The following is a 57,671-nucleotide window of genomic DNA, read 5'->3' as shown; positions in this document are numbered from 1 at the left end:
ACTGCAATGACCGTTTCCGCGCTTGCAATCGTCGCAGTCACCGCCAAGAACTGGGCGGTCACGGCGGCTGGCGACGGACGCGTCGGCAACACCGTCCACGCCGCAATCGAAATCGGCGGCGCAGCATTCGTCATGCTGCTTGGCCTTATGCTGCTGGTCGCAAGCCTGAACGCTTGAATTTACCCCTCATCCGCCGCGGCTCTTGCCGCGAAGCCAGAACAGCACGAAGAAGGCCGCGACGAAGGCGACCGCAAATGCGCCTGCAACCGCGGTCGAGTATGAACCCACGGCCAGCATGATGTTGGGCATGTAGAACGCCGTGAGGCCGAACGCGGCCATGATGCAGGCGGCGGCAATCGCGGCGTTGCGCGTTTCTCTGTCCATCGGGACAATCCCTTTCAATGCAGCAGGCTGGAGCCGTGCGCGTGACCGGCATGCGCGCCATGATCGTGGTCTGTATGATCGTGGCGTCCGTGATCGGCGCACTGTTCAGATTCGGGCTCGACGGTGGCGTGGTCGATCCCATGTTCTTCCGCGAGCCGCTTTTTGATCGACCGGATCACGGTGAAAGGCTCCGCGCCGTCGTCGAGGCAGGCATGCAGGGTGGCGATATGGCGCGAGCCGTCCAGCGACCACAGATGCATGTGATGGACACCGCGCACTCCCTTCACGTTCGCCACCAGATCGGCCGCGATGCCGTCGCGATCCATGGAGCGGGGGGCGCCCTCGAGCAGCACCTGGGCCGCGTCCTTCATCAACGACCATGCCGTCGACAGGATCAGCACGGCGACCAGCACCGACAGGATCGGATCGATCGGCGTCCAGCCAGTCCAGATAATCACGAGCGCCGCGACAATTGCCGCGACAGAACCCAGCATGTCACCCAGCACATGCAGGATTGCGCCCCGCATGTTGAGATTCTCGCGGTCGCCGCCATGCAGGACGTAAAAGCCCGCAATATTGGCCATCAGGCCGAGCACTGCGACCAGCATCATCGGCCCGCCAAGAACCGGACCGGGGTTCATGAAGCGATGGTAGGCCTCATAGACGATCCAGACCGCCACGACGAAGATCGTCAGGCCGTTGACGAAGGCAACCAGCGTCTTGACCCGGCCCAGCCCGTAGGTGTGGCGCATGGTGGCGGGTTTCCCGGCAAGGTGAAAGGCGTACCAGGCCAGCCAGAGCGCAATGGAATCGGTGAGCATGTGGCCCGCATCGGCGAGCAGAGCCAGTGACCCCGTGAGCCATCCGCCGGCCGCCTCGACAAACATGAAGCCGCCCGTGAGCAGCGCGGCGATCAGCACGCGGCTCTTGTCCGTCGATCCCGCATCGTGGCCATGGCCATGGGGGCCGTGATCATGCGCGTGGGAATGGGCCATTCATCTGCTCCGGGAGGCCGACAACGGCCTCATGCACCGAAATCGCTGCGAAATTCCTCCAGCCGGCGCTTCTGTCTGCCATCGCTATCAAAATTGGCCGGATCGAGCCAGCCATCATACGCTTTTTTCAGCCCGGGCCATTCCTTGTCGATGATCGAAAACCATGCCGTATCGCGGTTTTCCCCCTTGATGACCATTGCCTGACGAAAAACGCCCTCCGGCTTGAAGCCGAAGCGAAGCGCGGCGCGCTTCGACGGTTCGTTGCGGTTGTTGCACTTCCATTCCCAGCGGCGATAGCCGAGATCGTCGAAGATATGGCGCATGAACAGGTAGTGCGCTTCGGTCGCGGCAGGCTTGCGCTGCATCAGCGGACCCCAATGGATATGGCCGATCTCGATGGCGCCGTTGGCCGTATCGATGCGCAGGAAGGTCTGCCGCCCCGCCACCTTGCCCGCCGCCTTGTCGATCACCGCGAAGTAGAGCGGGTCCTCGCTGGCTTCGGCCTTCTCCAGCCACGGCTCGAAATCCGCGCGGCTTTCGGGCGTGTACTCGCCGAGCCAACGGAAACGCTCGTCGGCATCGCCGACCGTTGCGGCCTCGTAGAGCCCGTCGCCGTGACGTTCAGCCGAAAGCGGCTCCAGCCGCACATACCAGCCCTCCAGCGCCTTGCGCTCGGGACGCCGACGCGGCGTCCAATTCTTCAGATCTTCGGTCACCCCGGCTCCATATGATTTGACAGTGGCGCTGGACCCTTCCAAAACGATGCGGTTTCAAGAAGCACCAGCCTGGACCAAGAGAATGATCCAAACCGTACCGGCTTTCGACCGTTTGGGCGAGGAAAACGCCTTTGCCGTGCTCGCGCGCGCCACCGCGCTTGCCCATGCCGGCAAGGACATCATCAATCTTGGCATCGGCCAGCCCGATTTCCGCACGCCGCAGCACATTGTTGAGGCGGCGATCAAGGCGTTGCGCGACGGCCATCACGGCTACACGCCCGCGAACGGGCTTTTGGCGACGCGCGAGGCGGTGGTGCGACGCACGCTGACGACCACCGGCATCGAGGTCTCGCCCGAGAATGTGATGATCCTGCCGGGCGGCAAGCCGACCATGTATGCGGCGATCGTCATGTTCGGGGAACCGGGAACGGATATCCTGTATCCCGACCCCGGCTTTCCGATCTATCGCTCCATGATCGAGTTCACCGGAGCGCGGCCCGTGCCGGTTCCGATCCGCGAGGAGAACGGCTTTGCCTTCTCGGCGAAGGAAACACTTTCGCTGATTACGCCGCAGACACGCCTGCTGATCCTCAATTCCCCGGCGAACCCGACCGGCGGCGTGACGCCGCGCGCCGAGATCGAAAAGCTCGTGAAGGGTTTGGAAAAGCACCCGGATGTGGCCATTCTCTCCGACGAAATCTATGACGTGATGACCTATGACGGGGAAGAGCATACTTCCCTGCTGCAATTCCCGGAAATACGCGACCGGCTGATCGTGCTGAACGGCTGGTCCAAGACATGGGCGATGACCGGCTGGCGCATGGGCTGGTCGATCTGGCCGAACGGCGACAAGGGCGCTCACCTCTATGACAAGGCGCGCAAGCTGGCGGTCAATTGCTGGTCGTGTGTCAACGCGCCGTCTCAATATGCGGGCATCGCGGCCATCGACGGGCCGCAGGACGATGTCGAAAAAATGATGCGAGCGTTCGACAACCGCCGCAAGATCGTGGTCGAAGGGTTGAACGGCCTGCCGGGTGTCTCCTGCGTCACGCCGAAGGGAGCGTTCTACGCCTTCCCGAACATCAGCCGCACAGGACGCAAGGCCAAGCCGCTGGCCTCTGCGCTTCTCGAAGAGGCAGGCGTGGCGCTGATCGGCGGGCCGGATTTCGGCGTGCTCGGCGAAGGCTATATCCGGCTTTCCTACGCGAACTCGGAAGAGAACATCCTGCGCGCCATCGACAGGATCGCGGATTTCTTGTCGAAGTTGAACTAGCCCCTGCCGACGAACGGCATATTGGTCGCCATGATGGTCTGGAACAGCACATTGCTGTCGAGCGGCATGCCAGCCATGTAGAGCACGGCTTCCGCAACGCGTTGCACGTCCATGACGGGTTCGGGCGCGACTGTGCCGTTTGCCTGCGGCACGCCGGTCGCCATGCGGTGCGTCATGTCGGTAGAAGCATTGCCGATGTCTATCTGGCCGCAGGCGATGCCGAATGGCCGTCCATCGAGTGCAAGCGTCCGCGTCAGGCCGGTGATCGCGTGCTTGGTCGTCGTGTACGGGACCGAACCCGGACGGGGCGCATAGGCGGAAATCGAACCGTTGTTGATGATGCGCCCGCCCTGCGGCTGCTGCGCCCGCATCTGGCGAAACGCGGCGCGGGCGCAGAGAAACGCGCCGGTCAGGTTGACGTTCAGCACCTCCTGCCAGACTTCGACTGGAATCTCATCGATCAGCATGGGCTTCGACCCCATGCCCGCATTGTTGAACAGAAGATCGATGCGCCCGAAGCGCTGCGCCGCCTCTGCAAACGCCGCATCCACCTCCCCGGCCCTGCCGACATCGCACGCAACGGCAAGCGCTTCGGCATCGCGCGGCGTCGCCTCGGCGATGGCGAGGTCGAGTTTTTCCTTCCGCCGCCCGATCAATACAGTATTCCAACCGGCATGCAGGAAGGCTGTTGCAACCGCCTTGCCAATGCCCGAGCCTGCTCCGGTGACAACCGCTACCTTGGACATGTGCGCCGCCGCCTTACCAGGGCGATTTGCGCGCATCGGCGGGTGCGGCACCCGCACTCGCTTCGACCGGCGCTGTGGCACCCTCGATGGTCGCCTCGATATGGTCGATCAGGCTGTCGGGCAGGTTGAGACGGCCCGCCAGCAGGTCGAGATAGCCGCGTTCGGCGCGCGTGTCGGCATTTATTGCCAGGCGCGAGGCGGTATAGAGTTCGACGCGCTGCGCCTCGGTCTTTGCCTCGCCGACCAGTTGGTCGAGATCAAGCGGACTGGAAAGTTCCTTCTGCAGAAAAGCTTCAGCATCGCCGTCGATTCCCGCCAGCCCGACACGTCCAAGAATCTTCTGGCGTTCTTCCTCGTCAATATGACCGTCGGCCTTTGCGGCGCAGATCATGGCGCGGACCAGTGTCAGCGCAAATTCGGACTCGCCCTGCGGAGCCTGCGAGGGATGAAAGGGCGTTTCGCTGGGTGGCGGCAGAAGCTCCGGCTCCTTCGCGGCGGTTTCGGCTCCCGGCTGCTGCCCAGCCTGATAGTTCTGGTACGCCTTGTAGGCGAGGCCGCCGATCGCGGCCAATCCGCCGAGCTTGATGACGCTGCCGGTGATCTTGCGGCCTGCCCCGGTGCCCAGCAGCACGGCGGCAAGCGCGCCCGCCGCCAGCGGATTGTCCTTTGCCATCTGAACGGCCTTGTCCGCCTGGTCGCGCACCGTTCCGGTGGTGCCTGGTACGTTCGAACCCAACAGATCGTCTAGAAGCTTCTTGGGATCGAACATAGTTGGCCTCCGCAGCGGGATTGAATATTGCGCCGAACCTAGGAAGAGGCTGCCCCCATTGCAATGCGGTGCCGATCTTTTTACCGCTCAGGAGCCGATATGCTTCCTGCCGCGCCGCCCGGCGAGTTCCACCTGCCTGTGGCGCTCTGCATAGCGGGCGCGATCCGCCTCGCTGCGCTGCTCTGCGCAATGCGGACAGGAGACGCCTTCCACATAGTGCGGAGAGCTGCGCTCTTGCGCAGTGAGCGGATGACGGCAGGCCCGGCAAAGCTCGGCATCGCCCACCTCAAGCCCGTGACCGACTGAAACGCGCTCATCGAAAACGAAGCACTCGCCGTCCCACAGGCTCTGGGTCTCGGGCACCTCTTCCAGATATTTCAGAATGCCGCCCTTGAGGTGGTAGACATTGGGCAGCCCGACCGATTTCAGATAGGCCGTCGCCTTTTCGCACCGGATGCCGCCCGTGCAGAACATGGCGACCTTGCGCCCGGCGAGCGCGTTGTGGTGGCGGTCCACCCAGGCGGGAAATTCTGTGAAGCTCGCGGTGCCGGGATCGACAGCGTTGCGGAACGTGCCAAGCGCGACTTCATAGGCGTTGCGCGTGTCGATCACCATCGTCTCCGGGTCCGAAATCAGCGCATTCCAATCAGCGGGTGCGACATAGGTTCCCGCGTCGGTCGGGTCGAGACCGGGAACGCCCATGGTCACGATCTCCTTCTTCAGCCGCACCTTCATGCGATGGAACGGCATCTCCGAAGCGTCGCTGAACTTGGCTTCGAGCCCGGCAAATTCGGGCATGGCTTTGAGATACGCCAGCAATTCGTCGATCGCCCGCGCCGTTCCAGCAACGGTGCCGTTGATGCCCTCCCCGGCGAGCAACAGCGTTCCCTTGATTCCGCGCGCGCAGCAAAACGTGGCCAGCGGCTGCCGCAGCGCCGCCGGATCGGACAGCCGCGTGAACAGGTAGAGAGCGGCGACCTTCATGCCTTGCGTTTCGTTACTCATGCGCCGTCGCTACGCCTTGAATGCGACAGCCGCAAGATGCAGGGCGGCGAAGAAATGACGCAGGAATTTGTCCACCTGTTTCAGAATGGCCGCAATATCCGGCAGGCCTGAACCGAATGGAGCCCCGATGTTTTCCGAATCGACCAAGAATGAAATCGCCGCCGCCGCACGCGCGGAAGGACTCGAACCGGCGGCGCTGCTCGCGGTCTCGGATGTGGAATCCGGCGGGCAGCCATTTGCGCGCGTCGAGGGCCGGGACGAGCCATTGATCCGGTTCGAGGGCCACTATTTCAACAGGCTGCTGCCGAAAGACAAAAGAACCATCGCCATGAACGCGGGGCTCGCCTCATCGAGGGTGGGCGGCGTGGCAAACCCGCGCACGCAGGAGGGCCGCTGGAAACTGCTCAACCGCGCTGCGATGATCGACCGCCAGGCCGCCATGCAGTCCACGTCCTGGGGACTTGGCCAGGTGATGGGCGTTCACTGGGAGTGGCTCGGATATGGCTCGGTCGATGCGCTGGTTTCCGAGGCGCGCTCCGGCGCGGCGGGGCAGGCCCGTCTGATGTTGCGATTCATCGTCGCCAACGGGCTGCGCGAAGTGCTCAAAGACCATGACTGGGAAGCGTTCGCGCACCGCTACAATGGGCCGGCCTACCGGCGCAACGGCTATCACACGAAGATGGCCGCCGCCTATCGGCGCTATGCGCGCGATAGCGGCTTGACGCTGGCCGGTCCGCTGAAGCGCGGCGCAAGCGGCGAGTCTGTCGTCAAATTGCAGCAAGCACTTGCAAAGGCCGGTTTTCCGCTTGATGCGGATGGACGGTTCGGTCTTGCGACCGAAACCGCCTTGCGCGCATTTCAACGCAAGGCCGGAATAGGCGTGGACGGTATCGCTGGCGCGGATACCTTCTCCCACCTGAAAATAATGCCGAAGCTGGAGCAGAAATCCCTTTTTTCTTTCTCGGATCCGTTAATGTGGATGCATGGCTTCCGCGCGCGGACAGCCGACATGGACAGCGCCAACCCGCTCTGATAGAGCGGCTAAATCGGTTGAATCAATGGGGATCGGCACCGTGAACAGCAAGACAAAAGCCCTGCTCACACTGCTTGGCGGACAACCGGTCATCCCCGTCCTGAAGATCGAGGACGCGTCGCACGCAGTGCCGCTTGCGCGGGCGCTGGCACGCGGCGGTCTGCCCGCAATCGAGATAACGCTACGCACGCCGCACGCGCTCGAAGCCATTCGCCGCGCCGCCGCCGAAGTGCCGGAAGCCATTGTCGGCGCTGGAACAATTCTCAATCCCGTGCAGTTCGAGGCTGCCGAAAAGGCCGGCTCGAAATTCATCGTGAGCCCCGGCGTCACGCCCGCGCTGCTGGCGGAATCGGCGGGGAGCGAGGTGCCCCTGCTGCCCGGCGCCATTACGCCGGGCGAGATCATGGGCGCGCTCGATGCGGGTCTTGATTTCCTCAAGTTCTTTCCTGCCGAGCAGGCCGGAGGCGCCGCGTTCCTGAAAGCACTCGCCTCGCCGCTGGCCGAAGTGATCTTCTGCCCGACCGGCGGCATTTCCGCGAAGAATGCGTGCGACTATCTGAAGCTGCCCAATGTCGTATGCGTCGGCGGCTCATGGGTCGCGCCGGACGATATGGTGAAGGAAGGCCGCTGGGCCGAGATCGAGGCATTGGCCCGCGAGGCTTCGGCGCTCAAGGGCTGAGCGGCGCAGAGCGCCCTATTCGACCATCCGTTCGGCAATCTGATCCCACAGCGCTTCAAGCCGCAAAATGACGCGATTGAGGTCGGGATCGCCTTCCAATTGCGCCGCGCGACCCTTCAGTTCCAGGATTTCGCCGTGGCGCAGGGTTACCGCCGAACGGAACCGTTCCCGATGCGCCTGATTGAGCAGGGAGGCCGAAAGCAATTTCGTGACCACCGCTGCCGTTTCAACAGCAACGCGTCCGTTTTCCTGCAGTTGATCTATAAGATCACGCGACACTCGACCGCTGCCTATTGGGAGATACTCTGAGTAATTTCGCGCGTTAACCATAACGCTGTCAACGCATTGCGGGTTATGCTGTGGAAAGAGTTGAACTGGCTTACAAGACCTCGGACGCACAGATTTCGTTCGACAGCAAAGTCGTGATTTCACATAATGGAAATGGCTCCGCGAGATCGTCAATCGCGTCGGAGATTGCGTGGCACGACCGTCGACGGCGCGGCGGAAGGTCCCGCGGGCCGCTCATGGCATTGTGACGTCCCCATCCATGGTCCCGGTCTGGCTCAGGAGCCAGTCGACAAGTTTCTCGCCATCGCTTTCGGGAAGGCGTGGCCGCACCAGAAAATAGCCGCGATCCGGCGCGAAGGCCGCAGCAGCCACGGGCACGAGCACGCCCGCGCGCAACAGGCTGTCGATCAGCCCGATCCAGCCGATGGCCACGCCCTGATGCTCGATGGCCGCCTGCACCACGAGGTTGTACGTATTGAAGCGGAGATCGCCATGGCCGCCCGGCGGGCGCGACACGCCCGATTGAGCGAGATAGGTATCCCAGTCGAACCAGGGGCTGGGACTCGCCGCGTCTAGATGAATGAGTCGCGAAGCGGCAAGGCTTCGCGGTTCGCGCAGTTGGGGATTGCGGTCGAGATAGTCCGGTGTACAGACCGGAACCACATTTTCCGGCAGGAGATTGACGGCGCCTGCCCCAAAATCATTCTGCGCGCCGAAAGCGATCGCAACGTCCGCCGGCTCCATTTCCTCCGCATCGAAACGCTGCGTGGCGACGATCTGGATGTCGATGCCGGGATGGTGCGCGCGGAAGGATGACATGCGAGGCATGAGCCAGAAGGTCGAAAAGGCATAGTCGGTGCGCAGCCTCAATACAGGCCGTCTGACCGACGCATGATACTCCCGCATCAGTTCATCGATCTCCCCGACCGACCGGCTGACGATCTCGAAGAGCCGCCTCCCTTGCGGCGTCAGTTCGACCCCCTGCCTGCGGCGAAGCAGCAAGGTGTGCCCGACCTGTTCCTCAAGCCGCCGGATCTGATAGCTGACGGCGGGCTGCGTCAGGCCCAGCTCGGCAGCGGCCGCCGAAAAGCTGCCGCGGCGGACGGCTTCCACGAATATGCGCATCCATGCCAGGTCAATTTTCCGTTCAGCCATAAAGCCTGTTTATCATGACCATTGAAAAATAACAGGTTTACGGCATGCGTCATGCGTCTCTTAATGGACCATCGCGATCCGCGCTGGTCTCAGGAGCGACATGGCAAAGCCGAACATTCTCATCCTGATGGTGGACCAGCTCAGCGGCACGCTGTTTCCCGACGGTCCCGCTCCATTTCTCCACGCGCCCAATATTTCCGCGCTGGCGGAAAGGTCCGTGCGGTTCGCCAATGCCTACACGGCAAGCCCTCTGTGCGCGCCCGCGCGCGCCTCCTTCATGGCCGGGCAATTGCCGAGCCGCACACGCGTGTATGACAACGCGGCGGAATTCTGCTCGGACATTCCCACATTCGCCCATCATCTGCGCGGCGCGGGATACCAGACCAGTCTCTGCGGAAAGATGCATTTCGTCGGCCCCGACCAGTTGCACGGCTTTGAGGAGCGGCTGACGACGGACATCTACCCAGCCGATTTCGGCTGGACGCCGGACTATAGCCACCCCGGCGAGCGCATAGACTGGTGGTATCACAACCTCGGCTCGGTGACCGGCGCGGGCGTCGCCGAAATCACCAACCAGATGGAATATGACGACGAGGTGACCTACCACGCCGTGCGCAAGCTCCATGACCTGGCGCGCGGCCATGACGAGCGGCCCTGGTGCGTGACCGTCAGCTTCACGCATCCGCACGATCCGTATGTCGCGCGCCGACGCTACTGGGACCTTTACGAAGGCTCCCCCGCGCTCGAACCCCGGACGGCGCCGATACCGTATCACCGGCAGGACCCCCATTCGCAGAGGCTCATGGATGCCTGCGACCATACCGCATTCAGGATAGAAGCCGAGGATGTGAGGCGCGCGCGGCAAGGCTATTTCGCCAATATTTCCTATATCGACGACAAGGTGGGCGAGATTCTCAACACGCTCCAAAGATGTCGCATGCTGGACAACACCGTGGTCTTTTTCGTGTCAGATCATGGCGAGATGCTGGGTGAACGCGGCTTATGGTTCAAGATGAGCTTCTTTGAGGGATCGCTGCGCGTCCCGCTTATGATCGCCGCTCCCGGCTGGACGCCGCGCCGGGTCGACGAAGCGGTCTCGACGCTGGATGTATGCCCCACCCTTGCCGCGCTCGCCGGCGTAGACATGGACGAACTCGCACCCTGGACGGATGGTGTCGACCTGGCGCCGGTTGCAGACGGAACTCGGGCGCATGGACCAGTCGCGGCGGAATACGCAGCCGAAGGCTCCGTCGCGCCACTGGTCCTTCTGCGCGAGGGCGACCTGAAGCTGGTGCTTTGCGAGAAGGACCCGCCGCAACTCTTCGACCTTGCCGCAGATCCCGACGAGATGAACAATTGCGCCGCCGACCCGGCCTATTCCGAAAGGCTGGCCGAACTCACCGCACAGGCAGAGGCGCGCTGGGACCTTCCCGCATTCGACAGCGCCGTGCGCGAAAGCCAGGCCCGCCGCCATGTCGTCTACAAGGCGCTGCGCAACGGCGCTTACCATTCATGGGACCACCAACCTGAGCACAAGGCTTCGGAGCGCTACATGCGCAATCATCTTGATCTGAACGTGCTGGAGGAGAACCAGCGCTTTCCGAGAGGGGAATAACTCTAACAAGAACCAACAGGAGTGCTGACATGAACAGATATGCAATGCGTGCACTTTTGGCCGGCGCCGCCATGGCGGTCGGTCTTGCCTCGGCGCAGGCTGCGGACCCTGAAAGCTGCAAGAAGGTGCGGCTGTCGGATGTGGGCTGGACGGACATCCAGGTGACCACCGGCGTCGCATCGACCTTGCTCACCGCGCTCGGCTATGAGCCGGAGATAACGCAACTTTCGGTCGCGGTCACGCTGACCGCGCTCAAGGAAAACGACATAGACGTCTTTCTCGGAAACTGGATGCCGACCCAGACGGACGCGCTCAAGCCCTATACCGATGAAGGATCGATCGAGGTCGTTGCGCTCAATCTCGAAGGAGCGGGTTTCGGGCCTGTGGTGCCGAATTATGTAGCGGAGGCCGGTGTGAAATCGCTGGCTGACCTTGGCCCGAACGCAGAGAAATTCGGCGGCAAGATCTACGGTATCGAGGCCGGGTCGTCCGGTAACAAGAACCTGCTCGCGCTGATCGAGGACCCGGCCAACAATCTGCAGGGCTTCGAGCTTGTCGAATCGTCCGAGGCAGGCATGCTGACGCAGGCCGAGCAGACCATCAAGGAAAACGGCTGGGTGATTTTCCTTGGCTGGACACCGCATCCGGTGATGGGCGAAATGCCGATCACCTACCTGACCGGACTTGAAAAGGCCGGCTTCGGCGAGGCCAAGGTCTACACGCTGAGCCGCAAGGGCTATGCCGCCGAATGCCCGAATGCGGGGACTTTCTTCAAGAACCTCAAGTTCAACCTGTCCATGGAAAATGTCATGATGGACAAGGTGTTGAAGGGCGAAAACCCCAATGACGTCGCCAAGGCATGGCTCAAGGAAAATCCGGATGCCGTGACGCCTTGGCTCCAGGGCGTCACGACCCTCGACGGTGGAGACGCGGCAGCAGCGGTTTCCGCAGCGCTGGCGAACTGACGCCTCACGGCCCGGCAATCCTCGATGCCGGGCCGCATTCCTCGAACTCATGCCTTTTGTGTCGGGAGATTTTGTCTCTCGACAGCGGTTCCGCCTCTGGCCGGAAATCGCGGCAGGTGATATGTCACCTCGCAGTACATTAGAATGAGTCTAAAAAATGCCTCTCAGTTTCTTCCGCCTCGGACGACGCGATTTCAGCACGCTTTCCGAACAGGAGATCCTCGCCCTCGCGATCTCCTCGGAAGAGGACGACAGCCGTATCTATCGTTCCTATGCGGACGGGCTGCGGGAGCAGTTTCCCGACAGCGCGAAGATCTTCGACGGCATGGCGGATGAAGAAGACGGCCACCGCCGCGCGCTGATCGAAATGCATCAGGCGCGCTTCGGGGACCGCATTCCTCTCATACGCCGCGAACATGTGCGCGGCTTTTATGACCGCAAGCCGGACTGGCTCGTCCGTCCGCTGGGCATCGACAAGGTTCGCGATCAGGCCGCCGAGATGGAAAGGCAGGCGGAACGCTTCTATGAAGCGGCGCTGACGCGAACAAGCGACGCTGCGACGCGCAAGCTGCTCGGAGACCTGGCCAATGCCGAGCGGCAGCACGAAAGCCGCGCGGAAGCGCTAAGCGCCGAATATGCTCCCGGCACGGTTCGCGAAAACGAGGCACAGGCGGAGCGGCGCCAGTTCATCCTGACGATCGTCCAGCCGGGGCTCGCCGGGTTGATGGACGGCTCGGTCTCCACCCTCGCGCCGATCTTTGCCGCCGCTTTTGCCACTCAGGACACGTGGCAGACCTTTTTGGTCGGTCTTTCAGCATCAATAGGCGCGGGCATTTCGATGGGCTTCACGGAGGCCGTTCACGATGACGGCAAATTGTCGGGCCGCGGTTCGCCGATCAAGCGCGGGCTGGCGTCCGGTATCATGACGGCAGTCGGCGGGCTGGGCCACGCCCTGCCCTATCTCATCTCGGACTTCTGGACGGCAACCACCGTCGCCGTCTGCGTCGTTTTCGTCGAATTGTGGGCAATCACCTTCATTCAGAACCGCTATATGGAAACACCTTTCCTGCGCGCCGCATTGCAGGTGATGCTGGGCGGCATGCTGGTGTTCGCAGCAGGCATACTTATCGGCAATGCGTGAGCGCTATCGCGGCGTCTTCACAAGGCTGAGATAGGTCGGGTCGAACTCTGAAAACTGCGCCAGCCTCGCAAAATCCTTGATCGTGACCTTCGCACCGTCCCAGTTCACGAAGCCCTTGCCGCGCAACTGCTGGATCGTGCGGTTCACATGCACGACGGAGAGCCCGAGCATGTCGGCCATTTCGGCCTGCGTGACAGGGAATTCGAAGGTCATGTCCTGGCACTGGCCGACCACTTCAAGCCGGAGGTAAAGCTCGCAGAACAGATTGGCGATGTGTTGTTCGGGAGATTTGCGGCCAATGCAGGTCAGCCAGGATCGGTGGATTGCCGCATCGATCACGGTCGACATCCAGAACAGGCGCGAAAGATGCGGCTGCTCCTCGGTGATCCGAATAAGCTGCTCATGCGGGACGAATGCCACCTCGCATTCGCCAAGCGCGACCACGCTGTGGTCCATGAACCTGAGCAACAAGGCGTGCAGGTCGACGAAATCGCCCGGCACGTGCACCGCGGTCAGTTGGCGCGAGCCGTTCTTGAGATAGACGGCTCTCGCGGCCAGCCCCTTGATGACAATGCAGCTTTCCTTCGGCTTGGTGTGTGCCTCCACCATTTCCTCATTGCGGTGGAAGGAATGGCGGCGATGCGGCAGCCCTTCGAGAATCTGGCGTTCGCTCTCGCTCAGCGAATCGCGCGCTGCGAAGAATGCAATTAGTGGTTGCAAGCTATGCTCGTTCATTTCCGCTCCAGCCCGACATAGTTCCATGCCGAACGACCTCGTCGATTTCTTTTCACAATGAATGCAGATCACTGGCAAGCACAAATGAGAGCGGCGCCCAAAGGCGCCGCCTGCATTGTTCAAAGAAGCTGTGGTGACCGCCTTACGTCAGTTGAATTTGGCGACGGAAAGGAACTCGACGGCCTTGCCGGTGAAGCGGTTTGGCGAGCCTGGATTCGAAACGGCCTGGAACCCGGCGGTGTAGACTTCGATGGGCGAGGTGCGGACAATGTTCTGCGCAAAGGACGGACCGCTGGTCTTACCCTTCGCCTTCTTCACATAGTCCTGGTCCAGCGCCCAGCGCGCCGATTGGGGCATGGCGGCCACCACGACCGGCTTGGCGGCAGGCTTGGCCACGCTTGCCGACGTCACGCGACCTGATTTGGTGGTCGTCTTGACGGGCTGCACATCCGCGACGACAGGCGCAGCCTCCACCGCAACGCGCTGCTGCTTGCGGGCCGGCTCGGGGATGGACGCGACGCGAATTTCAGTGTTGTTACTGATGGAGCCGTCTGTACCCGGGCGACGCTCGGGCAGATTCTCAGCAACCGGCGCGGCGTCAGCCGCCGCGAGATTTTCCACAACCGGATTCGGGCGCGTGGTCGGCAATGGGGCATAGCCGGCAAGCTGCGGGCTGGCGCTGGCAAGCGCAAGCAACGCGGACGGATCGTCAGTCTCAGGCGCTTCCTTGTAGTCGGGTCGCCACGCGGGAATCGGAACGGACCCGTTCGACATGGCGAGCGCCCCGGTATCATCCACAGGCAAAGCCGTTCCCTGATCTTCCATCATCGCCGCAACCTGTCTGGCGTCGGCCGCAGGACCGACATTGACATCCGGGCGCGGCGCAAAGGCCGGGGTCGGAACCCTGCGATTCGGAAGTGCGGCAAGAATCGTCTCCGGCGAGTCCGCGACCTCCGGCTGGACCTGTTCCGGTGCGGCGCCGGGCTGGGCGCGCATATCCGCGGGAGCCGCGAGTTCAGGCGGAAGAATGGTAATCTCGGGCTGGCGTTCGACGGGCGCCGCCTGCGTCGGGGCGCTGGCCACGGTGGCCTTCGGCGTCACCCGGACCGGCGCATCGGATTCGCCATTGTCCTCTTCTTCGTCCGCTCCGCCGCCAAACCAAGCAGCCAGCAGGCCGCCGGAGCGCTTCTTGCTGGTTGAAGTGCTGGTGCTTGTAATGCTCGCGACGGCTAAGTCGCCATTGGACACGCGTTGCTTATACGCGGCCATGGCCTGTTCGTAGCCCGGCAGCGGCTTGCCGTCGCTTGGCACGTGCAACGTCTTCCCGTTCGGGAAAACGGAGGCAAGCTCGGAACGGCTGATACCCGGCCAGTGGCGCACATTGCCCACGTCAAAATGCACGAATGGCGAACCCGATGTCGGATAATAACCGACGCCGCCCGCCTGCATGCGCAGGCCGATGTTGCGCAAATTCTTGAGCTTCACGTCGGGCAGGTAGAAATCCATGGCCTTGCCGAGCATGTGCTGGCTTTTCTTCGCCACGCCACGGCTGCGGCTGCGCAACATCGCGTTGGTCGCGGGCGAGCGATAGGCGGAAACCACGTGGATATAGGCCCGGGAACCGGACTGGCGGTAAGCTTCCCAAACGACGTCCAGCAGGCGGGGATCGATCTTGGTCGGCTCGTTGCGACGCCAGTCGCGGAGAAAAACGTTGATCTTGCGCAGGCCGGCGGCGTCGAAGCGTCCATTGCGCTTGAAGACGATCTCGGACTTCTCACCGGTATGGACGAAGTAGAGCTTCAGGGAACGGGTCTCGGCATTCGCCGCCGTGGCTGCACCGAGAAAGGCCCCCAACAGGCAGGTGGCCGCTGCAATCCATGCCGGCCAGGCGAAACGCGATTGCCGGCGGTCGGTCTTTGAAACATTCGTCAAATCGATAGGCCCTGTACGCTCAGCGTGCTATCCCCGCGTAAAACCCGGGTGCGAAAATCCCACCCGGACTATCAATGCTAATGGTTAACCATCACTTAGAAAAGCATCCCCTCATCCTTGCCCACTGCGTTTTGTCGATCAATTGCGGTAACACAATGGCAAGAATCGGGCGGAACTGGCTTTCAACCGGCGCGAGAAAAGTCGGTTAAATCATCGTAAACAATGAGATGGCGGCAATTTGGAGCGGAATCTTGAGATTCCGACCGGATTCGTCTCGTTTCGGTGCTCAGCCCGCCTGCCGGGTGGGTACGGGCATGTCGGGATCGATCCCGTATTCCTTCATCTTGCGGTAGAGCGTCGAGCGTCCGATTCCGAGCCTGCGTGCGACTTCGCTCATTTGCCCGCCATAGTGGGCGATGGCGAATTCGATCATTTCCTGCTCGACGTCCGTCAATGCGCGGACATTGCCCTTGTCGTCCAGCGCATTGAGCAGTCCGGCCTGCGGCTCGGCGGGTTCAGGCGGCGGGACGGTGTCCACAGCAGCCGCAGACGCGTGAATTGGCACCTCGCGCTGCGTCGGCGCAACGAAAACCACGCCCTCGACCTGTGCCTTGATCTGCGGAAATTCGTCGACCGTCAGCGCATCGCCTTCGCACAGGACGGATGCCCGGAAAACGGCGTTTTCAAGCTGGCGAATGTTCCCCGGCCAGTCATAGGCCTGAAGCATCGCCAGCGCCTGCGGGGTTATCGATCGCACATGGCTGCCTGTCTCGCGCCCGATCCGGCCTATGAAATGGCGAACGAGGTGCGGAATGTCCTCGCGCCGGTCGCGCAAGGGGGGCACCATGATCGGGAACACGTTGAGGCGGTAGAACAGGTCCTCACGGAACCTGCCGAGCTTGACCTGCTCGATCAGGTCGCGGTGGGTTGCCGAAATCAGGCGGATGTCCACCTTGATCGTCGCTCGTCCGCCGACCGGATCGACCTCACCCTGCTGGACGGCGCGCAGCAGCTTGACCTGCACGTCGAGCGGCAGGTCGCCGATCTCGTCGAGGAACAAGGTGCCGGTGTGAGCCTCGACGAACTTGCCGATATGCTTGTCGCTGGCGCCCGTGAACGACCCTTTTTCGTGGCCAAACAGGATGCTCTCGACCAGATTGTCCGGAATCGCTCCGCAATTGACGGTGACGAAAGGCTTGCTGCGGCGATCTCCCGATCCCTGGATGACACGGGCGATCATTTCCTTGCCGACGCCCGATTCCCCTTCGATGAGCACCGGAATGTTGGAACCGGCGGCCTTGCGCGCAAGACCGACCACCCGCTCCATCGCCGGACCCTCGGTAATGAGGTCTTTGATCGTCAGCGTCGTGCTGCGCTTTTCGCCGCGCTTGCCGCCGCTGTAGGATTCGACCTTGAGCGCATCCGTGATCGCCTTGTTCAGGCGGTCCGGAGAAGCCGGCTTGACGACGAAATCGAAAGCGCCTTCGCGCATTGCCGAGACGACGGTTTCGATGCCGCCCTGCGCCGTCTGCACGATGACCGGCGTTTCGATGCCCCGCTCGCGCATGGTCCGAAGCACGGACAATCCATCCATGCCCGGCATGACCAGATCGAGAATGACGACCGCGATATCGCCTGCGCCGAGGCCATCCAGCGCCTTGAGTCCGGCTTCGCCGCTGTCCGCGACGCGCGCCGTGTGGCCGAAGCGCGTGACGGCTGCCTCAAGCAGTCGTCGCTGGACGGGATCGTCATCGATGATGAGTATGTTGGAGGCCATATTCAGGAAGGCTTTTCAAAGTCACTCTGGATCAATGTGGCACAGGGTTCTAAACAAGGCTTCAACACCTTATGTCAAATCTGCGTTCCACGCAGTGTGGCCAGCGGGATAACAAGAATGAACGTCATGGACAAAATCTCAACCACCCGTTCTGCAACGGCGGACAGCGGCGGGCAGGCGCTGGGCAGGCTGCCGGAATGGAATCTCGCCGACCTCTATCCTTCAATCGATTCCCCGCAGCTTGGCGAGGACTTGGCGCGTGCCGCGAAGCTTTCGGCGGAGTTCGAGCAGCGCTGGCGCGGGACGCTGGAAGCCGAGGCCCGCAAGCGCGCCGACGGAGGGCTTGGCCTCGCAGTGCGGCAGTTCGAGGAAATCGAGGAACTGATGGGCCGCATTGGTTCCTTCGCGGGGCTGGTCTATGCTGGCGACACGTCGGACCCGAAGCGGGTGAAGCTCTATGGCGACGTGCAGGAAAAGCTGACCGACGCCGGCACCCACCTGATCTTCTTCGGGCTGGAGCTGAACAACATCCCGGACAATTTGATCGACGCCGCGCTGGAGGCCGATCCCGCCTTCGGCCACTACAGGCCGTGGATCGAGGATCTGCGCAAGGACAAGCCACACCAGCTCGAGGATCGCGTGGAGCAACTCTTCCACGAAAAGTCGGTGACCGGGCGCGGCGCATGGAACCGGCTTTTCGACGAAACGATCACCGACCTGCGCTTCGAGGTCGATGGGGAAAAGCTGCCGATCGAGCCGACACTGAACAAGCTCCAGGACATGAACCCCGAGGTGCGGCGCAGGGCGGCGGAGGCGCTCGCGGCAACCTTCAGCCAGCATCTGCGCACCTTCACGCTGATAACCAACACGCTGGCAAAGGACCTCGACATTTCCAATCGCTGGCGTTCCTTCGAGGACATCGCGGATTTCCGCCACCTTTCAAATCGTGTCGAGCCGGGCGTGGTCGACGCGCTGGCCAAGGCGGTGCAGGACGCCTATCCGCGGATTTCGCACCGCTACTACAGGATGAAGGCGCGGTGGCTCGGAATGGACCAGATGAACCACTGGGACCGCAACGCGCCGCTGCCGAAAACACCGCAGGCCACGATCCCGTGGGACGATGCGCGTGCCACAGTGCTGACCGCCTATGGCAGCTTCTCACCCGAGATGGCCGACATTGCGAAACGGTTTTTCGACCTCAACTGGATCGACGCGCCGGTCCGGGCGGGCAAGGCGCCGGGCGCGTTCGCGCATCCGACCGTTCCGTCAGCGCATCCTTACGTATTGCTGAACTATCTGGGCACGCCGAGGGACGTGATGACGCTCGCCCATGAACTTGGCCACGGCGTGCATCAGGTGCTTGCTGCATCGCAGGGCGCACTGATGGCTTCCACGCCGCTGACGCTTGCGGAAACCGCCTCCGTTTTCGGAGAGATGCTGACCTTCCGTTCGCTTCTAGAAAAGACCACCGACCGCCCCGCCCGCAAGGCCATGCTGGCACAGAAGGTCGAGGACATGATCAACACAGTGGTGCGCCAGATCGCCTTTTACGAGTTTGAGCGGCGCATTCACACCGAACGCCGCAACGGAGAACTGACCGCCGACCAGATCGGCGCGATCTGGCTTGGCGTGCAGAGCGAGAGCCTGGGCGACGCGATCGCCCTGAAGCCGGGCTACGAGACCTTCTGGACCTATATCCCGCACTTCATCCATTCGCCGTTCTACGTGTATGCTTATGCTTTCGGCGACTGCCTGGTGAATTCGCTCTACGCTGTCTACAGCAAGGCCGAACATGGGTTTCAGGAAAAGTACTTCGCGATGCTGCGGGCCGGCGGCAGCAAGCACTATTCGGAGCTGCTGGTCCCGTTCGGGCTGAACGCCAGCGACCCCGGCTTCTGGCAGCGGGGCCTCGCGGTGATCGAAAGCCTTATCGATGAACTTGAAACGCTGGACGACTGACAGCGCGCGCCATCCATGACCCGCATTCCGCTTGCCGAAGCGACGGTGCTTTTCCGTGACGATCCCGCCGGGACCGAGCGCCTGTTCGCGCGGCCCGTGAGGCGCATCGAGGCTCATGCGGAGGAGGATTTCTTTCCCGCGCTCGAAGCGATGGAAAAAGAGCGGGCGAATGGGAAATGGCTCGCCGGCTATATGGCCTATGAAGCCGGCTACTTGCTCGAGCCCAAATTGCGCCCGCTGCTGCCTGCCGGGCGCGATACCCCCCTCTTGTGTTTCGGCGTGTTCGACGCGCCGCAGGACCGCCCCACCGGCATCGAAGCCGTGGCGACCAACGGCCCGATCTATGACGCGCGCGCAAGCTGGAGCTTTGCCGACTATGAACGGCGCTTCGACAGGTTGCACCGGCACCTAAGGCTGGGCGACTGCTATCAGGCCAACCTGACCTTTCCGGTCACGGCGCACTGGAGCGGCACCGCACGGCAGGCGTTCGATGCGCTCACAGCCAGGCAACCAGTCAGCTATGGCGCGCTGGTCGGCCTCGGCGAGCCTGTGATCCTCTCGCGCTCGCCCGAGCTGTTCTTCGAAATCGACACCGACGGATGGATCGAAACGCGCCCGATGAAAGGCACGGCTCCACGCGGCAGGACCAAGACGGAAGATGCGCGGCTAAAGCGCTTCCTGAGGAACGACGAGAAGAACCAGGCCGAAAACAGGATGATCGTGGACCTGTTGCGCAATGATGTCTCGCTCATCAGCGAAGTGGGGACACTGGATGTGCCGGAACTGTTTCGCATCGAAAGCTTTCCGACGGTACACCAGATGGTGAGCCGGGTGCGCGCGAAGCTGCTGCCCGGCCTGACCATCGAGCGGATATTCGCGGCGCTCTTTCCCTGCGGATCGATCACCGGCGCACCGAAGATCCGGGCGATGGAAATTTTGCGAGAACTCGAAACCGCGCCGCGTAGCGCCTATTGCGGCGCGATTGGCTGGATTGCGCCGGACGGGCGGATGCGCTTCAACGTGGCGATCCGCACGATCACGCTCTTTGGCGACGGGCGCGCGGTCTACAATGTCGGAGGCGGAATCGTTTTCGATTCGACGGCGGAAAGCGAGTATGAGGAATGCCTGCTGAAAGCGCGATTCGCGACCGGCACACCCCCGGCTACGAACTGATCGAAACACTCCGCTGGGAGCGCGCAAACGGGTTTCCGCGCGGTGGCCTGCATCTTGAACGGTTGCGCCGATCCGCCGAAGCGCTCGGCTTTGACTGGCGGGATGGCGAGGCGGAGGCAGCGCTTGACCGCGCGGTCGCCGACAGCGGTGCCGACATGCTGAGGGTGCGGCTGACCCTGGACAAGAAGGGCGGCGCGACATGCGCCGTGGCCCCGTTTTCTCCCCTGCCCGCCGATACGATATGGCGCATTGGAATTGCCCGCGCCCGGCTCGTTTCCTCCGACCCGCTGCTGCGCCACAAGACGACGCGACGCGGCGCATATGAGGCGGCGCGCGGCGAGTTTGCGAGCGAGGAAGCAGACGAGGTGCTGCTGCTCAACGAGAAAGGCCAGCTTTGCGAGGGCACCATCACCAGCCTCTTCCTCGACATGGGAGATGGCGGCCCGCTGCTGACGCCATCACTTCAATGCGGGCTTCTGGCAGGCGTGCTGAGGGGCGTACTGATCGGCGAGGGCAAGGCCCGCGAGGCATTGCTGGAGCCTTTGGACCTGTTTGCAGCGCGAGCAACTTACCTTGGAAATTCGCTGAGGGGGTTGATCCGCGCCCGGACGATCTGAACGCCGCCCCTTTATTGTAACATGCCGATGTGGTTAGGGTCATGGCAGCGAAACAAAAATGGAGTGCGGCAGAAAATGGCGAATAAGAAATGGCCCGTTTACGGAGAAATAACAGGCCCGATTGTGATGATCGGCTTCGGTTCCATCGGCCGCGGAACGCTTCCCCTCATAGAACGCCATTTCAAATTCGACAAATCCCGCATGGTGGTCATCGATCCGAACGACCATGACCGCAAGCTGCTGGATGAGCGCGGCATCAGGTTCGTGCAGGAAGCCATCACGAAGAAGAATTACAAGAAGCTGCTCAAACCCCTTTTGACCGAGGGCGGCGGACAGGGCTTCTGCGTCAATCTCTCGGTGGACACGTCCTCGCTCGAACTGATGCGGCTGTGCCGCTCGCTCGGCGTGCTCTATGTCGACACCGTCGTGGAGCCCTGGCTCGGCTTCTATTTCGACGACAAGGCCGACAATGCCGCGCGCACCAATTATGCACTACGCGAAACCGTGCGCGAGGAAATACGCAAGCATCCGGGAGGCACGACCGCGATCTCGTGCTGCGGCGCGAACCCCGGAATGGTGTCGTGGTTCGTCAAGCAGGCGCTGGTCAATCTGGCGAACGACCTTGGACTGGAGTTCACGGAGCCGGCGACCGGCGACCGCGAAGGCTGGGCAAGGCTGATGCAGAAAGCCGGCGTCAAGGGCGTACATATCGCGGAGCGCGACACGCAGCGCGCCACCACGCCGAAGCCGCTCAACGTGTTCTGGAACACATGGTCCGTCGAAGGCTTTATCTCCGAGGGCCTGCAACCGGCGGAACTCGGCTGGGGCACGCACGAAAAATGGATGCCCAAGAACGCCCGCGAACAGAAGCATGGCAGCAAGGCGGCGATCTATCTCGAACAGCCGGGCGCCAATACGCGCGTGCGCACCTGGTGTCCCACGCCCGGCGCGCAATACGGTTTCCTCGTTACCCACAACGAGGCGATTTCGATCTCCGACTTCTTCACCGTCTACAACAAGAAGGGCAACGTCAAATATCGCCCCACCTGTCACTACGCTTATCATCCCTGCAACGACGCCGTGCTGTCCCTGCACGAGATGTTCGGCGCGGCGGGCAAGTCGCAGCCCGTTCATCACGTCCTCGACGAGAACGAGCTGATCGACGGCAGCGACGAACTTGGCGTACTACTCTACGGTCACGACAAGAATGCCTACTGGTATGGCTCGCAGCTTTCGCTGGAGGAGGCGCGCAACCTCGCGCCGTACCAGAACGCCACGGGCATGCAGGTCACATCCGCCGTGCTCGCCGGCATGGTGTGGGCGCTGGAGAACCCCGAGGCGGGAATCGTCGAGGCCGATGAGATGGACTACCGTCGCTGCCTCGAAGTCCAGATGCCCTATCTCGGGCAGGTCACCGGCTACTATACGAAATGGACGCCGCTAGACGACCGCCCCGGCCTGTTCCCGGAAAACATCGACCGAAAAGACCCCTGGCAGTTCCGCAACATATTGGTGCAGTGATGCATCGGGCATAGCCAGCCACGACGCGGAGCGCTTGCATTTTGTGCCTCGTTCACGCAACACAGACATGAGGGACGAAGAGAGGACATGGGCATGACCCTTGCGTCAAAAAGCATTTCGATGAGTATCGCCGCGCTTTCGTTCGCGGCATTGGCGGGCTGCTCCACCGGAGGGGGCGGCAGCCCGACGCGCATGGCGGCGGCAAGCCCGGTGGACGGCGAATGGCTGAGCACGGACGGTGTTGCGGTATCGCGCTTCCAGGGCGGCATTTTCTCCACCACGGCAACCGATACCGGCAACAAGCTGGCGGAAGGCACCTATCGCTTCAGCGAAAACAGGATGATCTCGATTTCCGGCACGTCGCTTATCCGCCAGACACCCATCGCGTTCAATTGCCTGCTGGCCACGCCCCAGCAGTTGAACTGCACCAATGCGACGGGTCAGAATTTCTCGCTGAACCGCCGCCAGCCGACTGCCTGACCCTCGCGCCCGCGAAGTTGGAGCCACGAATGGGCAAACACTTCGACAGCATGGAAATCACGCCGTTCCAGGCGCGTGAGGGCGCGCATTTCGCGGCGCTCCCCGGTTTTCTGGAAGAAGCTTCGAAAAACGCGCCCGGCCTTGCGAGATGGCTTTCAGGCATCGATTTCGAGGCGGTGGACAGCCCCGAAGCGCTGGCCCGGCTGCCGGTCCTGCGCAAGCCGGAACTGATGGAATTCCAGGCCTCGGAACCGCCCTTCGGCGGGTTCGTCAACCCGAAGGCATTGAGCCATGGGCGCGTTTTCATGTCGCCGGGTCCTGTCTGGGAGCCGCAAGGTTTCGGGTCCGACCCGTGGGGCGCGGCGCGCGCCCTGTTCGCGGCGGGCATTCGCTCCGGCGACATCGTGCACAATGCCTTTTCCTACCATATGACGCCGGGCGGCTTTCTCCTTGATGAAGGCGCGCGCGCGCTCGGCTGCCTCGTGTTTCCGGCGGGTGTCGGCAACACCGATACACAGGTCGAGGCGGCCGCCGCGCTCAGGCCGAAAGTCTACACCGGCACGCCCGACTATCTGAAAGTGATGCTCGACAGGGCAGCCGAACTCGGCAAGGACCTTTCCTCTTTCAAGCTAGGGCTGGTGTCGGGCGGCGCGTTGTTTCCGTCGCTACGCGAAGAATATCGCGCGCGCGGCATAGCCTTGTTTCAGTGTTACGCTACCGCCGACCTCGGCATCATCGCCTACGAAACAGCGGCGCCGGATGGCGCGCCCAATCCCGGCATGGTCGTGAACGAGGGCCTGATCGTGGAAATCGTGCGTCCCGGCACCGGCGATCCGGTCGACACGGGCGAAGTGGGCGAAGTGGTCGTGACAAGCTTCAATCCCGCCTATCCGCTTGTGCGGTTCGGCACAGGCGACCTGTCGGCCTTCATCGACGAGCCGTCGCCGTGCGGACGGACCAACCTCCGCATCAAGGGCTGGATGGGCCGGGCCGATCAACGGACGAAGATCAAGGGCATGTTCGTCGACCCGAAGCAGATCGCCGAGGTGGTCAAGCGCCACCCGGCTATCGGCCGCGCACGCCTTGTGGTGCAACGCGCGGGCGAGCAGGACGCCATGACCCTGCTGGTCACAGGCAACCAGCCGATCGAGCCGAAAGAGGTCGAGGCGACGTTGCGCGAAATCACGAAGCTTGGCGGAAAAGTGAGCGTGGTCGATGCCTCCGCCATCCCGAATGACGGCAAGGTGATTGCCGACGAGCGGGACTACGCAGCTTCGTAGCGATTTGGCTTGCAAGCCTTCAGCGGCGGTGAAAACATAGCTCAACCGCGTCACATGCCCGACATGCCCGGAAAGGCATAGTGCAGACAATGCTTAGGAGAAATTCATGAGGAAATTTGCCGCTATGGCCGCATTGTCGGTCTCCGCTCTTGGACTTTCCACGGCTGCATCGTTTGCCGACTACACATTGAACATCCTGCACATCAACGACTGGCACAGCCGCATCGAATCCAACAACAAATACGAATCGACCTGCTCCGCCGAGGAAGAAGGCAAGAACGAGTGCATCGGCGGCGCGGCGCGGCTGTTGACGGCAATCAATCAGGAACGCGACAAGCTGAACGGCCAGAATGTTCTTCTGCTGAACGGCGGCGACAATTTCCAGGGCTCGCTGTTCTACACGACCTACAAGGGAGCGGTGGAAGCGGAATTCCTCAACCAGATGAAGTTCGACGCCATGACCGTGGGCAACCACGAATTCGATGACGGCGAAGATGCATTGGCTCCCTTCCTCGACGTGATCCAGTTCCCAGTCCTGTCGGCGAACGTGCAGGCCAGCGCGGCTTCAAAGGTGGGCGACCGCATCAAGCCGTCCATCGTGCTGGAGGTCGGCGGGCAGAAAATCGGCATTGTCGGCGCGGTCACGACAGATACGCCCGAAATCGCTTCGCCCGGCCCGAACATCACCATCGAGGACGACATCGCGACCATCACCGCAGAGGTGAAGAAGCTTGAGGCCGAAGGCGTCAACAAGATCATCGCGCTGACCCATGTCGGATATCCGCGCGACAAGGAATTGATCGCCAAGATCCCCGGCGTGGATGTGGTCGTGGGCGGCCATTCGCATTCGCTGCTGTCGAACACCGACGCAAAGGCGGAAGGCCCCTACCCGACGATGATCGACAACCCCGGAGGCTACAAGGTGCCGGTCACGCAGGCCGCTTCCTACTCCAAATATCTCGGCGAGTTTCAGGTGGTCTTTGACGACAATGGCGTTGTCAAGGAAGCCAAGGGCGACCCGATCTTTCTCGACAGCAGCATCAAGCCGGATGAAGGCGTGCTGAAGCGCGTGGCCGAGCTTGGCGCGCCCATCGAGGCGTTGAAGCAGAAAGAAGTGTCGGAAACCACCGCGCCCATCGACGGCAGCCGCGACAATTGCCGCGCGCGCGAGTGCGAGATGGGCGACATGGTTTCGGACGCCATCCTCGACCGCGTCAAGGATCAGGGCGTCACGATCGTGTTCCAGAACGGCGGCGGGCTGCGCTCCTCGATCGATGCGGGTATCGTCACCATGGGTGAAGTGCTGACCGTGCTTCCCTTCCAGAACACGCTTGCGACCTTCCAACTCACCGGCAAGGACATTGTCGCGTCGCTTGAAGGCGGCGTGAGCGAAATCGAGGAAGGCAAGGGCAAGTTCCCGCAAGTCGCCGGCCTCAAATACAGCTTCGACAAATCGGTGAAGGCCAATGAAGGCCGCATCAAATCGGTCGAAGTTCAGGAAAACGGCGCGTGGGTCCCAATCGATCCGGCCAAGACCTATCTGGTCGCAACCAACAATTATGTGCGACAGGGCGGCGACGGCTACAAGCTCTTTGCCGACAACGCCACCAACGCCTATGACTATGGGCCGGGTCTTGAACAGGTAGTTGCCGACTATCTCGCCAAGAACCGTCCCTACACGCCGAAGCTTGACGGACGCATCACGGAAATCGGTGCGACGACGACCGCCCAGGCCGAGCCCGCACCTGCCCCTGCCCCGGCCGAACCTGCCGTTCCGCAGCCGCCGGCAGCCGCGAACGAAATCGCCAACACACCGCCGACCATCGCCGCCGAACCGGCACCCGCCGCCGAGACCCCCGCGCCGGCAGCCGAAGCACCGGCTCCGGCAGCCGCTTCCGGCGGTACGCAGGAGCACGTCATCATGCGCGGCGACAATTTCTGGAAGCTGGCGGAAAAATTCTACGGCGACGGCGAGAAGTGGCATGTGTTGCAGGATGCCAATCCCGGTTTCAAGCCTAAGTTCCTGCCGATTGGCGAGACAATGAAGGTGCCCGCGGCCAACTGATCGCAGTCGCGTCAGCGCATCCCCCTTGGCTGCCGGGTGCGGCCAAGGGTGCACTTGCGGCCAGCCCGCGCGCGGTGCACAAGCACCGCATGACCAATGCCAGCCCGACAAACCATCGCCCAGCCGGTCATCCACCTGTGCCGGCTCGCAAAATCGGCATATTGCTCGTCAATCTCGGAACGCCCGACGGCACCGACTACTGGTCGATGCGACGCTACCTGCGCGAGTTTCTTTCCGATCCCAGAGTGATCGAACTGCCGAAAATCCAATGGTATCCGATCCTCTATGGACCGGTGCTGCTCAAGCGGCCAAAGACATCCGGCGAAAACTACAAGAAGATCTGGAACACCGAGCTGAATGAATCCCCGCTGCGGACGATCACGCGCGCGCAGGGCGACAAGCTGGCCGAGGCATTCCGAGAGGAGCCTCGCGTGTTGGTGGATTGGGCGATGCGCTACGGCAATCCCTCGACGGCCAGCGTCGTGGAGCGCATGGTGAGCCAGGGCGTCGACCGCCTGCTCTGCGTTCCCCTCTATCCGCAATATTCCGCGAGCACGACGGCGACGGCCAATGATGCGCTGTTCATGGCGCTGATGAAAATGCGCGTACAACCCGCCATACGCACGCTGCCGCCGTATTATGACGAGCCTGACTATATCGACGCGCTGGCGACCTCGATCCAGCGGCACCTCGCCACGCTCGACTTCGAGCCGGAAGTGGTCATCGCATCCTATCACGGCCTGCCGAAGCGGTATTTCGAGAAGGGCGACCCCTATCACTGCCATTGCCAGAAAACCTCACGGCTGCTGCGCGAGAAACTCGGCTGGGACGAGAAAAAGCTGATGACATGCTTTCAATCGCGCTTCGGTCGCGAGGAATGGCTCCAGCCCTATTGCGACAAGACGGTCGAGCGACTGGCAAAGGAAGGGGTCAAGTCGATCGCCATCGTCAATCCGGGCTTTTCCGCCGATTGCATTGAAACGCTGGAGGAAATCGCTGGAGAAGTCTGTGAAATCTTCCTCCACAATGGTGGGGCCAATTTCTCCCATATCCCCTGCCTGAACGACAGCGCCGAGGGCATGACGGTCATAGAAACGCTGGTGCGCCGCGAACTGAAAGGATGGCTCGACGCCTGAGCGAGATTTTTTTGAGAGATTGTAAGGGGTTCGAAAGATACTTAAGTGATCTATGATGATGTAGGATCGGACCTGTTCGAGGGAGGCCCATATGTTCGGTGGCTTGGACGTCATTATCATCGCATTGGCGATTCTCGTATTCGCCCTGCTGCTGGCCGGCATCAAGACCGTGCCGCAAGGCTATAACTATACCGTCGAGCGCTTCGGGCGCTACACCAAGACGCTCGCTCCCGGCCTCAACCTGATCCTGCCCTTCATCGATCGCATCGGCGCGAAGATGAACATGATGGAACAGGTGCTCGACGTTCCGACGCAGGAAGTCATCACCAAGGACAACGCAATCGTGTCCGTCGACGGCGTTGCATTTTATCAGGTGCTCAACGCACCGCAGGCGGCTTATCAGGTCGCGGGATTGCAGAATGCTATCTTGAATCTGACCATGACCAACATCCGCACAGTGATGGGTTCCATGGACCTCGACGAGCTCTTGTCCAACCGCGACGCGATCAACGAGCGCCTGCTGCGCGTCGTTGACGAGGCCGCGCATCCGTGGGGCATCAAGGTCACGCGGGTCGAGATCAAGGACATCAATCCACCCGCCAACCTTGTCGAATCGATGGCCCGGCAGATGATGGCGGAACGCAACAAGCGCGCGCAGATCCTTGAGGCCGAGGGCCTGAAACAGGCACAGGTGCTGGAGGCCGAAGGTCGCAGGGAAGCGGCGTTTCGCGATGCCGAGGCCCGCGAGCGCGCGGCGGAAGCCGAAGCCCGCGCCACGCAGGTGGTTTCCGAGGCAATCGCGAAAGGCGATGTGCAGGCGATCAACTATTTCGTCGCCCAGAAATACACCGAGGCGCTGGCGCGCATCGGCTCGGCGAACAACAACAAGATCGTGCTGATGCCGATCGAAGCCTCTTCACTGATCGGCTCGCTCGGCGGCATCGGGGCGATTGCGCGGGAAGTGTTCGGCGACCAGCCGCAGCAGCCCGGCCCGCGCGGTCCGCGACCGCCGCGCATCGTTCCCGACCAGAACTGACGAGGTGCGAACATGATCGCGCGCATCGCCGAAGAACTTGGCCCCTGGAACTGGATGGTCGTGGGAGTCATCCTGCTGACGCTGGAAATTCTCGTGCCCGGCGTTTTCCTTCTATGGATCGGCATTGCCGCCCTGATCGTCGGTGCGATTTCACTGGCGCTGTGGGACGCTGGCTTCTGGACATGGCATGTCCAGATGCTGCTGTTTCTCGCTCTTTCGCTGGTGTCGGCCTATATCGGCAAGCGCATCATGGCTTCGCGCGAAGCACAGTCGGACCAGCCCTTGCTCAACCGGCGCGGCGACCAGCTCATCGGACGGCTCGCGACCCTTGTCGAACCCATCGAGAACGGACGCGGGCGCGTGCGTCTTGGCGACACGATGTGGCGCGTTTCCGGCCCGGACCTTCCGGCGGGCGCCAAGGTGCGCATCGTCAGCGCATCCGACACCGATCTTGAACTGACTGTGGAAGCCGCCTGATTTTCAGGCCGCGCCGATGCGCAGAAGGTCGTGGAAGTGGACGATGCCGACAGGCTTGTCGCCTTCCATGACGACAAGCGCGCCGATCTTGTTTTCGTTCAGATAGGCGATGGCCGCGCCCGCGGACATTTCTGGGCTTGCGGTCTTCGGGTGGCGCGTCATCACCTCCTCGACCGCGATGTCCTTGAGATTGCGGTGAAGGTTGCGCGCCACATCGCCATCCGTGATGATCCCGGCAAGGCTGCCCGCCTCGTCGAGCACGCACACGCACCCGACCTTCTTGTTGGACAGCACCATAACCGCTTCTGGCATCTTCGTGCCGAGCGGCACCACGGGCATGTCGCTACCGCTGCGCATGATCTCGCGCAGATGGGTCAAGGTTGCGCCAAGCTTTCCGCCTGGGTGAAAATCCCTGAAATTGTCGGGCGTAAAGCCCCGCGCTTCCAGAAGTGCAATCGCCAACGCGTCGCCGAGAACAAGCTGCATCAAGGTCGAAGTCGTGGGAGCAAGCCCGTGCGGACAGGCCTCGTCTGCCTTCGGCAGAAGGAGCACGACATCGGCCTCCCGCGCCAGCGATGACGCGCTCTGCGACGTCATCGCAATGAGCGGGATCGAGAATCGACGCGAATAGGCGACGATGCCGCGCAACTCGGTGCTCTCCCCGGACCACGACATCGCCAGTATCACATCACTGCGCGCGATCATGCCGAGATCGCCGTGATTGGCTTCCGCCGGATGGACGAAAAAGGCGGGCGTTCCTGTGGACGCAAGGGTTGCCGCGATCTTCGCGCCGATATGCCCGCTCTTGCCGACGCCGGTCACGATCACCCTGCCCTCGCCCGCCTTCAACAATTCGACCGCATTGGCAAAGGGAGCTGCAAGACCGTCCTGAAGCGCCTCGGCCAATGCATCCACACCCGCCCGCTCCGTCTCGACGGTGCGGATGGCGCAGGCGATGGCTGCGGAGCGGTCGATGGGGTGGCGGTCAGGCATGGCGCAAGCGCTTATCCTGTCACGTTATTTCTGTCCACTCCCGTACGCGGCGAGCGGATATTTCTAACCCTCCATTAACCATGCCTGTTTACCGTTCGGTAAGCTTGGTGCAGCCGCGCCGGGCATGGTTTTATTGGAATATCCATTCGTGCCGAAGGTCCCGGTCCAATTTGCACCTGCGCGGTGGCGGATGTCTCTGCCACTGGCGGTACTTGCGCTGGGTCTCGGCATGTCGGTCGCGTCCGCGCAGGATGTTGTGGACCTGCGTGGCAGCATCGACAACGCAGCGGAAACGCCCGACGCAGCGCAGGAACCGCCGCCCAGACCGTCTCCGGCTCCGGCCCGGGAAACCGGTCCGGTCACGCCGACATCTGCGCGACAGGAGGTGCAGCCACGGACATTGCGTGTCCAGCCGCTGACCAGCGGCGCCGTTCCGCTGCGCCAAATTGAAGACGACCCGTTCGCTCCGGCCGGTCTGCGCGCCGGAAGCTTCATCATTCGCCCGAGTGTCGAAACGGGTATCCTCGCCACATCCAACGCGACGTCGAGCCCCGACGGGGACGACGCCATCGTTTCCCAGAGCACATTGCGCCTGAACGCCGTTTCGGACCGGGACATCGACCAGGCGGAGTTCAACGCTTTCGGCACGTTTGAGAAATCGCTGGCCGGGGAAGAACTCAACCAGAAAGAAGCAGGCATCGACGCAACGCTCGTGCGCGAACTCGCCGGCGACTACAGGCTGCGCGGTTTCGCAGCCTATGCGATACGCCCGGAATCCTTCGATTCGCCGGTCGAAATCGTCGGCGCGGTCGACCAGCCCATCCAGCAATCGCTGATCGGCAGCGCAGAACTGCTGAGGGATGCGGGGAAGCTGAGACTGGGCCTGGGCGGAGACATCGACAGGGAGTGGTACGGCGACGCCGAGCTTCCCGACGGAACGAGCGTGTCGCAGAAGGACCGCGACAACACGCTTGCGACGGCGCGGCTGCGCGCGGGCTATGCGATCTCACCCGCGCTGACACCTTTCGCGGAATTGCGGGGCGGGCGACGCGACTATGACGAGCGGTTGGATGCGGCGGGCTATGTACGTTCCGCGGACCACATCGAGGGCAGGATCGGGCTGGCGTTCGACAGGGGAGAAAAGTTCCGGGGTGAGTTTGCGGCGGGCTATGTCCGCGAAAATCTCGACGATGAAAGGCTCGACCCCATCGAGGGACTGAGCGTCAATGCGAATATCGACTGGTCGCCGGTACGCGACACCAATGTGAACCTGCTCGGAACGACCGAGGTCGAAGGCACAACGACGCCCGGTCTCAGCGGTTCGATCCTGTATTCCAGCCTGCTGACCGTCGAGCGTCGGATGCGCTCAAACCTTACCGCCAGCCTCGCCGCCGGGATCGGCTATCGGGACTATCAGCCCGGCAGCGACCACGACATGATCTACACCGCCGAGCTTGCCGCAACCTGGTGGCTGAACCGCTATCTGGGCCTGACCGCAGAGGCGCGACACGAAAACGTGAACAGCACGATCGAGGGGCGCGATTCCAGCACGAACAGCATCTATTTGGGCATAAAGGCGCAGCGATAGTGGTAATTTTGCCGAAATTCGCCGTCAAAAGCGCGAATGATGGTGTCCGGCGTTCATGTTTTGCTGGCACGGCCATGTATGGTAAACGGAATGCTTACCAGTACGAGCGATGTTTGTTCTTCAGGGTTTCGGATGGAGAATGAAATGATCGTGCACAAGCTGATGCGCCGCGCAAGCGGCCTCGCGCTTGCGTCCATGCTGTCGCTCTCGATTGCGGGCGCAGTGCCTGCCTTTGCCGATGCAGGCTTCCAGAACTGGGTGGCGGGATTTCGCAAGACGGCTGCCGAGGCAGGGATCTCGCGCGCCACCTATGACCGCGCTTTTCGGGGTGTGACCGACATCGACCCCGAAGTGTTGGAGAAAGCGCGCTATCAGCCAGAGTTCACCGCGCCGGTCTGGGACTATTTCGACAATCGCGTGCATGAAGAATCCATCGCCAATGGCCGCGCCATGGCGAAGAAATGGAAGCCTTGGCTGGACAGGATCGAATCCCGCTACGGCGTGGATCGCTACGTGCTGCTCGCTATCTGGTCGATGGAATCGAATTACGGCGAAATCCTCAAGAATCCGGCTGCCATGCGCAATGTGGTGCGCTCGCTCTCCACGCTTGCCTATGCCGACCCGCGGCGCGCCAAATTCGCACGCACGCAGTTGATCGCGGCATTGAAGATCCTCCAGCGGGGCGACATCGATGAAAGCCATCTGACCGGCTCCTGGGCGGGCGCGATGGGCCACACCCAGTTCATTCCGACAAGCTATCAGAGCTATGCCGTGGATATGGACGGCAATGGACGCCGCGACATCTGGAATTCAGTACCGGATGCGTTGGCAACCGCCGCCAATCTCCTGCACAAGAACGGCTGGCAATCGGGAAAGACCTGGGGCTATGAAGTCGTGTTGCCGCCCGGGAAGCTGCCCGCAGGCACGTTGAGCCTTGCACAGTGGCAAAAGCTCGGCGTGACGCGCGCGAACGGCAAGCCATTCCGCAACACGTCCGACAAGGCGACGCTCAAGGTGCCCGACGGACGCGGCGGCCCCGCCTTCCTGATGCTCAAGAATTTCTCGGTCATCAAGCGCTACAACAATGCGGACAAATATGCGCTTGCCGTTGGCCTTCTTGCAGATCAGATTGCGGGCTACGGCCAGCTCGCGCAGGACTGGCAGCGGCCTTTCACCAAGCTCAGCTTCGTGGAAAAACAGGAATTGCAGAAGCGGCTTTCCGAGCACGGTTATTATGACGGCAAGTTCGACGGACGCATCGGCCAAGGGTCGCGTGACGCGATCAAGGCTTTCCAGGCGCAGATCGGCATGCAGCAGGATGGCCATCCGAGCATGGAAGTCCTAAAATATCTGCGCAGCAGGTAGCGAGGAGCCCGGGTTGCAGCCATCGATAAAACTGCGTTGTGCCGTTGCGACCTGTGTGACGGCGGCGGTTCTGGCCGGCACGCTTGTCGATGCCGGAATTTCGACCGCGTCGGCGCAGGAATTGCTGCGCAGGCCATGGAGCCTGTTCGACATTTTCAGGCCGAAGCCCCGTCGTTACTACATCATTCCCGAGCAACAGCCGCGCGGGGCGAAGCGCCCGAAAAAGAAAAGCCGGACGGCAACGGGAGATACCCCCGCCGAGCCGCAGGTCGAAATCGTCGAGAAGAAGCCGGACGCAAGGTCGGTCCTCGTCGTCGGCGACTTCCTCGCGGGCGGTCTGGCAGAGGGCCTGCAGGCACAATTCGCGCAGGACGCCACGGTTCGCGTCCTCGACCTTTCCAAGGGGTCGTCCGGCTTTGTTCGCCAGGATTATTTCAACTGGAACACCGAGCTTCCGGCTATGCTGGATGCGGAAAAACCCGCCGCCGTCATCGTCATGATGGGATCGAACGACCGCCAGCAGATGAAGGTGAACAACGTAAGCGAGGCCGTGCGCTCCGAAAACTGGCTGAAGGAATACAGGGCGCGCGTCGGTGCGCTCGCTGACATGCTCGAGGAAAGGAAGGTCCCCTATCTCTGGATGGGCATGCCTTCGTTCAAGACCGGCAAGATGACCTCGGACATGCTCGCTTTCAATGATCTCTATCGCGCTGCCGCGCTCGCAAACAAGGGTGAGTTCATCGATATCTGGGACGGCTTTGCCGACGAGCAGGGCTCTTATGTCCAGACCGGACCCGACGTGAACGGCCAGCCCGTCAAGTTGCGGGCAAGCGACGGCATCAACATGACCCGGCAGGGCAAGGCGAAACTCGCCTTCTATGCGGATAAGCCGCTGCGAAAGCTGCTTGGGCTTGGCGCGCCGGGATCGGGCCTGCCTGCGGAAAACCTGCCGGAGGCGGGACCCATCGGGCCAACGGAACTGCCCGACCGAACCCCGCCCATGTCGCTCAACGATCCGGAGATGGACGGCGGCACCGAATTGCTGGGCGCACAGCCCGCACCAGTTCCGACACGGGGCACGCAACAGGCAAAGCCGCTGGCGCTGCCGCAGCCGATACCGGGCCGCGCGGACGATTTCTCATGGCTGCGCCGCCAGCAGGAACTGGTTCCGTCGGTCCAGATCGAAACGACCACCGCGATCCGGCGGTAGCGCGCGACGGCGGGAGCGGAACGCGGTGGCCAACAAAAAAAGGGCCCCGGACATGCCGGGGGCCTTTTCTAATCCAGGAACAAATGGACCGAAAGCTTACTGCTTGGTCGCCTTGGCTTCGATCTGCCGGGCTTTCGAATCGCCTGCGCCGATGTCGATCTTGCGAGGTTTCAACTCCTCGGGAATGTTCCGCTGGAGATCGATATGCAGCAGGCCGTTCTTGAGAGCGGCACCGTTCACCTCGACATGATCGGCAAGCTGGAAGCGGCGCTCGAACGAACGCGAGGCGATGCCGCGATACAGGATCTCGGAGCCTTCGCCGCTCGTCTCGGTGGCGCGCTCGCCCTTGACGGTCAGCACATTGCGATGGGCCTCAATCGAAATCTCGTCTTCCGAGAAGCCGGCCACCGCCATGGAGATCCGGTAGGAATTCTCACCGGTGCGCTCGATATTGTAGGGAGGATAGGTCTGGCCGCCTTCCGGGGTCGCCAGCGTATCAAGCATGTTGAACAGCCGGTCAAATCCAACGGTTGAACGATAAAGCGGCGAAAAATCAACGTGACGCATGGTTTGGTTCTCCTTTGAGCAACGATTCTTGCGTTGTGATCGCGTCCGAAACCCGTTCTGGCGTTCCGAGGGATCAGCGGCCCCGTCCAATGGCGACCGCATGAGTGATCTGGGTTTGCCGAACCGCGATTTCAAGAGGTCTTCGCCGCGACTCCGCGAAGATGAACGCCAGATGAACGACGCCTTACGACGCCATTCAGGAAAGTTCAGCCAGATTGCGTACGACTCATGCGTTGGCGTGCGGGGCTTGGGGTGCGCGCTGCGATGGGCCGGTTCCGGGCGTAACGTCCCTTCCTTCCGGAACCGCAACAGACCGGAGACGCCTGAAAACGTCTCCGGTCTTTTCTTTCAGGCTTAGCCATTCATGAGGATAAGACCTAAAATTTACCGATATGCAGCAATCGTCGCCTAGGGTCAGAACCTGCGGCATATCGAAGGTCACATGAGAGATTTTCTGCTCGAAATCGCCGGCAATGAGATTCCGGAAGCGGCCCATTCCGGCTTCATCGTTGCACGGGGCAACAAGCGCCTGCGCTATGCCCTTTTTGCAGCGGGCGGGAGGCCCGTGAAAGGCACCGTGCTTGTGCTCACCGGGCGCAACGAGCCGATCGAGAAATATTTCGAAACGGTCCGCTCGCTGTCAAAACGCGGCTTCGGTGCGGCGATATTCGACTGGCGCGGACAAGGTCTTTCCGACCGGGAATTGACGGACCCGCTGCGCGGCCATGTCGACGATTTCGACCTCTATGCGGAGGACCTCGACAGCTTTTTCCGCGAAGTCGTCCTGCCCGATTGTCGTGGACCCTACTATGTTCTCGCCCATTCGACAGGCGCGCTCATCGCGTTGCGCGCGGCCCCCGCTCTCAACAACCGCATCGAGCGGATGGTGCTTCTGGCGCCATTGCTCCAGCTCGGAAGCCTGTCGGTTTCCGCCGGTTCGATTCGCCGCCTGGCGTCAGTATTGAAGCTTGCAGGATTTGGGAATTTCTATGCGACGGGCGGACGATGGAAGCCCACCCCTTTCGAACGCAACAACGTGACGTCCGATCCTGAACGATACGAGCGGAACGTTCGGCTTTTCACCACCCATCCGAGACTGTCGCTCGGCGGACCGACAATCACCTGGATGCATGCCGCAGCCGATGCCGCGCGCCTCGTCAGCGATCCGGACTACACCGCCCGCCTGCATATCCCGACATTGTTTGTCGCAGCAGGAGCCGACGTGGTCGTGTCGAGCCGCGCCATAGAGCAATATGCGCGCCGCCTTCGCTCGGGCTATTGCGTGACCATTGACGGTGCACGCCACGAAATCCTGCAGGAGCGCGACTACTACCTCGAACAATTCTGGGCCGCGTTCGACGCCTACATACCCGGATCTGCTTCCTGACAATCCCACACACTCACAAGTTTGCTTCCAGACACCCCGGCGCGACATTTTGTTTCGACAAAGGCGCGCTGACTTTTCGAATCCTTCTTGTGCGCGGCCTGCTTTTCTGACATAGAAAGATAGGACAGTATTGCTGTCTTATTTATCTTATTCACCTGCCGGATTGAAGCGTTTGCGCGATCCGGTTTTTGGTGTGGGTCGCATTGGCGGGCCGGACTGTTGGCCCTAAGATCGGATTTGACGCCTGACGGGGCCGAAACGGAGGGAAGGACGATGACGGACATGACGCCATCTGCAGTGACAGAGCCGAGGCTCGCCGCGCAGACGAATGCGGCGACCGTCAAAAACACCAACCTTCCCGGCCTGCCCGCCAAACAAGGGCTCTATGATCCGCGCAACGAGCATGACGCCTGCGGCGTGGGTTTCATCGCGCAGATGAAGGGAATCAAGTCGCACCAGATCGTCAAGGACGGGCTGTTCATGCTCGAAAACCTAACGCATCGCGGCGCGGTGGGCGCCGATCCGCTGGTCGGCGACGGCGCGGGCGTGCTCGTGCAGATTCCCGACCGCTTTTTCCGCGAGGAGATGGCAAAGCAGGGTGTCGAACTGCCGCCACTCGGCCAGTATGGCGTGGGTCACTGGTTCATGCCGCAGGACGCGGCGACGCGCGAGCACATAGACGACATCATCCGCGAGAGCGTGAACTCCGAAGGGCTTACGCTTCTCGGTTTTCGCGATGTGCCGGTAGACAACGCCTCCCTGTCGAAAGCGCCGGAAATCGTCGCATCGGAGCCGTTCCACAGGCAGGTTTTCATCGGCAGGTCGCCCGAAATCGTCGACGACGAGGAATATGAAGCGCGCCTCTATATCCTGCGCAAGGTGATTTCCGGTCGGATTTATGCCGAGAACGACAACAAGGACATCGGCGCATATTGCGTGTCGCTGTCCTCGCGCACCATCGTCTACAAGGGCATGTTCCTCGCCTATCAGGTGGGCGCCTACTACAAGGACCTCAGCGATCCACGCTTTGAATCGGCGCTGATCCTGGTGCACCAGCGTTTTTCGACGAACACCTTCCCCTCATGGAAGCTGGCGCACCCCTACCGCATGCTTGCCCACAATGGCGAGATCAACACCGTGCGCGGCAACAACAACTGGATGGCCGCGCGGCAGGCGTCCGTCGATTCGGATTTGTTCGGCAACGACATCTCCAAGATCTGGCCGATTTCCTATGAGGGGCAGTCGGACACAGCCTGCTTCGACAATGCGCTCGAATTCCTGTTCCAGGGCGGCTACAGGTTGAGCCACGCCATGATGATGCTCGTCCCGGAAGCCTGGGCGGGCAACAAGTCGATGGATGAGGACCGCAAGGCATTCTACGAATACCATGCCGCGCTCATGGAGCCTTGGGACGGTCCAGCGGCGCTCTGCTTCACGGATGGCCGCCAGATCGGCGCGACGCTCGACCGCAACGGGCTTCGCCCTGCGCGCTACATCGTCACCGACGACGACCGCGTGATCCTTGCTTCCGAGGCAGGCGTGCTGCCGGTTGAGGAAAAGCACATCGTTACCAAGTGGCGGCTGCAACCTGGCAAGATGCTGCTGATCGACCTCGTCAAGGGACGCATCATCTCCGACGAGGAAATCAAGTCGGAAATCGCGCACAAGCATCCCTACAAGGAGTGGCTGGCGCGCACGCAGCTCATTCTCGAGGATTTGAAGCCCGTCGAGCCCCGCGCGCTGCGCAAGGATGTGTCGCTGCTCGATCGCCAGCAGGCCTTTGGCTACACGCAGGAAGACCTCAAGCTGCTTATGGCACCGATGGCCGTGACGGGCCAGGAAGCCGTGGGTTCCATGGGCACCGACACGCCGATCTCGGCCATGTCGGACAAGTCCAAGCTGCTGTACACCTACTTCAAGCAGAATTTCGCGCAGGTGACGAACCCGCCCATCGACCCGATCCGCGAGGAATTGGTGATGAGCCTCGTCTCCTTCATCGGCCCGCGCCCCAACATCCTCGACCTGATCGGCACGTCGAGGCGCAAAAGGCTTGAGGTGCGTCAGCCGATCCTTACCAATGCGGACCTCGAAAAAATCCGTTCCATCGGCCATACGGAAGAAAGCTTCGACACCAAGACCATCGATATCACCTATGCGGCCACCGAGGGCGCGGAGGGCATGGCGGGTGCGGTCGAGCGCCTCTGCGAGCGTGCCGAGGCGGCTGTGGCGGGTCGCTACAACATCATCATCCTGTCGGACAGGCAGGTGGGGCCGGATCGCATCGCCATCCCTGCCCTGCTGGCGACCGCAGCCGTGCACCATCATCTTGTCCGCAAGGGTCTGCGCACATCCGTCGGGCTGGTGGTAGAATCAGGCGAGCCGCGCGAAGTGCATCATTTCTGCTGCCTCGCGGGATACGGCGCCGAAGCGATCAACCCCTATCTTGCCTTCGACACGCTGCTCGATATGCACAAGCGCGGCGAGATGCCCGCCGAGGTCGACCCCTACGAGGTTGTGTCGCGCTACATCAAGTCCATCGGCAAGGGCATATTGAAGGTCATGTCCAAGATGGGCATCTCGACCTACCAGTCCTATTGCGGCGCGCAGATCTTCGATGCCGTCGGCCTGTCCACGCCATTCGTGGATGAATATTTCACCGGCACGACCACGACGATCGAAGGCGTGGGCCTGAACGAAGTGGCGGCGGAAACGGCCTCGCGCCACACCGACGCCTTCGGCGACGATCCCGTGCTGGCCAGCAGCCTCGAAGTCGGAGGCGAATACATGTTCCGCATGCGCGGCGAGGCGCATATGTGGTCGCCCGATGCCGTGGCCACCTTGCAGCACGCCGTACGCAAGGGATCGTGGGAAACCTACCAGCAATATTCGAAGCAGATCGACAGTTCGAGCGCGCGCGCGCAGACCGTGCGCGGCCTTTTCAGGATCAGGATGGCCGAGGAAACCGGACGCAAGCCGGTGCCCCTGGACGAGGTGATGCGCGCGGCGGACATCGTGCGGCGCTTCTCCACAGGTGCAATGTCGTTCGGCTCTATCAGCCGCGAGGCCCACACCACGCTGGCAATTGCGATGAACCGGATCGGCGGGAAGTCGAACACAGGAGAAGGTGGCGAGGAACCCGACCGCTATTTCCCCCTGCCCGACGGCAAGCCAAACCCCGAACGCTCGGCGATCAAGCAGGTGGCATCGGGCCGTTTCGGCGTGACCACGGAATATCTGGTCAACTCAGACATGATCCAGATCAAGGTGGCGCAGGGCGCAAAGCCCGGCGAAGGCGGCCAGTTGCCCGGCCACAAGGTGGACGCGACGATTGCCAAGACGCGGCATTCCACGCCCGGCGTCGGACTGATTTCGCCTCCGCCGCACCATGACATCTATTCGATCGAGGATTTGGCGCAGCTCATCTTCGACCTGAAGAACGTCAACCCGGCGTCGGACATTTCGGTCAAGCTGGTGTCTGAAGTGGGAGTCGGCACGGTTGCGGCGGGGGTTGCCAAGGCGCGCGCCGACCATATCACCATTTCCGGCTACGATGGCGGGACCGGCGCATCGCCGCTCACCTCGCTGAAGCATGCCGGTTCGCCGTGGGAAATGGGACTGGCGGAAACGCACCAGACGCTCGTGCTCAACGGCTTGCGCTCGCGCGTGGCCTTGCAGGTCGACGGCGGGTTGCGCACAGGCCGCGACGTCGTCATCGGAGCGCTGCTCGGTGCGGACGAGTTCGGCTTTTCGACCGCGCCGTTGATCGCGGCGGGCTGCATCATGATGCGCAAGTGCCATCTCAACACCTGCCCGGTGGGCGTGGCAACGCAGGATCCGGTCCTGCGCAAGCGCTTCAAGGGCGCGCCCGAGCACGTCATCAACTTCTTCTTCTATGTGGCGGAGGAAGTGCGCGCACTGCTGGCGGCGATGGGCTTCCGGCACATGGATGAGGTTGTTGGCGACACCGATCTTCTGGAAAAGCGCGACCTCATCAACCACTGGAAGGCCAAAGGCCTCGATTTTTCGAAGCTGTTCTACAAGCCGGACGTGCCCACGGAAGAAACGCACTGGACCAAGCGCCAGAAGCACCCGATCGACGACGTGCTCGACCGCAAACTGATCGAGCTTGCGAAGCCGGCGCTGGACGCGCGCCAGCCGGTCGAGATCGATGTCGGCATCAGGAATGTGGACCGCTCGGCGGGCGCGATGCTTTCCGGCGAAGTGGCCCGCCGCTTCAAGCACAAGGGGCTGCGCGAGGACACCATCTCGGTGAAGCTGCGCGGCACTGCCGGGCAATCGTTCGGCGCATTCCTGGCGCGCGGGGTGACCTTCGAACTGATCGGGGACGGCAACGACTATGTCGCCAAGGGTCTTTCGGGCGGCAAGATCATCATCCGTCCTGCGGACGATGCAAGGATCGTGGCCGAGGATTCGATCATTGTCGGCAACACCGTGCTCTATGGCGCGACCGAGGGCGAATGCTATTTCCGAGGCGTCGCGGGCGAGCGCTTCGCCGTTCGCAACTCCGGTGCGGCAGCTGTCGTGGAAGGCGTCGGCGATCACGGCTGCGAATACATGACGGGCGGCATCGTCGTCGTGCTCGGCAAGACTGGCCGCAATTTCGCGGCGGGCATGTCCGGTGGCGTTGCCTATGTGCTCGACGAGGAAGGCGATTTTGCAACCCGCTGCAACATGGCGATGGTCGAGCTGGAGCCCGTGCCGGAAGAGGACGCGCTGCTGGAGCGACTGCATCACCATGGCGGCGACATCGACTTCAAGGGACGCGTGGACGTGTCCGGTGATATGACCATCCATGACGAGGAGAGATTGCACCAGCTTATCTCAAACCATGTACATTATACCGGCTCGACCAAGGCAAAGACGATCCTTGAAAACTGGTCGGAATACCGACCAAGGTTCCGCAAGATCATGCCGGTCGAATACAAACGCGCACTGGAAGAAATGGCGCGGATGCGCATGGGCGTCGCTGCGGAATAAATCCGCTTCCGATCATACGAAATCCAGGGCGTGAGCAAGAACTCCGTCCAAGAGAACTGGGACTGACATGGGCAAGGTAACAGGTTTCCTTGAGATCGACCGGCAGGTGCACAAGTACCAGCCCGCATCGGATCGCATCAGGCATTTTCGCGAGTTCACGCTTCCGATGTCCGACAAGGAGGTTGAGAAACAGGCTGCCCGCTGCATGGATTGCGGCATTCCGTTCTGCCATGGGCCGACGGGTTGCCCGATCCACAACCAGATCCCCGACTGGAACGATCTCGTATACAATGGCGACTGGGAGCAGGCGATCCGCAACCTGCACTCGACCAACAATTTTCCCGAGTTCACCGGACGCATCTGCCCCGCGCCCTGCGAGGAAGCGTGCACCCTGAACCTCGAGGACATTCCGGTCGCCATCAAAACTGTCGAGCAGGCGCTTGCCGACAAGGCGTATGAAACCGGCTATGTGCGCCCCTACCCTGCGGAAAGAAAAACGGGAAAGAAGGTTGCAATCATCGGCTCCGGTCCTTCCGGAATGGCCGCCGCCCAGCAGCTTGGCCGGGCGGGGCACGACGTTCATGTCTACGAACGCGAAAGCCGTCCCGGCGGGCTGATGCGCTACGGGATTCCCGACTTCAAGATGGAAAAGCACTATATCGACCGACGCGTCGTGCAGATGTCCGGCGAGGGCGTGACCTTCCATTGCGGCGTCAATGTCGGTGTGGACAAGAAGGTCGAGGACCTTCTGGCCGAACATGACGCAGTGCTCTACTGCGGCGGGTCTGAAACACCTCGCCCCGCTGGCATTCCGGGCGCAGACCTGCATGGCGTGCATGACGCCATGCCCTATCTGGTTCAGCAGAACCGGCGCGTCGGGGGCGAAGACATCCAGTCTGTCGCCTGGCAGTCCGAACCCATAGTCGCGGGCGGCAAACATGTCGTCGTGGTTGGCGGCGGCGATACGGCGTCCGACTGCGTCGGAACGGCGTTCCGGCAGGGAGCGGTGCGTGTCACACAGCTCGACATCCGCCCGCAGCCGCCCGAAAAAGAAGACAAGCTGGCGGTCTGGCCCTACTGGGCGACAAAAATGCGCACCTCGTCTTCGCAGGCCGAAGGCGCGCAGCGCGAATTTCAGGTCGCTACGTTGGAATTCATCGGCGAGGACGGGGAACTGACCGGCGTGAAGTGCTGCGAGGTCGATGAAAAGCGCAAGCCTATCGCAGGCACCGAATTTGTGATCCGGGCCGATCTTGCCTTCATCGCCATCGGCTTTGCAGGTCCGATCCAGGGCGGCGTCACCGCCGAACTGGAGGGCAAGCTCGATATCGCCACGGACGCGCGACGTTCGCAGAATGTGTCGGCCAATGATCAGGACTATCGCACCAACATCGACCGCCTTTACGCGGCGGGCGACGTTCGGCGTGGTCAATCGCTGGTCGTCTGGGCGATCCGCGAAGGCCGCCAAGCGGCAGCAGCCATTGACGAGACGCTGATGGGATCGACGGTCCTGCCCCGCTAGCGCGGATTGGAGCACCGCAGCTTGACCGCACACGTTGCAATTTTTGGAAATCCGGCGCATGCAGTATAAGAATAATATAATGTTCTTATACTGGAGAAACCGGCTTGCGGACGATAAGAGCGCAGACCCGATATGGTGAGATGTTCGTCGCTGCTACGGACACCGACGTCGGTCGCAGCCTGGTAGAATATGGCGAGTGGTCGCAAAGCGAAATCACCCTGCTCGAACAGTTGATCCGACCCGGCGCGACCGCGCTGGATGTGGGCGCAAATGTCGGATATCACACGCTTGCACTGTCGAAAGCCGTAGGCCCCACGGGAAGGGTCGTATCATTCGAGCCTCAGCCCGGCATATTCCAGTTGCTCTCGGCCAATGTCGCCATCAACCAGCTCAGCAACGTCACCGCCCTTAATGTTGCTCTGGGTGAGAAGCGCGGCTTTGTGGACATCCCGCCATATACATATGAGAACCCCGGAAATTTTGGCGCTTTGCGGCTGCAAAAGATGCTCAGGGAAGAGAACGCGGAAATCGTCTACACACCAATCTCCGTTCAACGCCTGGATGATATCGCATTGGCGCAAAATGCGTCAGTGATAAAAATGGACGTGGAAGGAATGGAGCTTTCCATACTTCAGGGTGCGCCGAAACTGCTGAGTAAAAACAGACCCGCAATGTTGCTCGAAAATAACGACCGTGGCGAGAGTTCAGAAAAATTGCTGAACTTCCTCATGTCTATGGAATACGAGTGCTTTTGGCAGTACTCAAAGATCTATAGTCGAGAGAACTACAGACAGAACCCGATCAACAGGTTTGCCGAGTTCGGGAGCTTTAACAATCTTGCGATTCCGCGAGAATTTGTGGGCAGGGTTGAAGGGCTGCAAAAAGTGCAAAGCATATCTGAGCATCCTTCGGCGATTACTCTGCGGAGATAGAACCGGCGCGACCAACCATGCATCATTCGGCAGGATAACAAGGCCGCAATAGTCATTCATGGCTTGCGGCACCGCAGCCCCGCTACGTTCGTTGCAATTTTCTCGAATCGGGCGCAATAACTATGAGAATATTCTAATGTTTTCATACTGGAGGGACCGGCTTGCGGACGTTGAGAGCGCAGACCCGATACGGTGAGATGTTCGTCGCGGCATCAGACAACTATGTCGGGCGCTCCATCGTCGAATATGGCGAGTGGTCGCAAAGCGAAATACGCGTGCTGGAGCAGATCATTCAACCGGGAATGGTCGTTCTGGATATCGGCGCAAATGTTGGCTATCACACACTCGCCTTCTCAAAGGCGGTCGGGCCGACAGGACATGTGATCTCGTTTGAGCCGCAACCGGCAATATTCGAATTGCTCGCCGCCAACATTACGATCAACGAACTTGGCAATGTTAGAGCGTTGAACATGGCGCTCGGAGATACTCGCGGTTTGGTCGATATGCCGCAATTGGACTATGAGGTCTCCCAGAATTTTGGCGCATTCAGAGTGCGTGAGTTTCTTCGTGATGAAAAGGCGCCCATCTCATACACGCCCGTCACCTTGCTGAGACTCGATGACATCGCACCGGCTCGAAATGCTTCCGTACTGAAACTGGACGTGGAAGGTATGGAACTCGCCGTTTTGCGGGGTGGATCGGAACTCATTCAAAAAAGGCGCCCGGTTATCTTTGCCGAAAATCATTTGCCCGGAAATGACTCTGAGAAGCTACTCAGCTTCTTCGAAGAAATTAACTACGACTGCTATTGGCAAGTTTCCTCGTCCTTCGAAAAGAATAACTTTAATAAGAACAGCAACAACATTTTCGGCAACGAAAGTTGCGTGAACAACCTTGCCATTCCCCGCGAAGTCGCAAGCAACATAGCGGGAATGCGCAAGGTGAAGGATCCGACGGATCACCCTTACATTTGGAACGCGAAGTAGCCCAATTTCACGCGGGTGGGACAGATTGCGGCGCCGCGGCTCGACTACGCTCGTTGCAATTTTTCAGAATCGGGCTTACTGAAAATAAGGACAATCTAATATTATCGTACTGGAGAAACCGGCTTGCGGACGATAAGAGCGCAGACCCGATATGGCGACATGTTCGTCGCTGCCTCGGACAATTATGTCGGGCGCTCCATCGTCGAATACGGCGAGTGGTCGCAATACGAGATCGACTTGCTCGAAAAGATCATTCAACCTGGAATGGTCGTTTTGGATATCGGCGCAAATGTCGGCTACCACACGCTCGCAATGTCAAAAGCAGTCGGGCCAACAGGACATGTGATCTCGTTTGAACCTCAACCAGCCATATTCCAGTTGCTCGCCGCCAATATCGCCATCAACAACCTTAGCAATGTGACGGCGTTGAACATGGCACTTGGCGAGGCGCGCGGCCTGGTCGATATGCCTTCTTTTAACTACGATTCCCCACAGAATTTCGGAGCTCTCCGTCTCGAAAATCTCCTCAGACACGAACAAGCCTCGGTCACTCATACACCGATTGCGTTGCAACAACTCGACAGTATTCACCTAGCGCGAGATGCCTCGGTGATTAAGATGGATGTGGAGTGCATGGAGATATTTGTTCTGCGCGGGGCAATGAACTTGATCGGTAGGAACCGTCCGGTCATGCTTATTGAGAATAATGATCCGGGTACAGTTTCTGAAAATATTCTAAAATTACTACAAGAGATAGAATATGATTGCTATTGGCAGCTTTTCCCTTCGTACAACTCCGAGAACTACAATAAAAAAGAGATAAAGATATTTGAAGACTATATAAATCCGAATGTATTTTCAATTCCTACGGAAAGAAAAATGAAAGTGATTGGTCTCAAAAAGATCACGGATATATATGAGCACCCACGTGGAACATGGCACCACAATGAGGCCGGTGCCTGAGTTCCTGCGAAGCAAACTGACTCAACAATATCGCTTTTCCGCGCGAAGTCGCAAGCAACATAGCGGGAATGCGCAAGGTGCAGAGTCCGACGGATCATCCTTACATTTGGAACGCGAAGTAGCCGAATTTCACGCTGGTCTTTGCGTCACACAAGCGAGCGCAGGCGCTCAATGTCGTCCTTGCGCGTCGCAAAGCTCGTAACGAAGCGGCACAGCACTTCATCATCGGCGATGGGCGCGGCATACCAATGCGGCGCGCGCCAATCGTAGAAGGCCGCGCCCCCTGCGCGCAGCTGGGCGGCAGTATCTTTTCCCAAGATCGGAAAGACTTCGTTCGCATCCGGCTGCCATGCGAGGCGCGCCGTGGGCAGCCCGTCAAGCGCCTCTGCAAGCTGCGCCGCCATCGCGTTGGCGTGGCGCGCGTTGCGAAGCCAAAGATCGTCAGCGAGATACGCCTCAAATTGGGCGGCAACAAAGCGCGACTTGGAGAAGAGTTGCGCTCCGCGCTTGTGGTGAAACGCGAACTCGGCCGCGCGCGCCGGATCGAACAGCACAACCGCCTCGGCGCACCAGCAACCATTCTTCGTGCCTCCGAAGGAGAGCAGGTCTACGCCGCGCCGCCATGTCATATCGGCGGGCGTACACTCCAGCACGACGAGCGCGTTGGCAAAACGTGCACCGTCCATATGGAGGGGCAATTCATGCGCGCGCGCGACTGCGGCAATTGCGTCGATTTCATCCAAGGAGTGCAATGTTCCGATTTCGGTCGCCTGCGTGATCGAAATCGCAGCCGGGCGCCCGCCATGCACGACGCCCGGAGGAAAAAGACCGATCGCCTCCGTCAATGCCGCAGGATTCATCTTGCCGCGATCGCCCTCCACGGCATGCAGCCGCAGGCCGGACGAAAAGAACTCCGGCGCACCGCACTCGTCTTCAAGAATGTGAGCCTCCGCATGGCAGAACACCATGCCGCCCGGCTTCGAGCGGGAGGCCAGCGCAAGCGAATTGGCGGCAGTGCCGGTGGCGACGAAAAACACCGCGACATCACGCTCGAATATTTCGCTGAACCGGGCCGCAACCCGTTTGTCCCAGGCGCCGTTGCCATAGGCGGGATCGAACCCGCCCGCCGCATCGGCGAGTGCGGCGGACACGGCGGTATGCGCCCCTGCCCAATTGTCGGATGCAAAGAACATGTCAGATTTCCGTCAAGCGTGAAGGATTGCCATTGCAGCATCGTGCAGGCGCGGATTGGCCGCCGCCACGATGCCGCCGCCCAGTTCGGCCGGTCCGCCGTCCCAATTCGTGATCACGCCGCCGGCCTGCTCGACAATGGGGACCAGCGCAACGATGTCGTATGGCTGCAAGGCCGTTTCCACCACCAGATCGATCTGCCCCGCCGCGACCATGACATAGGCGTAGCAATCCGTTCCGTAGCGCGAAAGCTGGACCGCGCTTTCCAGTCGCTGGAATGCGGCCAACTGGTCGCCGACAAAAAGCTTTGGCGTTGTTGTGCAAAGTCTTGCCGCGCCGAGCGAATCCGTCGCGCTGGTGGCAAGAGCGGTCTTGCCATGCGGGCCTTCGTAGAAGGCGCCTTTGCCGTCGGCGTAAAACAATTCGCCGATGAAGGGCTGCGCCATCATTCCGGCAATCGCGTCACCGTTACGCGTGAGGCCGACCAATGTTCCCCACAGCGGAATGCCGGAGATGAAGGAACGCGTCCCGTCGATCGGGTCGATCACCCAGACAAATTCCGCATCAGCGTTCTCCGCGCCGAATTCCTCACCCAGAATGCCGTGGCCCGGATATGAGTCGTTGATGAGCGCGCGAATTGCCTTTTCGGCCTGCCTGTCCGCCTCGGTTACTGGATCGAAGCCGCCTTGCACCTTGTTGCTCACATCGCCCCTCTGGCGGAAGCGCGGAAGCGACTCGCGCGCCGCAATCGCCGCGATGCGGCGCATGAATTCCGGATCGATGTGCAAGGTGCCCTCTTTGCCGAACTTACCTAACGTCAACAAATTGATGCTGCGAATGCGAATAGGAACGCTTGACATTTGTGCGTCGCAACATAGTCTACTTCCTGGACAGTTTGTTCTGTCCGCGCCCAGCTTGGGCGTTTCCTCCCTAGACTTGACCGCATCGCGCAAACGGTGCGGTTCTTTTTTGGTCTACTCCGCCGCCAGCGGCAAATCCCCGAAATAGTAATCCGGCAGGGCCATCAGGTCGGCGGCGAAGGCCGTTATTTCCGCCGATAAGGCTGAAAAACCCTCGGTCCGTTGCAGGCTTTGCTCATCCATATAGAGGCCACGATTGATTTCAATCTGGATCGCATGGATACCTTGTGCCGGCCTGCCATAATGTTCCGTGATGTAGCCGCCCGCATAGGGTCGATTGTGTGCCACGGTAAAGCCGCGCTCCGCAAGCAACTGGATCGCCGCTTCCGAAAGGCTGCGCGAGGCCGAACTGCCGAACCTGTCGCCTATGATGAAATCGGGCCGCACGCCATTGTCGCCGAGGCGCACGCCCGCCGGCATGGAATGACAATCGATCAGGACAGCGTATCCGAACATGCTGCGCGTCGATTTGAGCAATTCCTTCAATGCGGCGTGGTATGGCCGGTACAGCAATTCGATTCGGTCAGCAGCCTCTGCGAAGGGGAGGCGATGCGCATATATTTCCGCGCCCTCCCCCACCAGGCGCGGAACGGTGCCCAGTCCGCCGGCCACACGCGGCGAACGCGTGTTGGCAAACGGCGGCAGCGGATCGAGAAACATGCGAGGATCGAGCTCCCACGGCTCACGGTTGACGTCCAGATAGGCGCGCGGAAAATGCGCCGCGAGAAGCGGCGCGCCGAGCGCGGGAACGCAGGCGAACAATTCGTCGACATAGCAATCCTCGGAGCGCCGTATCGAATGCGAATCGAGGCGTGACAGGCCGATGAACCTTTCGGGATAGCGCCGTCCGCTGTGAGGCGAGTTGAAGACGAACGGAACTCTCTGCTCGGCGGCACGGCTGATTGTGAACGCCTGCGCGGGGGAAAAATCCTCCGAAACGCTCACGCCTGCACTCCGTTGTTCGCTTGAACCATGACCCAAACTGCCATTTGCACAGGCGGGTGTCCAGCGCGATCGAATCGGTCACCCACGCGGATTAGTTTGGGCTAAATTCACTTGATGTTTACCATCCCGCGGACATATGAATGATGGTTAATTTGGGAATGCTTCGGCCAACCGAAGCCGGACGGATACGAATTCAATGGCGCGCATTCTGCTTGCAGAAGACGATGAGGACATGCGCCGCTTCCTGGTGAAAGCCCTGGAGCGCGCAGGATATCAGGTGATCGATTTCGATAATGGCGCCAGCGCCTTTGAGCGTCTGCGCGAGGAACCCTTCTCCCTGCTGCTGACCGATATCGTGATGCCCGAAATGGACGGTATCGAACTTGCGCGGCGGGCAACCGAGATCGACCCCGACCTTAAGGTGATGTTCATTACCGGCTTTGCCGCCGTCGCGTTGAACCCTGATTCCAAGGCTCCGCGCGACGCAAAGATACTGTCCAAGCCGTTTCACCTTCGCGAACTTGTCACGGAAGTTGAGAAGATGCTGCAAGCTGCTTAGGCTGGCAGTTCGGCGACCCGCATTCGCATCGATTTCGCGGAGAACGGCTATTGACGGCCCGAACCAAAAGTGGTGTATGCGCGGCGCGAATGGGCGTGTAGCTCAGCGGGAGAGCACTACGTTGACATCGTAGGGGTCACAGGTTCAATCCCTGTCACGCCCACCATTCGGTCCCTAGTTTTCTGGCTTGTTGTGAGCGTCTGCAAATAGCCCCGTGTTTTCCGAGGCTTAGTAGCTTTGAGACGGCACATAGTGGGAAGCACTGAGCCCGAACGTGAGATTCCGTCGGCTTTTGCGGGCTCCGTCTCTGTCGGGGCTTTTTGCTGTCCACTATGTCAGGCGGGCTATGCTTGCTTGATCGCAGTGATGCTGGTGTAATGCGGATTGACTGATTTTCAGAATGTCAGCGTGTAACTCACATGCCGAGCAACCTGCCTTGCTCTGCCCAGTTGATCGGCAGATCGATATTACGGGTAAGATGACGCACGCTCAGATCGGGCTGTTGTTGGCCGGTCAGGATTGACTCGACTATACGCGGAGAGAGGAAAGAAAGCGGCAACAGTCGGCTGACATCTTCTGGATGCACGCTGAAGCGTTCTGCAACATCTTTGCGACCAAATCCCTGCCCATCTGTAAGTGCTTCCAGATAGGCATGCGCCCGAGCCACCATCGCAATCAACGGCCGGTCGGGACGGCGATGGGATGACCCCTGCCCTTCTATTACCAGTCGCCGCTCGACACCACGTTGGCGGATGGAAAGCGGCAGATTCACAATATGATAATCCGCATCGTCGATTGCGATTGGCTCTGTAGCTTTCTTTGCTACGCCATAGCGTCGGTTTTTGCCTGATCCGATAATATCCACTGAGCGAGTGTCATCTAGCATGGAAGGCAAATCCATTAGCCAATCAGTGATGGCGTTCCTGTCCATAGCAACGCACAGACGATCGGCGGCAAGGTCAATGCGGCGAATCCCTACGCCGATGATTGTGCGGACTTCTTTTGATGAGGCCGGCGCACTCTCCAGTGCAACCCCTACCTGCCTGGCCTTCACCAATCCCGGCTCGATACGATCTATCCGGCGTGTTGCCGCCATCCATTCTGACAGCAAGACCTCATCGGACAGAACTTTGTTGAGCTCTTGAAGCGCGATCGATTCGATCTCGGATGCTGGAATGCGCCAGCCATCCTGCTGCTCCCGTCTACCGCTCTTCAGCCGGCTGGAGATGTAATAACGATACCGCTTGCCTGCCTTGGTCGCATGGATGGGGCTCAGCCGATCACCAGTCTCGTCGAACAACAGACCGTTCAGAAGATGGATGTCGCGCTGAACCGACCTGCCTCGCTGGCGCGGTGCCTGATCGGCAAGTCTGTTTTGAACCGCGCTGAAAATATCGTCCGGAATGATCGCTGGATGCTCGCCCTCGTAGATTTCTGCGCCATGTCGGATGCGACCCACATAGATAGGATTGGACAACATGTAATAGAGCTTGCCCTTGCCGATTGTCTTCGCTACTCGGCGCCGGCCCTGCCCCGTATCAGCATGAAGCAAGGATGGGAGAGCGTCATCGTCACGTCTCTGGCCGTTGAGCTCTTGCGCCAGCGCAGGAACGGAGCCGAGTTCCAGATAGCGATCGAAGATGGTCCTGACTTCCACCGCTGCAACCTGGTTGACGATTAGTTTCCTGCTCTCCACTCGGTAGCCGAACGGGATGGTACCACCCATCCACATGCCCTTCTTCTTAGAGGCAGCGATCTTGTCGCGTATGCGTTCGGCGGTTACTTCCCGCTCGAACTGCGCAAAGGACAGAAGCACATTCAATGTCAGCCGGCCCATGGAAGTGGTGGTATTGAACTGCTGCGTCACCGAGACGAAGGAGACCTTGTGGCGATCGAAGATCTCCACCATGCGGGCAAAGTCCATCAACGATCGGGTCAGCCGGTCAATCTTGTAGACAACCACGATGTCGACCTTACCGTCGCCAATATCGGCAAGAAGGCGCTGCAGTGCCGGTCGCTCCATCGTGCCGCCGGATATACCACCATCGGCATAGTGGTCCGGCACCAGCTTCCATCCCAGGCCGATCTGCGAGGTGATGAAAGCCGCACAGGCTTCGCGCTGGGCATCAAGCGAGTTGAACTCCTGCTCCAGCCCTTCCTCCGTTGACTTACGGGTATAGATGGCACAGCGAAGTCGGCTCTTACCGCTCATAGCCCGAAGAACCTTGGTCCTGACCAACGCGCGCCAGTAATCCGACGCGCTATTGCAGAGAGTGATCTGTAGGTGACCCCCTCGTAGAGAAAGCCCTCCTCGATCACATCGACCACATAGGCCCGGCCATTCCAGTCTCGCAGCAGCCGAGCTCCAGGCACAAGGAGGCGTCGTTCCACAGGCGATGTGGGATACGGTGGAGAGCGTTCACCGTCCGAAGTTGCGCCAGCGGAAGCGGTGGTAAATGGAGTGCCTACCTCGTTGGACAGTACGATCGATACAGAACTGTCTTCCCGTTTCGTCTGGATGGCCGCAACTCGACCCCTTCGGCATTCCCCTTTGATCCGCTGTACCTCATGGCGCAGCAGGCGCTTCACCTCACCCGAAAAACCTCCCAGCCGCCTAACCTGGATATGCCAGCCAGCTGCATAGACGAGCAGATCCTTCCGTGTTCCGACGGGTGGCAGGCAGCCAAAGACTACCTGCCACCGTGCGACCAGTTCTTCGCGCGACATTGTCGCGAGCCCTTCAAGCTCACGCTCCAGCTTCGTTGCCATTCCTGTGGTCCGATCACTCATGTGCGATCACTTCGACGTGTTCGGAGCATTGTCGATACGATAGCGGCGGACACCATCCGTGCCGATCTCACTGACGAGCGTTAGGCCGAGCTTCTTCCTCACCACCGCCGAGACAAAGCCACGGACCGAATGAGCCTGCCAGCCGGTTGCTTTCATGAGCATTCCAATTGTCGCGCCTTGGGGCGACCTCAGCTTCTTCAGGACGGTCGCGGTTTTTGTGTCCGGGGATCGAGCCGGTTGCTGCCCAGCATTGACGGCCTTTCCAGATGCCGCAATCTTGCAGGATCTGTCTGTAGCAATCCTGCAGGAGTGGGTTGCGGTTTCCGTGGCAGTTTCTTTGGCGGTCTTGGTCCTATAGCTGAGGCTGGCTTTCCCGTCAGCGCCGGCCGAAGGGGCTGCGGCTATAACAGCTTTGGACGCTGTCTCGGCTGCACTTACAAAAAATTCCTTTGTCAGTGCCATCATTCTCTCCATTGGTATCTGGCTTCAACAAACTGGAGCCCGCACTGACCAAAGCCTGCATAAGACGCGGGCGGAGAGGTGGCCTTGATGGCCGTCTTACGGCAGCCGGGTCATTCGCGACCCGGTTCCTGCTAAACAGCAATGCTCTGCTTGCAGGCGAAGTCCAGTCGAAAGTTGCACCGGGCAACCCTAATTAGTGTTCCTGCAAGGCACGTATGGCGACCCGCCAGTTTCGTTCAAGTTCCTCCAGCGTCCCACGCGCGGAACGGGCAACCGAGGAAATCGCGACAGGTTCAATGGAATCGCCTCCCTCACCAGGAATCTGAAAGGCGGCGATCAAACCGTCAAGATGGCGCAAATCCGGTTCCATATCGTCCAATGCTCCAAGCACCGAGTGCATAGTCGCCCCACTGTTCAAAACTCGCCCATTCCCCATTGTCATGCTCCTTCCAAAGCACAGTGCTTCCTTTGCGGAACAAGTCGAGTGGAGGCGGAAAGCAATGTTCGGTACGCAAATCGGCAATGGAAATGCCAATTACTCGACGGCCGAAGTGGGGCCGTGTCCGGACGGTCCGGATGTGGGAAGCGCTCGGCGGTAAGCTGCCATTCTAAATCGGCTCAACAGGCAAAGTTTGCCTAGACCGCTCACGACTTCCAAGTCGCCGTTCCGGCTGCGCCTATCGCCGCCCGAAACCCGCCGTTCCTTCGGCTGCCCTCCGATCGTAAAGGGGGCTATTTGCTGGCTGTCTGGTTTTGGTAGTAAATCGCTAGAAGCCGCCGTTTAGTGCGTGATCCCTGATCGCGCGCATTCGCTCGGCAACTGCCGGAGGACGAATGAAGGATGTCGCCGAAGACCCCGAAAGCTACCTCGCGACGGCGGCAGCGATGCTGTCCGCCGAAGGGCTGACGGATGCCGCCCATGTCCTGCAAGTTGCTACACCGAGAATCGAGGAGACGGGCTACGACAATTGGAACGGAGGGACACGGATATGGACGTTCACTCTTCAGGTTAACCCTACCGCCTACGCCGCACTTGGCTCCAAGCGGGAACTGCTTGAAGAGCAGATCGCATCGCGGCTCAAACCAGTGATCGAACAGTTCAGCACCGATTGGTTCGGTGTCACGATCGCCCCGAAAGTGCAGCCACACCCTGAATGGCGCCATAGCAACGAGGACCTATCGCGCGAAGTTCGGCAAAATATCATTGACGGATTAAAGCTCGACAATGTGCCTTGGAGCGGAAGGCTCGGCGAAGTTGAATTTCTTCAACGCCTCTACGACCTTCAGGCGCTTCCCTCGAACGACTCACGCTTCAAGGACGCAGCAGGTGACATCTGGCAGCATCGCATCAACAACCCGGAGGATTGGGATGACGATTGGGTGTTCGGCGATCGTAGGTTCAACCTGTTGCAGGGACCAACCGACGGTTTCCTACGGTTCCTATGTGAGATGGTCCACCCCGTTGTGAGGCCCGACCGGAACGCTGCCCTTAAGCTCGTAGAGGATTTCAACGACCAACTGCGCCTGGAAGGTTGGCAGCTCATCGAAGAAGAAAAGATCGCCGGTCGGCCGCGTTTCGTCCCACAGCGTGCCCTGGCGGGCGACAGCCGTTCCGCATCGCGGGCGCGGACAGTGGCGGATGCGCTGGATGCCGGGTGGATGCAAAAGGAAATCCAGCGACTCGAAAACGCGGTGGAACGTGATCCTGCGCTTGCGATCGGCACGGCAAAAGACCTTGTCGAAACCTGCTGCAAGACGATCCTGACCAAGCGCGGCATCGAGGTCTCGCGCAAGGCCGATCTGCCGGAGCTGACCAAACTTCTCGCGAAAGAACTGAAGCTGGTTCCGGAAGGTATTCCGGACATGGCGAAAGGTGCCGAGACGGTTCGTCTGATCCTGCGCAATCTCACGGCACTCACGCAGTATCTCGCGGAGCTGCGCGGCCTTTACGGCTCCGGACATGGCCGCGACGGAAAGCATCGTGGTCTCGAACCCCGGCATGCCCGACTGGCGGTCGGTGCGGCGGTTGCATTCATCGACTTCATGACCGAAACGCATCACCAACGGCCAGCACCAAAAGCCGACGAGTCCAACGTATAAATCTGTTCATGGGCGTTGGGGCGGAAACCGCCGGGCCGTGTCTGCTTATGGCGGAGAGAAAGTTCTCGTGATCGTTTAACATGGAGGCGGGTTTCCACCAGATCGAGACCTATACGAATCCTTTGACCGTCCATCCCGAGAAGGATTCATTCTGGCACATCGGGCCGAGAACGGACTGGCAGCTTACGAAATGCTGTTGTTAGAAGCGGCCGTTCAGATGCGAGCTAAAGCCAGTCCATAAGCATCGCCACCTGTTCGGAGGTCAAGGGAGCCGCTGCTCGGCCGGCATACACGTCTCGGAAAATGCCGTACTTGATGCCGATCTCGGCAACGATTTGATCGATGTCAGACTTTCCGTCCTCTTGTTTGGCTCGATTCACGATCGTAGCGATCGAAGACCGATAGTATTCGGCCAGGTTGAGTATTACCGACTCGAGGTAGCTCGGCGTCCGCCCGGCGTGCACAAGCTGGTTACGCGCCCTGTAAACCCGATGGATCTGCCAACGGACGCGGTCCGCATGGTCGCAAATCGTCCGATTTGCCGACTTCACATCCTTATAGTCATTCTGGAGCTTCCAAACCCTGTGAAGGGCTAAAGGGTTGTCCTTTAGGATGCCGGTCAGGATCGTCCGGCGGTCGGCGTGCTCGGGGAGGAACATGAGCTGCGAGAACGCCCGATAGCCTTGCATCTCCCTGTACTCCGGCATTGCCCGCAGCAGCCGGTTGAGTTTCGTTCGGTGTCCGATAAGGAGTTCTTCATAGACCGCATTGACCTGTCGGCGGCTATGACGGGACACAATGCATGGTGCGATCAGGGATGCATAATGAACGATTCTCGCTTCGTCCTTGGGGTTCGCTCAGAAGGACCTCCACTGCTGACCAGAGGGATATGAGCTGGTTCTCCGGACTGCCCGATGTCCGCGCCAGTGCGGCGGTCCTGATGGAGCTAAGCAGCCGCTCGGTTGAAGGTGCATCGAAATTCTCGCTGATGCTCCGCGCGTAGTTGCTGATCGTCTTACTGCGGATCGGCGTCTTGGCACTCGCCGTTCGCTTTCGTGCCGAGAGGAAGTCGCCCTTGGTGATAGCCACGCCCTGCTGAGCCCGCAGTCGGGTAACATGCATGGTGTGGCCCCACTCGACCTGCATCCCGTAGGGATCAAGGTAGGCAATCGCCCGCTGGGCACCGAGCAGCTGATAGCAGGAATCCATGGCCCCGTGTGGGTCCAGGTGGGACAGCTGAATTTCAAGAACGGCGGGCAGGTTTTCATGGCCAGGATTCAGCTGGAGAGTATCGATCTGTTCATTCTCGAAGTCCTCCTTGAGGCGGATCACATAACCGAGCCTCTGAAGGTATGCGCCAAGGTCCCGTGTCACGGCCGCGAGGACAATGAAACGCTTCTCCTTGCCATCGAACTCGCGAAAGAACTTGGACAAGGTGCTGCGGCCGATGCGCTGGATGTCTTCCGAGAAAAAGAACTCATCGACAACGCTCAGGACATACCGTCGTGAGTATCCGAGATTGATGAGGTGGCTACAGTAAAATCCAGCAAGCTTACGAACTTCGATTTTTTGGTTAGGCTGGTCGAAACAGGCAAGGATCAGCTCTTCCAGCTTACTCTTGTAGGCTCTGGAAATCAGCTTCAGGATCAGGCGAATGTGGGAAGCCATCGCCTCAATGGAAAAGCCTTTACTTTTCATAATCTTCGATAGCGAAGCGATTTCCTGCTCCGCTAAATCTTTTGCGGCCGAGTCCTTCCCGAAAGACCAGGTCAACTCTTCGACAATTGGTTCCAGAACTGCCTGTGGAACCCGCTCCCGCCTCACATCATCGCAAAGCTGGAGCGCTTCCTTCAGACGCGCGTTCGTATCCAGAGAGTAGACGCGAAAGCTTTCAAAGGTAGTCGGGATGAGCATCTCGCTCATCAGCTGTGCAAAGAATAGGATACCTCTACTTCCAGCGGTATCCGGCCAGGCATTCTTTGGTGGTCGCACCGTCTCCCCCGAGTAGCGGCGATTCGAAAAGTTACCCATTGTTTGCCGCAGAATTCAAGCTGGCGCTGAGAAACTTCAGTTACGCCCTCCAGAGCCCCTGGCAGACCACACTCCGGAGGCGGCAGCGACGGCACCGGTCTAACCAACTGTCGAGCTCGTCGCCATCCCGCCCCCGCCTGGTCGGACATTTTTTTTGTCATGATCGGCAAGCGCGCAGTTGGTAAAGTTGCATGACGATGAAGGAGTTGGGATGGAGAATTGGCAGGTGGAAGAACTGCAAGAGAAGGCAATTTGCGCTGGTTGTGTCGGGGAAAAATATCTCTCCGACGAGATCAGCCGTGATGGCGCCGATCGGGTGTGCCACTATTGCGGCGAGAGCGGAAAATCCTATACGCTCGAAGAGATGGCTGGGTGCATCGAACACGCCTTCGAGGATCATTATACGCGCACCCCCACCGATCCCGATGGCTTCGAGTGGGCCATGCAGAAGGATCCGGAGATCGACTATTCATGGGAGCGGGAGGGCGAGCAGACGATCTATGCGATCATGAATGCCGCCGACATTCCCGAGGAGGCCGCTGGCGACATCCAGGCAATTCTGGCCTATGAGCACGACGACTTCGAAATGGACCAGATGGGCGAGGAAACGCCCTTTGCTGAAGAAGCGCACTACGAAGAGATCATGCCGGGCGATGAAGAGTGGCAAGAGGGCTGGCGACTCTTTGAGCGGACCATAAAATCCGAAGCGCGCTTCTTCAGCCGAACGGCTGCCGCACAGCTCTCCGCGCTCTTCGATGACATCGATCAGCTCCGCACGCGTGACAGCGAAACTCTAATTGTCGATGCTGGGCCGGGTACGGCCCTAAGCGAGCTATTCCGTGCGCGTGCCTTCCAATCGGATGACAAGCTGAAGACCGCTTTGATGCGCCCCGACCGGGGAATGGGCGCACCGCCATCGTCGCTCGCGGCCGCCGGCCGCATGAACGCCAAGGGGATTTCGACATTCTATGGCGCGACCGAGCCTCATATCGCTCTCGCGGAGGTACGGCCGCCCGTCGGTAGCCAGGTGGCAATCGCCCGCTTTGAGATCGTTCGGCCGCTTCGCCTGCTTGACCTCAACAAGCTGGAGCAAATCAGCGAAGGCGGGAGCATCTTCGATCCGGGCTACGCGCGGCGTCTGGGCCGGGTGATGTTCCTGCGCAAGCTTACGGGGCGCATCGCGCGGCCCGTCATGCCCGATGACCAGGAC

The 57,671-nt window shown here is 60.6% G+C and carries 50 protein-coding genes and 1 tRNA gene (2 of these 51 only partly in view); 30 read left to right on the top strand and 21 right to left on the bottom strand.

Annotation, left to right across the window (positions count from 1 at the left end; all coding sequences use genetic code 11):
* A protein-coding gene (locus tag M9924_11780) for a nickel/cobalt transporter (protein ID MCO5065078.1) crosses the window boundary here: on the top strand, window positions 1–177 show its end. The gene continues 840 nt to the left of window position 1, outside the view; the window shows 177 of its 1,017 coding nt (coding positions 841–1,017); its start codon lies beyond the left edge, outside the window; its stop codon occupies window positions 175–177.
* Window positions 178–186: 9 nt separating this feature from the next.
* Here M9924_11780 and M9924_11775 read toward each other — a convergent pair whose 3' ends face one another.
* Genes M9924_11775 through M9924_11765 form a run of 3 tightly spaced genes read right to left on the bottom strand, consistent with a single transcriptional unit; the run spans window position 187 to window position 2,095 of the window.
* Entirely contained in the window at window positions 187–384 is a 198-nt protein-coding gene (locus M9924_11775; protein ID MCO5065077.1) for a hypothetical protein, read from the bottom strand.
* Between the two features lie 14 nt (window positions 385–398).
* Entirely contained in the window at window positions 399–1,379 is a 981-nt protein-coding gene (locus tag M9924_11770) for a cation diffusion facilitator family transporter (GenBank protein ID MCO5065076.1), read from the bottom strand.
* Window positions 1,380–1,408: 29 nt separating this feature from the next.
* On the bottom strand, window positions 1,409–2,095 hold the full coding sequence (locus tag M9924_11765) for a GNAT family N-acetyltransferase (GenBank protein MCO5065075.1): 687 nt from the start codon (window positions 2,093–2,095) through the stop codon (window positions 1,409–1,411).
* Between the two features lie 82 nt (window positions 2,096–2,177).
* Here M9924_11765 and M9924_11760 point away from each other — a divergent pair, with 82 nt between their 5' ends.
* Window positions 2,178–3,368, top strand: a complete 1,191-nt coding sequence (locus M9924_11760; GenBank protein MCO5065074.1) for a pyridoxal phosphate-dependent aminotransferase — start codon at window positions 2,178–2,180, stop codon at window positions 3,366–3,368.
* Here M9924_11760 and M9924_11755 read toward each other — a convergent pair.
* The 3 genes from M9924_11755 to M9924_11745 all read right to left on the bottom strand — a co-directional run bounded on the left by M9924_11755 (window position 3,365) and on the right by M9924_11745 (window position 5,888).
* A complete protein-coding gene (locus M9924_11755; protein MCO5065073.1) occupies window positions 3,365–4,114 on the bottom strand; it encodes an SDR family oxidoreductase in 750 nt (249 codons plus the stop codon). The genes M9924_11760 and M9924_11755 overlap by 4 nt on opposite strands.
* A 13-nt stretch (window positions 4,115–4,127) precedes the next feature.
* The gene (locus tag M9924_11750; protein MCO5065072.1) at window positions 4,128–4,883 is read right to left on the bottom strand and encodes a tellurite resistance TerB family protein; all 756 of its coding nucleotides are present in this window, start codon (window positions 4,881–4,883) and stop codon (window positions 4,128–4,130) included.
* Between the two features lie 87 nt (window positions 4,884–4,970).
* Window positions 4,971–5,888, bottom strand: a complete 918-nt coding sequence (locus M9924_11745) for a rhodanese-related sulfurtransferase (GenBank protein ID MCO5065071.1) — start codon at window positions 5,886–5,888, stop codon at window positions 4,971–4,973.
* A 127-nt stretch (window positions 5,889–6,015) separates the two neighbouring features.
* Here M9924_11745 and M9924_11740 point away from each other — a divergent pair, with 127 nt between their 5' ends.
* Together M9924_11740 and M9924_11735 are read left to right on the top strand one after the other, a co-directional pair.
* Window positions 6,016–6,921 (top strand): N-acetylmuramidase domain-containing protein, encoded by a 906-nt coding sequence (locus M9924_11740; protein MCO5065070.1) that lies wholly within the window; start codon window positions 6,016–6,018, stop codon window positions 6,919–6,921.
* Between the two features lie 40 nt (window positions 6,922–6,961).
* Complete coding sequence (locus M9924_11735) at window positions 6,962–7,600, top strand: 2-dehydro-3-deoxy-phosphogluconate aldolase (GenBank protein MCO5065069.1); 639 nt, start codon at window positions 6,962–6,964, stop codon at window positions 7,598–7,600.
* A 15-nt stretch (window positions 7,601–7,615) separates the two neighbouring features.
* Here the strand turns inward: M9924_11735 and M9924_11730 are convergent, their stop codons facing one another.
* Window positions 7,616–7,879: a hypothetical protein gene (locus M9924_11730; GenBank protein MCO5065068.1), complete on the bottom strand. Its 264-nt coding sequence runs from the start codon at window positions 7,877–7,879 to the stop codon at window positions 7,616–7,618.
* A gap of 243 nt (window positions 7,880–8,122) precedes the next feature.
* Complete coding sequence (locus M9924_11725; protein ID MCO5065067.1) at window positions 8,123–9,043, bottom strand: LysR substrate-binding domain-containing protein; 921 nt, start codon at window positions 9,041–9,043, stop codon at window positions 8,123–8,125.
* A gap of 100 nt (window positions 9,044–9,143) precedes the next feature.
* Here M9924_11725 and betC point away from each other — a divergent pair, with 100 nt between their 5' ends.
* The 3 genes from betC (at window position 9,144) to M9924_11710 (ending at window position 12,764) form a co-directional block, all read left to right on the top strand.
* Window positions 9,144–10,658 carry a choline-sulfatase gene (betC, locus tag M9924_11720; GenBank protein MCO5065066.1) on the top strand — a complete coding sequence of 505 codons (1,515 nt, stop codon included), beginning with the start codon at window positions 9,144–9,146 and terminating at the stop codon, window positions 10,656–10,658.
* 29 nt (window positions 10,659–10,687) lie between these two features.
* Window positions 10,688–11,623, top strand: a complete 936-nt coding sequence (gene choX / locus M9924_11715; GenBank protein ID MCO5065065.1) for a choline ABC transporter substrate-binding protein — start codon at window positions 10,688–10,690, stop codon at window positions 11,621–11,623.
* Window positions 11,624–11,780: 157 nt separating this feature from the next.
* Window positions 11,781–12,764 carry a rubrerythrin family protein gene (locus M9924_11710; protein ID MCO5065064.1) on the top strand — a complete coding sequence of 328 codons (984 nt, stop codon included), beginning with the start codon at window positions 11,781–11,783 and terminating at the stop codon, window positions 12,762–12,764.
* 3 nt (window positions 12,765–12,767) lie between these two features.
* Here M9924_11710 and M9924_11705 read toward each other — a convergent pair whose 3' ends face one another.
* From M9924_11705 to M9924_11695, 3 genes are all read right to left on the bottom strand, one after another.
* Window positions 12,768–13,499 (bottom strand): Crp/Fnr family transcriptional regulator, encoded by a 732-nt coding sequence (locus tag M9924_11705; GenBank protein ID MCO5065063.1) that lies wholly within the window; start codon window positions 13,497–13,499, stop codon window positions 12,768–12,770.
* Between the two features lie 147 nt (window positions 13,500–13,646).
* Window positions 13,647–15,431, bottom strand: a complete 1,785-nt coding sequence (locus tag M9924_11700) for a DUF882 domain-containing protein (GenBank protein MCO5065062.1) — start codon at window positions 15,429–15,431, stop codon at window positions 13,647–13,649.
* A 286-nt stretch (window positions 15,432–15,717) separates the two neighbouring features.
* Window positions 15,718–17,208 (bottom strand): sigma-54 dependent transcriptional regulator, encoded by a 1,491-nt coding sequence (locus M9924_11695; GenBank protein ID MCO5065061.1) that lies wholly within the window; start codon window positions 17,206–17,208, stop codon window positions 15,718–15,720.
* A gap of 126 nt (window positions 17,209–17,334) precedes the next feature.
* On the opposite strand from M9924_11695, the gene M9924_11690 reads away from it, so the two are divergent.
* The 10 genes from M9924_11690 (at window position 17,335) to M9924_11645 (ending at window position 28,952) form a co-directional block, all read left to right on the top strand.
* The gene (locus tag M9924_11690; protein ID MCO5065060.1) at window positions 17,335–19,167 is read left to right on the top strand and encodes a M3 family oligoendopeptidase; all 1,833 of its coding nucleotides are present in this window, start codon (window positions 17,335–17,337) and stop codon (window positions 19,165–19,167) included.
* Between the two features lie 15 nt (window positions 19,168–19,182).
* The gene (locus M9924_11685; GenBank protein MCO5065059.1) at window positions 19,183–20,340 is read left to right on the top strand and encodes an aminodeoxychorismate synthase component I; all 1,158 of its coding nucleotides are present in this window, start codon (window positions 19,183–19,185) and stop codon (window positions 20,338–20,340) included.
* Window positions 20,289–20,957 carry an aminotransferase class IV family protein gene (locus M9924_11680; GenBank protein ID MCO5065058.1) on the top strand — a complete coding sequence of 223 codons (669 nt, stop codon included), beginning with the start codon at window positions 20,289–20,291 and terminating at the stop codon, window positions 20,955–20,957. The genes M9924_11685 and M9924_11680 overlap by 52 nt, the downstream gene beginning before the upstream one ends.
* A gap of 75 nt (window positions 20,958–21,032) precedes the next feature.
* Window positions 21,033–22,478 carry a homospermidine synthase gene (locus tag M9924_11675; protein MCO5065057.1) on the top strand — a complete coding sequence of 482 codons (1,446 nt, stop codon included), beginning with the start codon at window positions 21,033–21,035 and terminating at the stop codon, window positions 22,476–22,478.
* Between the two features lie 93 nt (window positions 22,479–22,571).
* Entirely contained in the window at window positions 22,572–22,958 is a 387-nt protein-coding gene (locus tag M9924_11670; protein ID MCO5065056.1) for a hypothetical protein, read from the top strand.
* Window positions 22,959–22,987: 29 nt separating this feature from the next.
* Window positions 22,988–24,238: an AMP-binding protein gene (locus M9924_11665; protein ID MCO5065055.1), complete on the top strand. Its 1,251-nt coding sequence runs from the start codon at window positions 22,988–22,990 to the stop codon at window positions 24,236–24,238.
* Window positions 24,239–24,344: 106 nt separating this feature from the next.
* Entirely contained in the window at window positions 24,345–26,303 is a 1,959-nt protein-coding gene (locus M9924_11660; GenBank protein MCO5065054.1) for a 5'-nucleotidase C-terminal domain-containing protein, read from the top strand.
* An 89-nt stretch (window positions 26,304–26,392) separates the two neighbouring features.
* On the top strand, window positions 26,393–27,439 hold the full coding sequence (hemH, locus tag M9924_11655; GenBank protein MCO5065053.1) for a ferrochelatase: 1,047 nt from the start codon (window positions 26,393–26,395) through the stop codon (window positions 27,437–27,439).
* 91 nt (window positions 27,440–27,530) lie between these two features.
* Window positions 27,531–28,475 carry an SPFH/Band 7/PHB domain protein gene (locus tag M9924_11650; GenBank protein MCO5065052.1) on the top strand — a complete coding sequence of 315 codons (945 nt, stop codon included), beginning with the start codon at window positions 27,531–27,533 and terminating at the stop codon, window positions 28,473–28,475.
* A gap of 12 nt (window positions 28,476–28,487) precedes the next feature.
* The gene (locus M9924_11645; GenBank protein MCO5065051.1) at window positions 28,488–28,952 is read left to right on the top strand and encodes an NfeD family protein; all 465 of its coding nucleotides are present in this window, start codon (window positions 28,488–28,490) and stop codon (window positions 28,950–28,952) included.
* Between the two features lie 3 nt (window positions 28,953–28,955).
* Here the strand turns inward: M9924_11645 and M9924_11640 are convergent, their stop codons facing one another.
* Window positions 28,956–29,945: a KpsF/GutQ family sugar-phosphate isomerase gene (locus tag M9924_11640; GenBank protein MCO5065050.1), complete on the bottom strand. Its 990-nt coding sequence runs from the start codon at window positions 29,943–29,945 to the stop codon at window positions 28,956–28,958.
* A 190-nt stretch (window positions 29,946–30,135) separates the two neighbouring features.
* On the opposite strand from M9924_11640, the gene M9924_11635 reads away from it, so the two are divergent.
* The 3 genes from M9924_11635 to M9924_11625 all read left to right on the top strand — a co-directional run bounded on the left by M9924_11635 (window position 30,136) and on the right by M9924_11625 (window position 34,108).
* The gene (locus M9924_11635; protein MCO5065049.1) at window positions 30,136–31,533 is read left to right on the top strand and encodes an outer membrane beta-barrel protein; all 1,398 of its coding nucleotides are present in this window, start codon (window positions 30,136–30,138) and stop codon (window positions 31,531–31,533) included.
* A 144-nt stretch (window positions 31,534–31,677) separates the two neighbouring features.
* Entirely contained in the window at window positions 31,678–32,898 is a 1,221-nt protein-coding gene (locus tag M9924_11630) for a lytic murein transglycosylase (protein ID MCO5065048.1), read from the top strand.
* A gap of 13 nt (window positions 32,899–32,911) precedes the next feature.
* Window positions 32,912–34,108 (top strand): DUF459 domain-containing protein, encoded by a 1,197-nt coding sequence (locus tag M9924_11625; GenBank protein ID MCO5065047.1) that lies wholly within the window; start codon window positions 32,912–32,914, stop codon window positions 34,106–34,108.
* Between the two features lie 96 nt (window positions 34,109–34,204).
* Here M9924_11625 and M9924_11620 read toward each other — a convergent pair whose 3' ends face one another.
* The gene (locus tag M9924_11620) at window positions 34,205–34,675 is read right to left on the bottom strand and encodes an Hsp20 family protein (GenBank protein ID MCO5065046.1); all 471 of its coding nucleotides are present in this window, start codon (window positions 34,673–34,675) and stop codon (window positions 34,205–34,207) included.
* 442 nt (window positions 34,676–35,117) lie between these two features.
* On the opposite strand from M9924_11620, the gene M9924_11615 reads away from it, so the two are divergent.
* The 6 genes from M9924_11615 (at window position 35,118) to M9924_11590 (ending at window position 45,463) form a co-directional block, all read left to right on the top strand.
* Window positions 35,118–36,062, top strand: a complete 945-nt coding sequence (locus M9924_11615; GenBank protein MCO5065045.1) for an alpha/beta hydrolase — start codon at window positions 35,118–35,120, stop codon at window positions 36,060–36,062.
* A 273-nt stretch (window positions 36,063–36,335) separates the two neighbouring features.
* Window positions 36,336–41,060 (top strand): glutamate synthase large subunit, encoded by a 4,725-nt coding sequence (gltB, locus tag M9924_11610; protein MCO5065044.1) that lies wholly within the window; start codon window positions 36,336–36,338, stop codon window positions 41,058–41,060.
* 67 nt (window positions 41,061–41,127) lie between these two features.
* Window positions 41,128–42,582 carry a glutamate synthase subunit beta gene (locus M9924_11605; protein MCO5065043.1) on the top strand — a complete coding sequence of 485 codons (1,455 nt, stop codon included), beginning with the start codon at window positions 41,128–41,130 and terminating at the stop codon, window positions 42,580–42,582.
* A gap of 140 nt (window positions 42,583–42,722) precedes the next feature.
* Window positions 42,723–43,514 (top strand): FkbM family methyltransferase, encoded by a 792-nt coding sequence (locus M9924_11600; GenBank protein ID MCO5065042.1) that lies wholly within the window; start codon window positions 42,723–42,725, stop codon window positions 43,512–43,514.
* A 197-nt stretch (window positions 43,515–43,711) separates the two neighbouring features.
* Window positions 43,712–44,500 (top strand): FkbM family methyltransferase, encoded by a 789-nt coding sequence (locus tag M9924_11595; GenBank protein MCO5065041.1) that lies wholly within the window; start codon window positions 43,712–43,714, stop codon window positions 44,498–44,500.
* Window positions 44,501–44,659: 159 nt separating this feature from the next.
* Complete coding sequence (locus M9924_11590; GenBank protein ID MCO5065040.1) at window positions 44,660–45,463, top strand: FkbM family methyltransferase; 804 nt, start codon at window positions 44,660–44,662, stop codon at window positions 45,461–45,463.
* A gap of 146 nt (window positions 45,464–45,609) precedes the next feature.
* On the opposite strand, the gene M9924_11585 is transcribed toward M9924_11590, so the two are convergent.
* The 3 genes from M9924_11585 to M9924_11575 all read right to left on the bottom strand — a co-directional run bounded on the left by M9924_11585 (window position 45,610) and on the right by M9924_11575 (window position 48,519).
* Window positions 45,610–46,656, bottom strand: coding sequence for a low specificity L-threonine aldolase (locus M9924_11585; protein ID MCO5065039.1), 1,047 nt, complete (start codon window positions 46,654–46,656; stop codon window positions 45,610–45,612).
* A gap of 12 nt (window positions 46,657–46,668) precedes the next feature.
* Complete coding sequence (hisN, locus tag M9924_11580) at window positions 46,669–47,442, bottom strand: histidinol-phosphatase (protein MCO5065038.1); 774 nt, start codon at window positions 47,440–47,442, stop codon at window positions 46,669–46,671.
* A gap of 186 nt (window positions 47,443–47,628) precedes the next feature.
* Window positions 47,629–48,519: an N-formylglutamate amidohydrolase gene (locus M9924_11575; protein ID MCO5065037.1), complete on the bottom strand. Its 891-nt coding sequence runs from the start codon at window positions 48,517–48,519 to the stop codon at window positions 47,629–47,631.
* Between the two features lie 196 nt (window positions 48,520–48,715).
* On the opposite strand from M9924_11575, the gene M9924_11570 reads away from it, so the two are divergent.
* Both M9924_11570 and M9924_11565 read left to right on the top strand, forming a co-directional pair.
* Window positions 48,716–49,078 (top strand): response regulator, encoded by a 363-nt coding sequence (locus tag M9924_11570; GenBank protein ID MCO5065036.1) that lies wholly within the window; start codon window positions 48,716–48,718, stop codon window positions 49,076–49,078.
* 91 nt (window positions 49,079–49,169) lie between these two features.
* Window positions 49,170–49,244: transfer RNA gene (locus tag M9924_11565), tRNA-Val, on the top strand.
* A gap of 249 nt (window positions 49,245–49,493) precedes the next feature.
* Here the strand turns inward: M9924_11565 and M9924_11560 are convergent.
* The 3 genes from M9924_11560 to M9924_11550 are packed head-to-tail and all read right to left on the bottom strand — an operon-like array spanning window position 49,494 to window position 52,030.
* On the bottom strand, window positions 49,494–51,290 hold the full coding sequence (locus M9924_11560) for a recombinase family protein (protein MCO5065035.1): 1,797 nt from the start codon (window positions 51,288–51,290) through the stop codon (window positions 49,494–49,496).
* Window positions 51,287–51,847, bottom strand: coding sequence for a DUF2924 domain-containing protein (locus tag M9924_11555; GenBank protein MCO5065034.1), 561 nt, complete (start codon window positions 51,845–51,847; stop codon window positions 51,287–51,289). The genes M9924_11560 and M9924_11555 overlap by 4 nt, the downstream gene beginning before the upstream one ends.
* 27 nt (window positions 51,848–51,874) lie before the next feature.
* Window positions 51,875–52,030: a DUF3489 domain-containing protein gene (locus tag M9924_11550; GenBank protein ID MCO5065033.1), complete on the bottom strand. Its 156-nt coding sequence runs from the start codon at window positions 52,028–52,030 to the stop codon at window positions 51,875–51,877.
* A gap of 1,134 nt (window positions 52,031–53,164) precedes the next feature.
* Between M9924_11550 and M9924_11545 the strand changes: the two genes are divergently transcribed.
* Entirely contained in the window at window positions 53,165–54,430 is a 1,266-nt protein-coding gene (locus M9924_11545; protein ID MCO5065032.1) for an abortive infection family protein, read from the top strand.
* A 224-nt stretch (window positions 54,431–54,654) separates the two neighbouring features.
* Here the strand turns inward: M9924_11545 and M9924_11540 are convergent, their stop codons facing one another.
* Window positions 54,655–55,119 carry a hypothetical protein gene (locus M9924_11540; protein ID MCO5065031.1) on the bottom strand — a complete coding sequence of 155 codons (465 nt, stop codon included), beginning with the start codon at window positions 55,117–55,119 and terminating at the stop codon, window positions 54,655–54,657.
* Window positions 55,120–55,213: 94 nt separating this feature from the next.
* The gene (locus M9924_11535) at window positions 55,214–56,353 is read right to left on the bottom strand and encodes a hypothetical protein (protein ID MCO5065030.1); all 1,140 of its coding nucleotides are present in this window, start codon (window positions 56,351–56,353) and stop codon (window positions 55,214–55,216) included.
* A 319-nt stretch (window positions 56,354–56,672) separates the two neighbouring features.
* On the opposite strand from M9924_11535, the gene M9924_11530 reads away from it, so the two are divergent.
* On the top strand, window positions 56,673–57,671 hold the 5' portion of the coding sequence (locus M9924_11530) for an RES family NAD+ phosphorylase (protein ID MCO5065029.1). 471 nt of this gene lie beyond the right edge of the window; 999 of the gene's 1,470 nt are visible here — the first part of the coding sequence; the start codon lies at window positions 56,673–56,675; its stop codon lies beyond the right edge, outside the window.

Source organism: Rhizobiaceae bacterium, from assembly GCA_023953835.1.
Taxonomy (GTDB): Bacteria; Pseudomonadota; Alphaproteobacteria; order Rhizobiales; family Rhizobiaceae; genus Mesorhizobium_G.
The sequence above is the reverse complement of the archived record's forward strand: the minus strand, read 5'-3'. Positions and strand labels throughout refer to the sequence as shown.

Excerpts from the sequence above, each read along its gene's own strand:
- M9924_11775 (MCO5065077.1), bottom strand. The coding sequence starts at position 384 with ATGGACAGAGAAACGCGCAACGCCGCGATTGCCGCCGCCTGCATCATG.
- M9924_11770 (MCO5065076.1), bottom strand. The coding sequence starts at position 1,379 with ATGGCCCATTCCCACGCGCATGATCACGGCCCCCATGGCCATGGCCAC.
- M9924_11760 (MCO5065074.1), top strand. The coding sequence starts at position 2,178 with ATGATCCAAACCGTACCGGCTTTCGACCGTTTGGGCGAGGAAAACGCC.
- M9924_11755 (MCO5065073.1), bottom strand. The coding sequence starts at position 4,114 with ATGTCCAAGGTAGCGGTTGTCACCGGAGCAGGCTCGGGCATTGGCAAG.
- M9924_11750 (MCO5065072.1), bottom strand. The coding sequence starts at position 4,883 with ATGTTCGATCCCAAGAAGCTTCTAGACGATCTGTTGGGTTCGAACGTA.
- M9924_11745 (MCO5065071.1), bottom strand. The coding sequence starts at position 5,888 with ATGAGTAACGAAACGCAAGGCATGAAGGTCGCCGCTCTCTACCTGTTC.
- M9924_11740 (MCO5065070.1), top strand. The coding sequence starts at position 6,016 with ATGTTTTCCGAATCGACCAAGAATGAAATCGCCGCCGCCGCACGCGCG.
- M9924_11725 (MCO5065067.1), bottom strand. The coding sequence starts at position 9,043 with ATGGCTGAACGGAAAATTGACCTGGCATGGATGCGCATATTCGTGGAA.
- betC (MCO5065066.1), top strand. The coding sequence starts at position 9,144 with ATGGCAAAGCCGAACATTCTCATCCTGATGGTGGACCAGCTCAGCGGC.
- choX (MCO5065065.1), top strand. The coding sequence starts at position 10,688 with ATGAACAGATATGCAATGCGTGCACTTTTGGCCGGCGCCGCCATGGCG.
- M9924_11710 (MCO5065064.1), top strand. The coding sequence starts at position 11,781 with ATGCCTCTCAGTTTCTTCCGCCTCGGACGACGCGATTTCAGCACGCTT.
- M9924_11705 (MCO5065063.1), bottom strand. The coding sequence starts at position 13,499 with ATGAACGAGCATAGCTTGCAACCACTAATTGCATTCTTCGCAGCGCGC.
- M9924_11695 (MCO5065061.1), bottom strand. The coding sequence starts at position 17,208 with ATGGCCTCCAACATACTCATCATCGATGACGATCCCGTCCAGCGACGA.
- M9924_11690 (MCO5065060.1), top strand. The coding sequence starts at position 17,335 with ATGGACAAAATCTCAACCACCCGTTCTGCAACGGCGGACAGCGGCGGG.
- M9924_11685 (MCO5065059.1), top strand. The coding sequence starts at position 19,183 with ATGACCCGCATTCCGCTTGCCGAAGCGACGGTGCTTTTCCGTGACGAT.
- M9924_11680 (MCO5065058.1), top strand. The coding sequence starts at position 20,289 with ATGCCTGCTGAAAGCGCGATTCGCGACCGGCACACCCCCGGCTACGAA.
- M9924_11675 (MCO5065057.1), top strand. The coding sequence starts at position 21,033 with ATGGCGAATAAGAAATGGCCCGTTTACGGAGAAATAACAGGCCCGATT.
- M9924_11670 (MCO5065056.1), top strand. The coding sequence starts at position 22,572 with ATGACCCTTGCGTCAAAAAGCATTTCGATGAGTATCGCCGCGCTTTCG.
- M9924_11665 (MCO5065055.1), top strand. The coding sequence starts at position 22,988 with ATGGGCAAACACTTCGACAGCATGGAAATCACGCCGTTCCAGGCGCGT.
- M9924_11660 (MCO5065054.1), top strand. The coding sequence starts at position 24,345 with ATGAGGAAATTTGCCGCTATGGCCGCATTGTCGGTCTCCGCTCTTGGA.
- hemH (MCO5065053.1), top strand. The coding sequence starts at position 26,393 with ATGACCAATGCCAGCCCGACAAACCATCGCCCAGCCGGTCATCCACCT.
- M9924_11650 (MCO5065052.1), top strand. The coding sequence starts at position 27,531 with ATGTTCGGTGGCTTGGACGTCATTATCATCGCATTGGCGATTCTCGTA.
- M9924_11645 (MCO5065051.1), top strand. The coding sequence starts at position 28,488 with ATGATCGCGCGCATCGCCGAAGAACTTGGCCCCTGGAACTGGATGGTC.
- M9924_11640 (MCO5065050.1), bottom strand. The coding sequence starts at position 29,945 with ATGCCTGACCGCCACCCCATCGACCGCTCCGCAGCCATCGCCTGCGCC.
- M9924_11635 (MCO5065049.1), top strand. The coding sequence starts at position 30,136 with ATGTCTCTGCCACTGGCGGTACTTGCGCTGGGTCTCGGCATGTCGGTC.
- M9924_11630 (MCO5065048.1), top strand. The coding sequence starts at position 31,678 with ATGATCGTGCACAAGCTGATGCGCCGCGCAAGCGGCCTCGCGCTTGCG.
- M9924_11620 (MCO5065046.1), bottom strand. The coding sequence starts at position 34,675 with ATGCGTCACGTTGATTTTTCGCCGCTTTATCGTTCAACCGTTGGATTT.
- M9924_11615 (MCO5065045.1), top strand. The coding sequence starts at position 35,118 with ATGAGAGATTTTCTGCTCGAAATCGCCGGCAATGAGATTCCGGAAGCG.
- gltB (MCO5065044.1), top strand. The coding sequence starts at position 36,336 with ATGACGGACATGACGCCATCTGCAGTGACAGAGCCGAGGCTCGCCGCG.
- M9924_11605 (MCO5065043.1), top strand. The coding sequence starts at position 41,128 with ATGGGCAAGGTAACAGGTTTCCTTGAGATCGACCGGCAGGTGCACAAG.
- M9924_11600 (MCO5065042.1), top strand. The coding sequence starts at position 42,723 with ATGTTCGTCGCTGCTACGGACACCGACGTCGGTCGCAGCCTGGTAGAA.
- M9924_11595 (MCO5065041.1), top strand. The coding sequence starts at position 43,712 with ATGTTCGTCGCGGCATCAGACAACTATGTCGGGCGCTCCATCGTCGAA.
- M9924_11590 (MCO5065040.1), top strand. The coding sequence starts at position 44,660 with ATGTTCGTCGCTGCCTCGGACAATTATGTCGGGCGCTCCATCGTCGAA.
- M9924_11585 (MCO5065039.1), bottom strand. The coding sequence starts at position 46,656 with ATGTTCTTTGCATCCGACAATTGGGCAGGGGCGCATACCGCCGTGTCC.
- M9924_11570 (MCO5065036.1), top strand. The coding sequence starts at position 48,716 with ATGGCGCGCATTCTGCTTGCAGAAGACGATGAGGACATGCGCCGCTTC.
- M9924_11560 (MCO5065035.1), bottom strand. The coding sequence starts at position 51,290 with ATGAGCGGTAAGAGCCGACTTCGCTGTGCCATCTATACCCGTAAGTCA.
- M9924_11555 (MCO5065034.1), bottom strand. The coding sequence starts at position 51,847 with ATGGCAACGAAGCTGGAGCGTGAGCTTGAAGGGCTCGCGACAATGTCG.
- M9924_11550 (MCO5065033.1), bottom strand. The coding sequence starts at position 52,030 with ATGCTCATGAAAGCAACCGGCTGGCAGGCTCATTCGGTCCGTGGCTTT.
- M9924_11545 (MCO5065032.1), top strand. The coding sequence starts at position 53,165 with ATGAAGGATGTCGCCGAAGACCCCGAAAGCTACCTCGCGACGGCGGCA.
- M9924_11540 (MCO5065031.1), bottom strand. The coding sequence starts at position 55,119 with ATGCAAGGCTATCGGGCGTTCTCGCAGCTCATGTTCCTCCCCGAGCAC.
- M9924_11535 (MCO5065030.1), bottom strand. The coding sequence starts at position 56,353 with ATGAGCGAGATGCTCATCCCGACTACCTTTGAAAGCTTTCGCGTCTAC.